This is a genomic window from Tritonibacter multivorans (assembly GCF_001458415.1).
GTDB classification, from domain to species: Bacteria; Pseudomonadota; Alphaproteobacteria; order Rhodobacterales; family Rhodobacteraceae; genus Epibacterium; species Epibacterium multivorans.
This window is the reverse complement of sequence record NZ_CYSD01000021.1, coordinates 1-57085: the sequence shown is the minus strand read 5'-3', so window position 1 is coordinate 57085 and position 57085 is coordinate 1. Positions and strand designations below refer to the sequence as shown.

Below are 57085 nucleotides of genomic sequence, written 5' to 3'. Positions count from 1 at the left end.
TGAGCCGCTCTTTCATTGCCAAGAACCCGTCTGTTCTAGTGTTCCTTGCAGGCCTTGCCCTGTTCACCCTGCTGGTCACGGTCTTTTCCGAAGGCTTCGGCGTTGGCGGGCTGTCGACCAGCTTTGTGAAAACCCTGGGCAAGACCCTGTGTCTGTGCCTTGTCGCCATCGCGATGGATCTGATTTGGGGCTACTGCGGGATCCTCAGCCTTGGCCATTTCGCCTTCTTTGGCCTTGGCGGCTATATGGTTGGCATGTGGCTGATGTATGCGCGCACTGAAATCATCGTCGAAGGCGCGCTGGCTCAAGGGGCGATCCCGCCGACGTCGCAAGAGGTCATTGACGGCATTGGCACGCAGATCTTTGGCGTCGTTGGCAGCAGCGAATTTCCGTCAATCTGGGCGTTTTCTGACAGTCTGATCCTGCAACTGATGATGGTGGTGCTGGTGCCGGGCCTTTTGGCACTGATCTTTGGCTGGCTGGCGTTCCGCAGCCGTGTCACCGGGGTCTATCTGTCGATCCTGACCCAAGCGATGACACTGGCGCTGGCGCTCTACCTGTTTCAAAACGACAGCGGTCTGCGCGGCAACAATGGCCTGTCCGGCCTGCAGAACCTGCCGGGCGTCAGCGCCTCTCAGGACGTGGTGTCGATCTGGTTCCTCTGGGCCTCGGCTTTTGCGCTGGGCGCGGGGTACGTGTTGGCGGCCTTTGTGGTCTCGGGCAAGTTCGGCTCTGTCATTCGTGGCATTCGCGACAATGAGGCCCGCGTGCGGTTTTTGGGCTATCCAGTGGAAAGCTTCAAGCTGATGCTGTTCACGCTTACCGCCATGATCGCCGCGATTGCGGGCGCGCTTTATTATCCGCAGGCGGGCATTATCAACCCGGCGGAAATCGCGCCGATTGCCTCGATCTATCTGGCGGTCTGGGTCGCCATTGGCGGGCGCGGGCGGCTTTATGGTGCGGTTCTGGGCGCGGCCTTTGTGAGCCTCGTCTCCACTTGGTTCACCGGCGGGCAGGCGCCTGACATCAATTTGGGCTTCTACACCATCCAATGGGTGGATTGGTGGCAGGTGATCCTGGGTCTGTCCTTTGTCTTTGTCACGCTTTACGCGCCCAAAGGCATTGGCGGGTTGTTTGACCTGATCAAAACCGGAGAGAAATCATGAGCATGAACACTTTGCTCGAGGTTTCGGGCGTCTCAGTCAGCTTTGATGGGTTCAAGGCGATCAACAACCTGTCGTTCCAGATTGCACCCGCCGAGCTGCGCGCGGTGATTGGCCCCAATGGGGCGGGTAAGACCACTTTCATGGATATTGTCACTGGCAAAACCAAACCCGATGAGGGCCGCGTGCTCTGGGGTGAAAAATCCATTTCTCTTCTGTCGATGAACGAGGCGGCGATTGCCCGCGCGGGCGTTGGGCGCAAGTTTCAGAAACCCACGGTGTTTGAAGATCAGACCGTATCTGAAAACCTGATGATGGCGCTGAGCGCAGATCGCGGCTGGTGGTCGGTTCTATGGTTTCGACCCAAGGCCGAGAACCGCGACCGGGTGGCCGAATTGGCCGAGGAGGTTGGTCTGCTGGATCAGCTGCCGCGTCTGGCGGGGGAACTGAGCCACGGCCAGAAGCAATGGCTCGAGATCGGCATGCTGCTGGCGCAGGAACCACGCTTGCTGCTGGTCGATGAACCTGCGGCCGGCATGACGCCTGAGGAACGTGAACACACCACCGACCTGCTAGTCGAGGTCGCCAAGACCCGCGCCGTGGTGGTGGTGGAACATGATATGGAGTTTGTCCGACGTCTGAACTGCAAGGTCACCGTTCTGCACGAGGGGTCAGTTCTGGCCGAAGGGGGGCTCGATCACGTGACTGCCGACCCGCAGGTTATTGATGTCTATCTGGGGCGCTAAAAGATGCTGGATCTAAAAGATATTACTTTGCACTACGGACACAGCCAGATCCTGCGCGGGATTTCTCTGCAGGCGGCCGTGGGTGAAGTGACCTGCGTGATGGGCTGCAATGGCGTCGGCAAGACGTCCCTGATGAAAGCCATCACCGGCAGTCATCCGCGTTCTGGCGGGGAGATGATGCTGGATGGCGAGGAACTGGGCGTTCTGCCGTCGCACGCGCTGGCGCAGAAGGGGATCGCCTATGTCCCGCAGGGGCGCGATATCTTCCCGCTTTTGACGGTGCGCGAAAACCTCGAGACGGGGTTTGCGTGCCTGCCTAAGGATGAGCATTTCATTCCGGACCACATCTTTGAACTGTTCCCGGTCCTGAAAGAGATGATCAATCGCCGCGGCGGCGACCTGTCTGGCGGTCAGCAACAACAGCTGGCCATTGCGCGGGCGTTGATCACCAAGCCGAAGCTTTTGGTTCTGGATGAACCGACCGAAGGCATTCAGCCCAATATCATCACCCAGATCGGCGAGGTCATTAAACTGCTGCGCGATCAGGGTGAGATGGCGATTGTGCTGGTGGAACAGTACTTTGACTTTGCCTACGGGCTGGCAGACCGGTTTACCGTGCTGCGCCGGGGCGAGGTTGTGCTGGCGGGCACAAAGGTTGAGGTCAGCCGTGACGCGCTGCTCGAAGGGGTGTCGGTCTAAGCGCCATCCGCCCAGATGACCGCAGGGCAAGACAGGGAACTGGAAAGGGTGGACAATTTGTCCTCCAGACCCTGGAGCGTCGCTTTTCCCTGTTTTTCCAAAGGGACTTGTTGTTATCACTGACCCCAATGAGGAGACACGCGCAGGAGGAGCGCGCGTCGATAATGGGGGGCAGTCGGTTCCATGTCGGACTTGTGGCTGGGATTGCAGCAGGCCGTTTGGCTGGTGATAACACTGAACGGCGATCTGGTCGAAATCACCCTGCGGTCACTGCAGGTGACGCTGACGGCGTTGGTCGTGGCGTCGGCCCTAGCGCTGCCCCTGGCGGCTTTGCTCGCGGTGCGGCGGTTTCGCTGGCGGCGCAGTGTGATCGCGGTGCTCAATGCGCTGATGGGGCTGCCGCCGGTGGTTGTTGGCCTGATTGTCTATGTTACCCTGTCGCGGTCTGGTCCCTTGGGCGTTCTGGGGCTGCTGTTCACGCCGACGGCCATGGTGATCGCGCAGGTGATCATCATTGTGCCGTTGATCGCCTCCATCGCGCATCAATCTCTGCGTGAACTCTGGAGCGACTATCACGATCTGCTGATTTCCATGAATACCACCCAGCGCCAGCGCATTGCCACGCTGTTGTGGGACGGGCGCCGGGCGCTTTTGACCGCAGCCCTTGCCGGGTTTGGCCGCGCCATTGGCGAGGTGGGCGCGATTATGGTGGTGGGCGGCAATATTGACCATGCCACCCGCGTTCTGACCACGGCCATCGCGCTGGAAACGGGCAAGGGCGAATTTGCCATGGCTCTGGCGCTGGGCTTTGTGCTGATCGCGCTGGCCCTGTTGGTCAATCTGGCGATCCACTGGCTGGGTCAGACCGAACGCGGGGGGCGCTGGTGATGGCTTTGCTTCCGTTGAAAATCGAAGGCGCCTGTTTGGGGCGTCGCGGGCGGCGCTGGATTGGCCCTGTGGATCTGGAATTGGCAGGGCAGGGCACCACTATTGTCATCGGCCCCAATGGGTCTGGCAAGACCTCGCTGTTGCGGATGATGCATGGGCTGGAGCGTCTGCGCGAAGGCAGCCTGCGCTGGTCCTGCCCGCTGGAGGAAGCGCGCCGCAAACAGGCCTTTGTGTTTCAGACCCCGATCATGATGCGCCGCTCTGTGCTGGACAATCTGGCCTATCCGCTGCGGCTGGGCGGCATGGACCGCAAGGCTGCGCAGGCCGAGGCAGAGGCGTGGTTGGACCGGGTCGATCTGGCCCCCGCCGCGCGGCGTGATGCGCTGCGCCTGTCTGGCGGTGAACGGCAGAAACTGGCGCTGGCCCGCGCCCTGATCCGCAGCCCCGAGGTCTTGTTTCTGGACGAGCCCTGCGCCGCGTTGGATGGGCGTGCCACCCGCGAGATCGAGGCCATTTTGCAGGGCGCCAGCACGTCGGGCACGCGCCTTGTCATGTCCACCCATGATATGGGGCAGGCGCGCCGGTTGGCGGATGAGGTGATCTTTGTCTTGGGCGGGCGTGTTCATGAGTATTCCCCGGCGGATCGCTTTTTCGACCAGCCGGAGACACCGCAGGCTTCGGCCTTTCTAAGAGGAGACATTGTTGAATGAAATGTATTTTGAAACAGATGGTTGCAGGTTCGGTTCTATCCGTGGGTCTTGCTGCTTTTGGTGCCACCGCTGCTTTGGCCGAACAGATGAAACTGGCCGTGACCACCTCTTTCCACAACTCTGGTCTTGCGGATGTTCTGCTGCCTGAAATCCAAAAGGATTTGGATCTTGAGGTGCAGCTCTTGGTCGTTGGGACCGGTCAGGCCATCCGCCTTGGCGAAGCTGGCGATGTTGATGCCATTTTGGTCCACTCCCGCAAGGCGGAGGAGGCGTTTCTGGCCGCAGGGCACGGCACGCATCGGCGCGAGATCATGTACAATGACTTTGTCTTTATCGGCCCCGCAGATGATGCCGCTGGGATCGCGCAGGCCGGGTCGGCTGCGGATGCGCTGGGCCAGATCGCCAGGGCTGAGGCGCTTTTTGTCAGCCGCGGCGATGACAGCGGCACCCATAAGAAAGAGCTGAGCCTGTGGCGCGCGGCCGGGCAAGATCCCGAAGGATTCGGGAGCTGGTATCGCGCGGTCGGAGCGGGCATGGGCGCAGCGCTAAACACAGCCTCCGGCATGGGTGCCTACATTATGTCGGACCGCGCCAGCTGGTTGAATTTTGGCAATAAGGCGGGTTTGGCGCTGCTGTTTGCGGGCGATCCGGTGCTCTTCAACCAATACGCCTATCTGCCGGTGAACCCTGAAAAACATGACCATGTCAAAACGGATCACGCTGCTGCGCTTGAAGACTGGCTGACCTCGGCCAAAGCCGCAAAGCTGATCAACGGCTATCAGATCGGCGGCGAGGCTCTGTTTGTGTTCAACGCAGAATAACGTACCGGCCAGACGTGACCGCAGCGCGCCGAAGGCGCGCTGCCATGCCCAACGGGGCTGCGTGCATTATTAATGCAAGCGGCACGGGCGGGAGCCCATGCGGTGCCTTGGGGCGCGATCGTCTGCCGGTCAGGCGCTGCCACTGCCATCGTCCGGCGTGGCGTGGATGGCAAACTGCTCAAGCCCCGCATCCTGTGGCTGGATCACCCGGTAGCTTTCATGCACGCCCGCTGGGGTCAGCTCTCGGGCGACTGTCAGCAGGGTATTGGGATCATGATCCTCGCACAGCTCTGCCATTTGGTCCAATTCCGCCTCGGCCACGGGACGGGCCGCGGCCAGGTTTGGTGCACCGTAGAAGGTGACAAAATGCTGGGCGAGCGCTTCGATCAGCTCTGCCACTTCGGTGCTTTCGATCTGGGTGACGGCCACAAAAGTCACCCGACCGCCGGTCTCCAGCCCCAGCCAGCCGTTTGAAAACGCCTGCCGCGCTTTGCCGCTCAGGTCGGCGTCACCCCAGTTTGAAAACTCAAACCCGCCTGAAATGCACCATTCCCCGGTGCGCGCCGGGTTGGCAAAGACACGTTGGTCGCTTTCGTCGAAATGGATGGCGCGGGCCAGTTTCATGACGTCAGATATCCTCTAGTAATTCAGTCAGCGGCACGACCTGTGTCGCCCCTTCTGCAGTGCGCAGCAAAAGGCCGAAGTCTTCGTCAACACCGAGGTAGGTCCCCGTCAGTCCGTGTTCCGTGGTTTCTTCCCCAACCCCATGGGCCAAACCGCGCCATTCGGTGTGCAGCGTGCGCAATTCGCCTTCGTCCCAGCGGTGGATCCAGTGAAGGCAGTGACGCGCCCAGGCTTCAAGCAGGGCAGGGGCCGCCACATCGGCGCAGCCCTCGGCATAAAGCGCGGTGCTGTCCGGGGTCTCTCCGCCTTCGCCCGAGGGCCAGAGCGGCAGGTCGAGCCCGATAACCAGCCAGTCCGGCTGTGTGGCGGGATCGCTGTGGCTGGCACAGACCGTCAGGTGCCCACAGGCTGCGCCATTGATGCGGATTTGGCCGTTCCATTCCAGATGCACTGCAACTTCGGGCGGGGCCAGAGCGCCAAGCGCGTTTTGAAGCCCCACGGCACACAGGGGCAGCATGGTCATCGCCTGCGCCAGCGGAACCTCGGGCGCCAGCACCAGAGCGGCCCGCAAGGAACTGCTGCCGAGGTCATAAGCAATCAGCCCGGCCTCCACCCCAAGTTCAGCTTTCTGGCAAGCCAGCACAAAGGGATCGCCCCCTTGCGCATCAAGCCCCGTCATCAGGGGCGGAAAATGAGGGGGGACGGGGTCACTCATGCGTGACCGCCTTCGACCAGCTGGGCGGCAATGTCCTGAAACGCCTTGGCCTGCGGGCTGTCGGGTTTGGAGACGGTAATGGGCGCCCCGCCATCTGCGGCCAGTCGCACATCCAGATGCAGCGGCACCTCGGCCAGCAGGGACACGCCCAGCTTCTCGGCCTCGGCTTTCACGCCGCCATGGCCAAAGATGTGCTCTTCATGGCCGCAGTTCGAGCAGATATGCGTCGACATGTTTTCCACCATGCCAAGGATCGGCACATTGAGCTTCTGGAACATATCGATGCCTTTGCGCGCATCGATCAGGGCCACGTCCTGAGGCGTTGACACAACCACCGCCCCATCCACCTGCGCCTTCTGCGCCAGCGTCATCTGTACGTCACCGGTGCCCGGTGGCAGGTCAACAATCAGTACGTCCAGCGCGCCCCATTGCACCTGCATCATCATCTGCTGCAGCGCGCCCATCAGCATTGGCCCACGCCAGACAACAGCCTGATCGTCATTGGTCATCAGGCCAATGGACATCATGGTCACACCATGGTTGCGCAGAGGCAGAATGATTTTGCCGTCCGGGCTTGCCGGGCGGCCCGAAACCCCCAACATGCGCGGCTGGCTTGGGCCATAGACATCGGCGTCCAGCAGCCCGACCCGGCGCCCGGCTTGTGCCAGGGCGCAGGCAATATTGGCCGACACAGTGGATTTTCCCACCCCGCCTTTGCCAGAAGCCACGGCAATAATGCGATCCACACCGGGGATTTTCTGCGGGCCTGCGGGTTCTGCCGGGCGCGAAGGCTTCAGATCTGGCGGCGGGGCTTTTTGCGCATGGGCCGTCATCATCACACTGGCCTTTTCGACCCCGTCCAGCGCGGCGACCAGCGCTTCGGCTTTGGCACGCAGAGCTGCGTAAGTATCTGCTTTTGCGCCGTCAATTTCCATAACGAACCGCACGCTGCCACCTTCGACAGAGAGGGCGCGCACAAGGCCAGCGGCCACCATATCGGTGCCGGTGGTGGGGTCATTCAGGGTCTTCAGCGCATCAAGCACGGTCTCGCGGGTCAGGGGCACGCGGGGTTTCCTCCTCAGGTCTTTGTTCTGGTTCGCTCGGCTGTGGCGAGCTTTTGGGTATCTTGACGGCTTTGGCCGCCTTTTCCTAGCATGTCGTATGGGACGGGTATTTGGTGCATCAGTTTGGGTTTCGGTCTGTTTCGCGTTGTTTGGAGCGGGCGCACACGCCGAGGACGGGCCTGTGCGGCTGTCTGCCCCGCCCGCGCTGGCGGACACTGGTCTGTTCAAGTTCATCCTGCCGCGCTTCACGCTGAAGCATCGGGTCAAAGTTGATCTTGTTGAAGGGGACAGCACTGCGCGCCTTGGCCGCAACGCAGGCAGTGCGGTTTTCTCGGATGCGGGCGGAAACTGGCGGCTTGACCTTCAGGCGGAGGCCCATGCAGGCAGTGTGAAATTCGCAGATTGGTTGATGTCCGACGTGGGCCAACGTACGGTGGTCAGTTTTGCGCCAGAAGGCATAGCACTGTTTGCTGCCCCAATTGCTGCCGAAGTCATTGAGGATGACACCGTTGCGGAAGGCAACACGCTTGAGGGGCAGGCGCTGGCGCTGACCCACTGCGGCCGGTGCCATGTGGTGTCCGAGGCGAACCGAATGAACGCCATTGGCTCGACCCCGTCGTTTGCGGTGCTGCGGACCTTCCCCGACTGGGAAGGGCGATTTCAAGCTTTCTTCGCTCTGAAACCTCATCCCGCTTTCACGCAGATCGAAGACGTGACCGATCCTTTCCCCGAAGACCGGCCTAGCCCGGTTGTGCCGGTCGAAATGACGCTGGAGGATCTGGAAAGCATTCTGGCCTTTGTCGCGGCCATGGCTCCGGCAGATCTGGGCCAGCCCTTGCAGCTTAAGTGACATCATCAGATCAGTGGTCGCGTCGTTTGGAGAGATAGTCTTCGGTGGTGCGTACACGCGGGCGATCAGCCCCTTGGAACGGGGAGCTGTCCTGATGGAACTGCGCATTGACCCGGCAGCTGTCGCACATCTGGATCATCCGCGCGGCGGCCGGGTTGGCAAACATGGCGTGTTTGCCCGCAAGCTGTTCGGTGATGCGTTCAATGGTGGATTTCACCCCAAAGAGCGCGCCGCATTCGACGCAGGCAAAGGGCTCCTCTTCGTGGAGCACCTGCTGCGACAGGGCCTCGGGCGACAGGTTCAGGCGCGGTTCATAAGTTATGGCGTCCTCGGGGCAGACATTGGCACATAGGCCGCATTGCAGGCAGGCGTCCTCCTGAAACCGTAGCTGTGGCATGTCCTCATTGTCACCCAGCGCGCCAGAGGGGCAAAGCGACACACAGGACAGACAGAGGGTGCAGGATTCAGTATCTACAAGCACCGCGCCATAAGGAGCGCCTTCGGGAAGCGGCAAGGCCTCTCCTTCGGAGTGCAAAGCCAGAGCAGCTTGCCGGGTGATCTGGCGACGGCTGCCCATGGGACGCTGCGGCGTTTCCACAGGCGCGGGGAGGTCGCATTCGGCATAGAGGAGATCACAAAGCGCAGTGGGGTCTGGCGGTTCGATCAGTTGGGCACCGTTTGGCGAAATGGCATTTGTCAGCGCGATTTCGTGGTGGAGAACATCCACATCCGCGCGTGGCCCCGGCAGGATCTGGGTCTGGACAAAGCCAGCCGCGCGGGCTGCCAAGGCCTCGGCATGGCCGAAGGTCGCGATGGCCTCAACTTCCAGAGGGATGACATCCGCTGGCAGGCCGCGGTCAAAGCGCGCGGCAAGGCGGATCATCTCGGCAACATGTGCATCGATCACCAGCAAACGGGGCGTCTGGCCCCCCGCATCAAGGAACGCCTTGGCCAGTGTCTGAATGCGGCGCATCAGCAGATCTGTCGGTGGCGCATCATAGGTGATTGCGCTGGACGGGCAGAGCGACGAACACGCCCCGCAGCCAGCGCAGATCATGGGATCAATGCTCACATGATCCCCATTGGACGTGATCGCGCCGGTGGGGCAGGCGTCCAGACAACGGGTACAGCCGGTCTTTTCGGCGCGGGAATGGGCGCAGAGCAGCGGTTCGTTGCGCAGGAACAGGGTCTTTTCAAACGTGCCAACCATCTGGCTGGCAGCCAGCACGGCATCGGCGACAGCGGTTGGCGATTTTGGATCGGCACGCAGGTAGCCCTCGCGTTTTTCGGGGGCGGGGAACAGAGGGGCATTGCCGGACAGATCAATGATAATATCGCATTCCGCGCGGCCGCCGTCGCGGGGGGCGGTCCACGACCATTGCCGTCCCGTATGGTCCAGCGCTTGCAGCGCGTCGACGGTCACCGTGAAGCCACCAAAGGCCCCGCGCGCGCTGCGCAGCGACCCGCGTATTGCGTCGAACCCGCGGCTTTCCGGCGCGTCGGCTGTGGCGGGCAAAAGAACTGTGACACCAAGGATGTCTGACAGGCGGCTTGCTGTGGCCAAGGCAACTTCTGGATCGGCGGGGGACAGGATCAGGCACAGCCCTTCGGATGCCACATCCACGGTCTTGGTCGCTGGGGCGGGCAGCTGGGCTTCGGCCACTAAGGCGGACAATTTGGGTAGGATTGCCGGGGTGTCCTTGGCCTGTTCGGACCATCCGGCCCGGTCCCGCAGGTCAAGAAACAGCGGCGCTTCCACCCCAAGATCCGTGGCCAGTTCGGTGAAATGACGGCTTTCTTGGGTGCAGCAAAAAATTGCATCCCCGTCGTTCATCGCTGTTGCGGCGGTGGCGTTTCCCGGGGCGCAGAGGGTGGTTTCGACGGCCGAGCAGGGCAACCCGGTGGCCTGTTCAATCGCGGCGCTATCAAGCGGCTGACTTTCGGAACAATTGCACAAAATCAATCGTTTGGTCATGTAATTCTCGCCTTTGTTCCGGTCGGATCAGGGCCGCGAATGCGACCATTGGGTGTCTAGCCTAGGCATGATTCCCTTTTTCGGTAAACAGTTTTTCGCTGCTGCGATGTTCGGGCGAAGTTGCCGATCCCTGAGGTGATTCGCTCTTGGGGAAGACCCGAAGGTGACGTTGGGAAAGCCTGATTGAATTTGTCGAGATGGACATTCCGTCCCTCCTCCCAGTCTTTGTCTGGCGAAGGCGCCCAGAATGACCCCAAAACCCGCGAAAAGGGTCAGCCGACGATTGTACACTTCCGGCCATCACGTCGAGGAAGGCAGACTGGAGTTCGAAAAAGTGAACTGCTGTCAGGGTCGAAACCGCTTGAATTTTGCCGCCAACCAAACCGAACTGAAATCCGTCACGTTGCCCTTGGGCATTGTCATCCGCCGCACGGCGGGGGTGACCGTTTGGCAGAAGTGGGTCTGGAAGGTGGTGGCCGTTTTGCCCGGCGCAGCCGAGGCAGACTGGACCCTGCTGCGGTCGGAAGGGGAGGCGGAGGAATACCACGCTGTGACCCTGCCGCTCGAACTCTATCGCACAGATGCTGAGGCGTACATGCAGGGGCTCACCGCGTCTGTGCCGTCGGTCTATGTGGTGCTCCGTGACGGTGGCGACCGCCCCGAAGTTACGCTGGTGACCGCCTCGCCGTTTGAGGCGCAGGACTATGCTGACACCGGCGAGGATCAGGTGGAAAAAGTGCCGATGCCCGAAGGGCTGGTGGCCTGGGTGCGCGATTTCACCAAGGCGCATTTCCGGAAAGAGACCTTCAAGAAACGCCGCCGCGATCGCACGAACACGGATCTTATTGAGGACGGCATTGGCGATGCGCGCATTGCGCAGACAGCAGATGTCTACCGGTCGCCCGCGTCCCGGAAGAAGGGGCGGCTGCAATGAGTGATTTCTGGTCCCGCCGTCGTGCCGCCGTTGAGGCGGAAGCTGAGACTGACGCGCAACTGGAGGCCGCCGCCACTGTGGCAGCGCGCGAGGCCGAACAGGCCGACAAAACCGATGAAGAACTGTTGGCAGAGTTGGACCTTCCGGACCCCGAAAGCCTTGGGGCAGGCGATGATTTCACCGTGTTCCTGAAGGACGCAGTGCCCCCGCGGCTGAAGACCCGCGCCCTGCGCAGGCTCTGGGGCACCAATCCGCTGCTCGCCAATATCGACGGGCTGGTGGATTACGGCGAGGATTTCACCGATGCGGCTCTGGCGGTGGAGAACATCCAAACCGCCTATCAGGTTGGCAAAGGCATGACAGCGCATGTGGAAGAGCTGGCCCGGCAAGCCGAGCTTGAGGCGCAAGAGGCCGAGAACCCTGAGCCGGATGATCAGCCCAACGAAGAAATAGAGACGCCTGAAGAGACACCGGACGAGACGCCTGTCGTGGCCCTGACAGAGGCGCCAGCGCCGCAGGAGGATCTGACTTTGCAAGCAGAGCCCGAGGCGGATTTTGCACCGCCCCGGCGCATGCGCTTTGCCTTCGACGCGGATGTCGAGGTGGAGGCGATTTGACGTGATGAGTTCTAGGGAGGAGAACGACATGACAGTAGCCCTTGAGGCCAAAACGACCGTCAGTGAAGAAGACCGCCTTCGCGCGGATCTTTACAACTACCTCGGGGTGATGCTGGCGGGTCCGCCGGATCAGATGCTGTTGGATCAGACCGCAGAGCTTCAGGGCGACGACAGCGATCTGGGCCGCGCCATCAATACACTCGCGCGGGTGGCAAAACGCAGCAAACCGGCGGCGGTGGAACGCGAATACAATGCGCTGTTTATTGGTCTGGGCCGCGGTGAACTGCTGCCGTTTGCCAGCTATTATTTGACAGGTTTCCTCAATGAGAAACCGCTGGCTGTGTTGCGCAATGACATGCTGGCGCGGGGCCTTGCGCGGTCTGAGACGGTGTTCGAGCCCGAGGACAATATCGCCTCGCTCATGGAAATGATGGGCGCGCTGATTGTGGGCCGCTTTGGCGACCCGACCTCGCTTGAGGATCAGAAGATGTTTTTCAACCGCCATGTCGGCCCCTGGGCCGGTCATTTTTTTGCCGACCTCGAGGCGGCGAAAAATTCGGTTCTTTATGCAGCGGTGGCCTCTGTGGGGCGCGCGTTCATGGAGATCGAGGCGGAAGGGTTCCGGATGGGGGCCTGAGCCTTCGGACGGTGAGACGAAATTTTTGCGACAGGGAGGAGACGCAATGACGAAGACCGACAGCGGCACAAGTTCACGCCGCGATTTCCTGAAATTGGCAGCGACCACCGCACCTGCGGCCGCCGTGGCCGTGGCGAGCGGCACCACCGCAGCCGAAGCGCAGGAGCCGGATCTGACATCTGAAAAGATGCAGGATACCGCCCACACCCGCGCCTACTACGACAGCACGCGGTTCTAGCGACCCGCGCGCCCGAGACGTTCCTGTGGCGACCGGTTGCGTGACGCCCAACAGCCAAGGGAACAGGGAGGAAACCTAGCCAAGTCCGAGATGCTCGGACCAGCAAGGGAGAATTGAAATGCTAAGGAAAAAGACCAACGGGGTTGCGCGACGCCCCCGGACGGCAAGTATCCTGTCGAAGGCCGGTGAGGCCTCGGTTGACCGCCGCGCGTTCCTGCGCGGATCCGGTCTGGCCATTGGCGGACTAGCCGCAATCAGCGCCACGGGGGGGACAGTCACCCAAGCCAGCGCACAAACCGCCGCTGCGGGTGCGGTCGAGGCGGTGAAATCCGTCTGCACCCATTGTTCGGTTGGCTGCACGGTCATCGCAGAGGTGCAAAACGGCGTCTGGGTGGGGCAGGAGCCCGGCTGGGACAGCCCGTTTAACCTTGGCGCGCATTGCGCCAAAGGGGCTTCGGTCCGTGAACACGCCCACGGTGAACGCCGTCTGAAATACCCGATGAAAAAAGAGGGCGGAGAGTGGAAGCGCATCTCTTGGGAGCAGGCCATCAATGAGGTCGGCGACGGGATGATGAAAATCCGCGAAGAAAGCGGACCTGACAGCGTCTACTGGCTCGGCTCGGCGAAACATAACAACGAACAGGCCTATCTGTTCCGCAAGTTCGCGGCCTATTGGGGCACCAATAACGTCGATCATCAGGCGCGGATCTGCCATTCGACCACTGTTGCAGGTGTTGCAAATACATGGGGCTACGGCGCCATGACCAACAGCTACAATGACATCCATAACTCCAAGGCGATCTTTATCATTGGCGGCAACCCGGCCGAGGCACACCCAGTTTCGCTGCTGCATGTGCTGCGCGCCAAAGAGCAGAATAATGCGCCACTGATCGTCTGCGACCCACGCTTTACCCGCACGGCGGCCCATGCGGATGAATATGTCCGCTTCCGTCCCGGCACCGACGTGGCGCTGGTTTGGGGTATTCTGTGGCACATCTTCGAGAACGGCTGGGAGGACAAAGAGTTCATCCGCACCCGTGTCTGGGGGATGGAACAGATCCGCGAGGAAGTCGCGAAATGGACCCCTGAAGAAGTGGAGCGCGTCACCGGCACGCCCGGCTCGCAGCTGAAGCGTGTGGCCCGCACCATGGCCAACAACCGTCCCGGCACCGTGATCTGGTGTATGGGCGGCACGCAGCACACCAACGGCAACAACAACACGCGGGCCTACTGCGTGCTGCAGCTGGCGCTTGGCAATATGGGCACCTCGGGTGGTGGGACGAACATCTTCCGTGGCCATGACAATGTTCAGGGCGCAACCGATCTGGGCGTGCTGTCCCACACCCTGCCGGGCTACTATGGCCTGTCGGCAGGCGCCTGGGGCCATTGGGCGCGGGTTTGGGGCGAAGACCCAGACTGGCTTGCGGGGCAGTTTGCCAAGGTCACCGGCGCAGATGGCAAGGAAAAATCCCTGCAAAACCTGACCGGTATCCCTGTGTCCCGTTGGATCGATGGTGTTCTGGAAGACCCGGAAAACACCGACCAGCCGAACCCGGTGCGTGCCATGGTGCTTTGGGGCCATGCGCCGAACTCTCAGACCCGGATGCCGGAAATGAAGACGGCGATGGAAAAGCTGGACATGCTGGTCGTGATTGACCCCTATCCCACGGTGTCTGCGGTGTTGCAGGATCGCGAGGACGGGGTCTATCTGCTGCCCGCCTGTACGCAGTTTGAAACCCGTGGGTCTGTCACGGCGTCGAACCGGTCGCTGCAATGGCGCGACAAAGTGGTCGACCCGCTGTTCGAGAGCCTGCCGGATCACGTGATCATCGCCAAGTTCGCCAATAAGTTCGGCTGGGGGGATCGTCTGTTCCGCAATATCGAAATGGAGGACGCTGAGACCCCGAATGTCGAAAGCATTACCCGCGAGCTGAACGGGGGCCTCTGGACCATTGGCTATACCGGCCAGAGCCCGGAGCGGATCAAGCTGCATATGGCAAACCAGCACACGTTTGACCGCACCACGTTGCAAGCGATTGGTGGGCCTGCGGATGGGGATTACTACGGTATGCCCTGGCCGTGCTGGGGCACCGCCGAGATGGGGCATCCTGGTACGCCGAACCTATATGACATGTCGGTTCCGGTGGCCGAAGGTGGCCTGTGTTTCCGCGCCCGGTTCGGGGTGGAACGCGACGGCGACAATCTGCTGGCAGATGGTGTGTCAAACCCCGGTGCGGAAATTCAGGATGGCTATCCTGAGTTCACCATGCAGATGCTGATGGATCTGGGCTGGGATGGCGATCTGACCCCGGAAGAACGCGCCGCGATTGATGCGGTTGCGGGTCCGAAAACCAACTGGAAGACCGACCTGTCGGGCGGCATCCAGCGGGTGGCGATCAAACATGGCTGTGCGCCCTTCGGGAACGCCAAGGCCCGTGCGGTTGTCTGGACCTTCCCGGATCCGGTGCCGCTACACCGCGAGCCGCTCTATACCAACCGCCGCGATCTGGTGGAGGACTACCCGACCTACGAGGACCGGAAGTTCTATCGCCTGCCGACCATGTATGCCTCGATCCAGAAAAAGGATGTGTCGAAAGACTACCCGATCATCCTGACCTCTGGGCGTCTGGTGGAATACGAAGGCGGCGGTGACGAGACCCGTTCGAACCCCTGGCTGGCTGAGTTGCAGCAAGACATGTTCGTGGAGATCCATCCGCGGGATGCCAATAACATTGGTGTGCGCGATGGGGCTCAGGTCTGGGTCGAAGGCCCCGAGGGCGGCAAGGTCAAGGTGATGGCGATGGTGACCGAACGGGTCGGCGAAGGCGTGGCCTTCATGCCGTTCCACTTCGGCGGCCATTTCCAAGGGAAGGACCTGCGGGACAAATACCCCGAAGGCGCTGACCCCTATGTCCTGGGCGAAAGCACCAATACCGCGCAGACCTATGGCTATGACTCTGTCACGCAGATGCAAGAGACCAAAGCCACGCTCTGTAAAATCATGCCAGCGTAAGGAGGAGACGATATGGCACGAGCTAAATTCCTCTGTGATGCCGAGCGCTGCATTGAATGCAACGCCTGTGTTACAGCGTGTAAGAACGAGCACGAGGTGCCCTGGGGCATCAACCGCCGAAGGGTGGTGACGATCAATGACGGCAAACCGGGCGAACGCTCGATCTCGGTGGCCTGTATGCATTGCTCGGATGCGCCCTGTATGGCGGTCTGCCCGGTGGACTGCTTCTACCAGAACGAAGAAGGGGTGGTTCTGCACTCCAAAGATCTTTGTATTGGCTGTGGCTACTGCTTCTATGCGTGCCCCTTTGGCGCGCCGCAGTATCCGCAGGCGGGCAACTTTGGCAGCCGCGGCAAGATGGACAAATGTACCTTCTGCGCCGGTGGCCCCGAAGAGACCCACTCCACTGCCGAGTTCGCCAAATACGGTCGCAACCGGATTGCCGAGGGCAAGCTGCCCATCTGCGCCGAGATGTGTTCCACCAAGGCGCTTCTGGCCGGTGATGGCGACGTTGTGTCCGCCGTCTACCGCGAGCGCGTTGTGGCACGCGGCTTTGGCTCCGGCGCTTGGGGCTGGGGCACGGCCTACGACCAGAAAGGCGGCTGAGCCGTCTCCAAGCCCGCCCCTGTGTTTGGGGCGGGCTGTTCTTATCTTGCGCATCGGACTTCAGGCGACATATGGCACTTCCGCACTTTTCTTCGGCTGTCTTTATCGGCTGCATTTTGCGCGGTCGGCGGATGAAGCTTTGCCCAGACGGATTTGTTGATACAGTGGGCCTGTCTGTTCTTTCTCCGTATGTGACGCGACGCGACTATGTGGCTTGTGCGGGGAAACATTGTTTCGGTGCGTTTCATGTCGCTTTTCAAGTCTCAAAGTTTGCCGCAACAGCCTTCGGTGCATCGATCACCGAAGTTTTTGAACCACATCGCCTGGACACAGCGCTGGCGCGACCGCGCGCTCAGTCGACATCAGGCCGCTTTGGTTCAAGACATGACCGCAGACGATCCAAAAGCCCAAAAAGACCTGGGGCTGGCGCTGCGCACGCTAGCATGGCAGGCCAAATGGCGGGGCGAAATGGAAGACGCCCGGATCTTATGCGAGCAAGCAATAGAACCATTGGCCGCGTCCGGCGCGCGGAATGCGCTGGCGGACGTGTATTCGGTTCTTGCGATTGTGCATCTCAGCCAGTTTCGCTTTGCCGCGTCCGATCAGGCCGTGTCGCGCGCGTTTGCGCTGCTGAATGGCAATGGCCCATTCGACAGCCACGTGGATCTCTTGACCACCAAAGCCAGTCTTCTGAGCAATCTGGGAAAGATCGACGAGGCGGGCGAGTGTTTGGCGCAGGCCAAAGAGATTGCCAAAGGGATCGAACAGGCGCGGTTGTGTCAGAACCTGAGCCGCTATCAACTCGTGCGGGGCGACCTGCGCGAGGTCCGCGTGCAAGCGGCCAGCGGCCTCGTGCTGGCACGCGCCTGCAACAATCGAGTGGTGCTGCCCTATCTTCACGAACTGCTGGGAGCGGCCCTGATCCGGCAAGGACAGCACAGGCTGGCCCGCGGTGTGCTGGAGGACGGCTTGCAGCTGGCGCTGGAGGATCAGGACAAGCGGGTGGAATGCCATTTGCTGAGCCTTCTGGGGCAGATCGACTGTAACGAAGGAGACGAGGCCCATGGCCTGACACGGCTGGAGCGGGCGGCCTTGGTGGCGCGGGATATGAATTATCCGGCAGCGACTTCCGGCATTCGGCAAGTGCTGGACAAAATGCCTGACCCGCAGGCCAAGACATCGGAACACATGCGTAAGACGCGCATTGAGACAATTTTGAATAAGACCCGCCTGTCCTGAGATCACAAATGGCGGGTCGCGTGCATCAGGCGCACCACGCCAGTGGTTTGGGGAGGAAAAAATGAAAAATCTGCTGTTTGGATGTTTGGCCGTTGTCTGCACGCTTTTGTTGGTGCAGCCAGCTGCATTTGCACAGGACGCGGCCTATGACGGCGCGACCATGTCTGAAGCAGACCGCAGTGCCACAGGTGGGGCGCAGACGCTCGAGGATATTTTGGCTCGTCAACGCGGCGAACAGCTGGATGATGGCTTTCGCCGGGACGCCACCGGAGACCCAAATAGCGCCAAAGGCATCGCCCAGCAGCTGGGCACTTTGGGAGGACAATCTGACCCGGAGTTGTGGCGCGCGCTGCGCTACAATTCGGCTGACATCCGTGTTTCTGCTGGTGGCGCAGAGGCGGCGACATTGGTTCAGGATGGCGGCATGACATGGCTGACCTTCCGCGAAGGGCCGCTGCGCCAATATGGCGGCTGGCTGTTGTTTGGCATGTTCTGGGCGTTGGTGGTCTTTTACCTGCTGCGTGGGCGGATCGGACTGGACGCAGAGCCAACCGGACGCACGGTGGTCCGTTTCCAATTTGTGGAACGTATGGCCCATTGGATGCTGGCGGGCAGCTTTATTCTGCTGGGACTCACCGGTCTGCTGAGTTTGTTTGGTCGCATCGCCATTGCGCCTTATCTTGGCAAAGAGGTGAACGCGCAGCTGCTCATTGCCTCCAAGTGGATCCACAATTCGGTGGCTTGGCCGTTTATGCTGGCGCTGGTTTTGGTCTTCTTGTTCTGGGTGCATCACAATCTGCCCAGCCGCACAGATCTGGTCTGGATCCGTCAGTTCGGCGGCATCATCGGCAAAAGACACCCGCCTGCCAAAAAGTTTAACGCGGGCCAGAAGGTGATCTTCTGGTCGGTGATCCTCTTTGGGGGCTCAATCGCTGTTTCCGGCCTGTCGCTGCTGTTCCCGTTTGAGCTGCCGCTGTTCGCGAAAACATTCACTGTGCTGAACGACCTTGGCCTGCCGCAGGCGCTGGGCTTTGGCGTGTTGCCAACTGAGCTTGCGCCGCAAGAAGAAATGCAGTTGGCGCAAGCCTGGCACGCGATCATGGCCTTTGTGCTGATGGCGATCATTATTGCCCATATCTACATCGGCTCTGTTGGCATGGAAGGCGCTTATGACGCGATGGGGTCTGGCGAAGTCGACGAGGCCTGGGCCCATCAGCACCATTCGATCTGGCTTGAGGATGTGCTGGAAGAGGAAAAGGCCAAATCCGCCAAAGGGGCCCATCCAGCGGAGTAGGGCGATGCGCGTAGCTATTCTGGCGCTGTTGATGGCCCTGTCTGATGCGGCGATTGCTGAAGACGAGTTCCTGAGCCTCAAGGGGCATGGCGGCCCGATAATGGCACTGGCGGTAGAGGCCAATGGCACGGGACGGCTGGCCTCTGCCAGTTTCGATAATGCCGCAGCCCTGTGGGACCAGGGCACGCCTGCCTGGCTGGAACGGCACGATGCGGCCGTCACAGCACTGGCGTTTGCTGAAAATGGGGATTTGTTCACCGCAGGCGATGATTTCACCATCTGGCACTGGGGCGCGGCAAAACCGGTGGAGCTTGGGCGCCACAAGGGGAAGATCCGCGCCCTGTCTGTGTCGCCGGATGGGCGGACAGTGGCAGCGGCCAGCTGGGATGGGACCGTCGGGCTTTGGTCGCTGATGGGGGAAGCACCGCAGATGTTGACCTTGGGCGCGGGTGTAAATGACGTTGCCTTTGATGCCACGGGCACAGTGTTTGCGGCCACCATGGATGGCCGCATTCTGCGAATTGAAGGCGACATGCCACGGGTTCTGGTAGAGCAGGGGTTTGGCATCAATCGGCTGGTCGTGCAGGACGGCTGGCTGGCTTATGGCGCGGTGGATGGGGCCACGCGGATCATCGATGCAGAGACCGGCGCGCAGCTTGCCGATTTCACCCTCGACAGACGCCCCATTCTGGCGCTGGCGCACCATAAAGAAACGGCTCAGCTCGCCGTGGGGGACGGGCAAGGCTATATAATGGTGGTGGACACCCGCAATTGGCGTATCGCCCGCGACTTTCGCGCCATGCGCGAAGGCCCCGTCTGGGCGCTGGCCTTCGACCAGCCCGGTGCACGGCTTTGGGCGGGTGGGCTGGACGCGGTGATCTATGGCTGGCCCGTGGCCCTGTTGGGAGAGTTCGACCCCGTCGGCGACAGCCGCGCCTTCCTGATTGCGCCCGATACCGTCGGCAATGGGGAACGTCAGTTCCTGCGGAAATGTTCGATCTGCCATGCGCTCCGCGACGATGGGACGCGCAAGGCGGGGCCACATCTGGCGGGGATCTTTGGCAGGCCCGCAGGCAGCCTAAAGGACTACCGCTACTCTGAAACACTGGATCAGGCCGCGATCATCTGGAATGATGAAAGCATTGATGCCCTCTTTGATTTGGGACCTGACCATTACATTCCCGGCTCTAAAATGCCGATGCAGCGCATCACTGGCGCTGAGGACCGGGCTGATTTGATTGCCTTTTTGAAACAGGCCACAGGAGGGGAGGAGGAGAAATGAAAGCAATGCTCGCGGGGTTCGCCCTGATTGCCGTGATTGCGGTCTGCGCCGATCTGGTGCTGGACCAGGTCGGGTTTGCAGCCGATGAAAAACACGCCGGTGACGACGTGCGGCTGGACTGACAATGCAGGGACAAAGCCAGAGGATCGCACCTCAAGCCAACCGTGATGAACTGGGCGCTGTGCTGGAAGGTAGCCTGAGCCAGGCGTCGATATTGGTCATCGATGATGAGCCGGGCATGCGCAACTTTATGACCAAGGTGCTGAACCCCCATTGCAAACGCGTAGAACAGGCAGGATCCGCGCAAGAAGCGTCCGAAATTTTGGATCGGGCCCATTTTGATCTGATCGTTCTGGACAATATTATGCCCGGAAAGACCGGTCTGGATTGGGTAGCCGAGCAGCACCGGGTTGGGCTGTTTGCCGACACCATCCTTGTGACCGCCTATGCCGATCTGGAAACCGCCATTCAGGCGCTGCGGATCGGGATTGCTGATTTTGTGCTGAAACCGTTTCGGGCCAATCAGATCCTCAATGCCGTGGCGCGCGCGCTGGATCGCAAGAACCTGCGGCGTGAAAACTACCTTCTTAAACACGAGCTGTCGGTCGAAGGCGGCTCTGCCCGCGGGCGGCTGTTGGGGAAGTCCGAACCGATCGTTCGCGCGAGAGAGATGTTGCAGCGGCTCGCCCCGCTGCCGACGCCAGTGCTGTTCACCGGCGCCTCTGGCACCGGCAAGGAGATCGCGGCCCGCACCCTGCATTCCCTGTCAGAACGCGCCGACAAACCCTTTGTTGCGGTGAACTGCGCGGCGATTTCGCCGGAGAACATGGCGCAGGAACTGTTTGGCGTGATCGACACCCATGACCGTCGCCGCGACGGTCTGTTTCTGGCAGCCGAAGGCGGCACGCTGTTTCTTGATGAGATTGCACAGATGCCAGAGCAGGTGCAGGCTGCGTTGTTGCGCGTGCTCGAAGACCAGCGTGTCCGCCCCATTGGTGCGGAACGTGACATCCCGCTGAACCTGCGCATTCTGTTTGCCACCAATGCGGACCTAGAGGCGGCCGTGGCCGAGGGGCGGTTCCGCGCGGATTTGTATCACCGGATCAATGTGGTGCGTATTCAGATGCCAACCCTGCGTGAACGGGTCGAAGATATAGTGGAACTGGCCGCCCTGTTTATGGACCAGTTTTCAGCCTCGCTGGGGATGCCAAAGCTGGAACTGGACGCGGAAACCCTGCTGAAGTTTTCGCGCTATGACTGGCCCGGCAATGTGCGCGAGCTGCGCAATTTGATCGAGCGTTCGGTGATCCTTGGGGCTTTCCCGGAGGAGTTCGCAGGCAAAGGCTCGGACACTGTGACCGGGACGGCGGCGGTTGAAAACCTAGAGATGGTGATGCAGCGCCACATCATGCATGTGCTGGATGAAAGCGGCGGCAACCGCGCCGAAGCCGCGCGACGTCTGGGCGTTTCACGTAAAACCATTGACCGCAAATGCAGCAGCTGGGGGGTCTGATCCCGGTTACTGACCGGCTTTGAGGGTGCCGTAGTCATCGTCGGCGGCTTCGGGCAGCCAGATGGTGAACTCTGCCCCGCGCGCACGGCGGTTGCGCACGGTGATAATACCGCCCGCCTGCTGGATCAGGTTCTGGCTGATCGACAGCCCCAATCCGGTGCCTTCGCCCTGTTTGGTGGTGAAAAACGGGTCAAACACATGGGACAGCTTGTTCGGCGCAATGCCGGGGCCGGTGTCTGCAATGCGCAGCGCCGTGCCCTCGCGCCCTTCGCGGGTTTCGCTGGCAACCTGCAAGGCCAGCGTGCCTTTTCCCTCCATGGCCTGTGAGGCATTGATCAGAATATTGATCACCACCTGCTGCAGTTCACCGGGATCAATACGCACCTGCGGGGCGGGTTCGATCTGGGTGAGGACGCGAATGGCCTGTTTCGACACCACGTGATCCACCAGCACCAGACAGTCGCGCAACACCTGCGCGACATCCACGGCCTCGGCATAGGTGCCAAATTCGGAAGGGCGCGCGAACTGCAAAAGCTTGCCGACGATCACCCCAATCCGCATGACCTGGTTGTCGATCAGATCCAGTTCGGTCTGGATCGGATCTGCCCCCTCGTGGCCCAATGTCATCCGGATCACATCCACATTGCCCTGGATCACCGCGACGGGGTTGTTGATTTCATGCGCCACACCGGCGGTGATCTCCCCGATAGAGGCAAGCTTCTCGCTCATCACCAGCTGGCGGAAGGTCTCTTCCAGTTTCAGGTTGGCGGCTTTGAGTTCGCTGGTGCGCTGGTCCACGCGGTCGTTCAGCTCGCCTGCATAGTCGCGCAGTTTGCGATCGCGTTCCTGGACCTGATCCAGAAGACTGTCGAGGTGCGCCGCCACCTGACCAATTTCATCCCCGCTGCCGGTATTGCCATTGCGCGCATCCAGATCGCCGCGCTCCACCTTGGCCATGGTGCGGGTCATTTGTTCGAGCGGGGCAAAGATGCCTTTGGCCAGCCACAAAAACAGCGGGGCCGAAACCGCCAGCACCAGAAGGAATGCCGCGAGGATCGTATAAAGTGCGGCGCGTTTTGCGCCGGCATAGGGGGCCTCCAAAAAGCCAACGTACAGCATGCCCACGCGCGTGCCAAAACTGTCGGTCAGGGGCAAATAGCCCGAAATATACCAGTCATTGACCACAAAAGCCCGGTTCAGCCAGGTTTGCCCATCCCCCAGCACCGCTTGTCGCACGGCGGCAGAGACCCGGGTGCCAAGGGCGCGGACGTCCTCAAACAGGCGCACGTTTGTGGAGACGCGCGTGTCTTCCAGAAACAGCGTCGCCGTGCCCTGCCGCGAGGTGCCAGCTTGCCCGTCCAGATAGACAAGCGCGTTGATCGTGTCGATGAAATCGAGGTTGCGGTTCAGAAGGATTCCGCCAACCAGCACCGCGTCGTCGCTGTCCAGAAACAAGGGGGCTGCGCTGTGCACAACCATGCCCCGATCTTCGACCGTTCGGTCAGTCGGAGCGGCGGCCTCGGTCTCTATCAGCTCAATACGGGCGCGATCACGCAGGGGGGGCGCAACGTTTGTCAGGTCAGAGGCCTGAAAAATATCTATCGCCGACCCCATGCGGCCACTGGCTGCAGCGGCAATAACAGGCCATTTTGCCTCGGCCTTTTGCAGGTCCGTGCCGGTTAGAAGTTGCAGGAAATCCAGCCCCAGCCGGTCGCGTTCTTCTTGCAGCCAGCGATCAAAACCCTCGGATGGGATTGCTGCGGTCTGCCCCAGTTGCGCCTTCAGTTCAGCCGAAGCCGCCAAAGCCTGAAGCGATTGGGCAGCGTTGCTTTGAAGCTGGCCCAGATATTGTTCTGCGATCCGCAGATCGCTTTCCACATTGGCAATCAGAATGCGGTCATAGTCGCTGTTCCAGCGCGCCATGGCCAGCATCATCAAAAGCGGCATCAGCACGCTGAGCGGCAAAAGGGCAAGGGCCAGAAGGCGCAGTCGGACAGAATGCAAGGCGGTACCTCTCAGGGATCGCCTTCAGTGTCACATCCAAGGGGCTGGGCTGGCAAGTCTGATGCACGCAGGCCGCGGGCTTGGCGTCTGACGGCCATGTTCAGAAGGGAATAGGTTTCCCCGCCCAGTCAAACATTTGGCCTGTGTGGTCTTCGCTCAGACTGTCGATCACGGATTTCAGATGGGCGGCGGACTGGGCTGGCTCTTGCAATGTGTCAGCCGTAACATTGCCCCGGAACGGCGCAGAGAGATCCGTCTTTACGGTGCCGGGGTGCAGCCCGACACAAATCGACTGCGGGTTCCAGCGTGTCATCTCAATGGCATAACAGCGCAGCAGCATATTCAATGCCGCCTTAGAGGCCCGATAGGCGTGCCAGCCGCCAAGTCGATTGTCGCCAATCGAGCCAACCCGTGCAGACAGCGCGGCGAAAACCGTGCGACGATCACGCGGCATGCGCGGTATCAAATGCTTGGCCACGAGGCCGGGGCCAAAAGTGTTGATCCGGAACAGCCGTTCGAAACTGTCCATCTGCTGCTGCTTCAGGGTTTTTTCCGGTCTGAGATCTGCCCCGTCAGACAGCATCCCCGTGGCGATGAGCACCAGATCAGGCGCAGGCAGAACGCGGGCCAGTTGGGCAAGCTGGTCCTCTTGCGTAATGTCCGCCTGATGATCCACGACTTTGTGCGCGCGGGGCTGACCCACTTTGGGGGTGCGCGCCACCGCGTGGACTTCGCTCCATTGCGGATCCTTAGAAAACGTGTCGACCAAAGCGGCGCCGATACCGCCACTGGCGCCAAAAATCACCGCGGTGCTCATGGTTTTTCCCCCTCACGAAACAGACGGCGGGCCACTCTGCGCGGCAGCAGCGCGGCGAGCCGGAACAGCCAGGAAAACGGGGCCGGGAAGCTCGACATCAGATGACCGGATCGCATGGCCGCAACACAGCGCGCAGCGGCGTCATCCGCGTCCAAGATCATTGGCATGGCAAAGTCGTTCTTTTCCGTCAGCCGGGTGCGGATGAAGCCGGGGTTAATCACCTGCACGGTCACCCCGGTGCCTTTGAGATCCGCCTGCAAGCATTCGCCCAAATGCATCAGCGCGGCTTTTGACGACCCATATCCAATTGCGCCCGGCAACCCGACATATCCCGCAAGCGAACCGATCAGCACCACATGCCCGTGGTTGCGAGCGGCAAAGCCGGGCACAACACCGCCAAGAACGCGCAGGGCCGCGGTAAAGTTCACCTCGGTCATCTGAACGCTGGTCTCGATGTCCCAGTTCTGCGCGCTCATGGGATCGTAGGCCCCCGCACAATAAATGATACCGTCCACCTCTGCGGCGGCCTTGGCTGCGGTTTCAATTGATCTGGGGTCGCGCAGGTCCACCGGCAGGACTTCGGCGGCGTGCAGGCTTTCGGCCAAGGTGTTGAGGCGGTCAACAGAACGGGCCGACAGGATCAAACGCGCCCCCTCGGCGTCCAGAGCCTGCGCCAGCGCCCGGCCCAAGCCTTCGCTGGCACCGATAATCCACCAGCTGCGGTCGGCAAAGGTCATCTCAGTTCTCGGGCGCGGGGCGGATGGTGGCGACCAGCTCTGCCACTTTGATGCCGAACTTGCGCATCTCGGAGCGGTTCAAAATGGTGCCGTTCTCCATCAGATACATCCAGTCGGTGACATCCAGAACGTGACCGCCGGCATCTTCGGGGAGACGGATGCGGTATTTGAGCGTTGCGGCCGCGCCTGCCTGCTGGCCGGGCGCGGGGCCGATGATATCGGCGGCTGTTGCGGTAAAGGTGCCGCCTTCGCCCAGTTCGATTTGCCACTCCCGGCGCTGAACACCGCCGTTGGAATAGGTGAAATCTTCGCTGAGAACACCGCGGCCATCGGCCCATGTGCCGTTCATTTCGGCCACAAAGCGGGACACAACGCGGCCGGTGGGGCCATAGATCATACCCTCAGAGATCATCTTGCCGCTCAGATGGGTCGACAGGTCAAAACCGGGCGTGGTTCCGGCATAGTCGCCAATGCGTTGGGCGCGAAAGCCAAGGCCGGGTCGCCACAAAAGCAGAAGAAGAAGGACAACCAGAAGGGCGAGGAAGAGTTTCATGCAAGGGCTCCTTCACGGGGGAGTTGGGCGACCATAAGGATCGCGAGGAGTTTCACGAGACAGGGCAGAACGGCATAGGCCAGCGTTAGCCAGAACAGCCCGTCTGCGTTGCTGCTGCCGGGGCGGTAGCCAAGCAGGTCGAGCGCGGGCAGCAACAGAACGGCAGCAGAGGCCAGCGCCAGTTTTGCCGCCGCACTCCAGAGGCCAAAAGCCTGCCCGGCTTTCAACCCTGCACGGTTCAGGCGCAGGGAAAACATCAGCGGTAAAAGCACCATATCCGCGCCAAGTGCGGCGCCAGAGCCGGCACAGACCAGTGCGAACCCAAATGCCGCGCCCGTCGGCAGCAAGGCCGCACCGACAAAGGCGGCAATCGCCAGCGACATTGCCGGAAGCAGAACCCGGCGCGGGCCGTACTGGCGTGCCGCGCGGGTCCAGAAGGGCACCGACAGGGCCGCAGAGAGGAAGAACAGGATCAGAAAGGGGCCGGCCAGCACAGGCAGGACAAGGCGGTCTTCGACAAAGAACAGAAACAGGGTCGATGTCATCGCAACGGGTAAGCTGTTCAGAAAGGCAAGGCCAAGGATCGACAGCGCGCCAGAGTGGCGCAAGGCGCTGAAGGTCAACCGGGCTTCTGGGGTTGAAGGCACGCGCCACAGGGGGCGGCAGGCAACCGTGGCGGCGAGGCATAAAACCGCCAGCGCCACGCCAAAGCCGCCATAACCCGGCCCAAGGGCGAGCAATAGCGCAGGGGCGCTGGCGGCAAGGATCACACCGGTCAGGCTACCGCCCTCGCGAAACCCCGCAAGGCGCAGCATATGTGCCTCGTCCCCGGCAGCGAGCGCGGCGCTTTGGCTGTAAAACAGAATGGTGCCAAGGCTGAAGCCGGAAAAAATCAGGACCAAAGCAAGCGCAGGCCGGAGCAAAGATCCGTCCGTCGCAGGCCAGGTAAAAAGAAAAAGGAAGCCAAAAGCCATCACACCGCCTGCGCCTGCCGCCATGGCGCCGCGGGCATTTGGGAACCGATCAACCAGCCACCCGAGCGCGGGATCCTGAACCAGATCCAAAACGCGCAGCAGCCCCAGCATGGCACCCAGTGTGGCCAGACCGATCCCCAGTTCCTGCGTCGCAAACTGCGGCAGGTGAATATACAGGGGCAAGCCAGCGGCCGCCAGCATGGCGGCATAGGTGCTGACACGGATAGGGAGCTGAGATAGCATCTCAGCCGCCCCGCAATTGGCGCGACAGGCGCGGGGAGCGGCTGTCTGGGGATAGCCAGATGCCCAGGAACCGTTGGCGCAGTTGGGGATGTGTCACGTCGCAAGTTTGTTGTCCGTTCAGGCGCAGCGCAACTTTGTCTGCCGCATTTGACAGCGCGACAAAGCTGTCTCCGGGGGCCACATCACGAAAACAGGGGGCGAGCTTTGCCAACAGCGCGGCTTGGTCGGGGCGCTGGCCTTCAATCCGTTCAATCTCGCGGCCCGTGGCCTTTACAAGCTGCGTCGCCGTGAAACCATAGGCGTAGTCGAGCCGCAAAGACAGCGGCTGGCTCCAGCTGAATTGGGCAGAGCCTTCGGTGTGCAAGGTGGCAGAATAAAGCGTTTTTCCCAACACCCGAAGCGTTGCTTCGCCCAGTTTTACAGGGGCTGCAAGGCCAGTATCTTTGGCCTGTGCTGCTGGCACCCAAAGTGCCAGCAGAAGGGTGGCCAGCTTAATGCGCATGGGCCAGTTCAACCTGCACAACATCAGTCTGTTTGGCGACAAAAGACCCCGCGCATAATTGCAGATAGAACTGCCAGTTGCGCAGGAACGTCTGGTCATACCCCAGCTTCTGCACGCGGCCGCTGACCTCATGCAGCCGCTCTGACCACATGGCACAAGTGCGGCCGTAATCCTGACCGAACTTAAAGCTCTGCTTGACCTCAAGACCTGCTTTGCGGGCATGATGTGCGATCATCGCATCCGACAGCAGCATACCGCCGGGAAACGTGTATTGGCGGATGTAGTCGGACCCACGGCGGTAGATATCGAAATAGCTGTCCTCGACTGTGATGGCCTGCACAATGGCACGCCCCCCCTCGCGCAGACGCGATTTCAACATGTGAAAATACTGCGGCCAGTAGCGTTCACCGACCGCTTCGATCATCTCGATGGAGACAATGGCGTCAAACTTGCCTTCGGTGTCGCGGTAGTCGCGCAGCTGGATATCGGCGCGGCCATCCAGGCGCGCATCGGCAAACCCATGCTGGCTGGGCGAGATGGTGATACCAGTCACATGGCGGCCCTGATCGGCGGCGCGTTCGGCAAAGCCGCCCCAGCCACAGCCGACCTCGAGAATGCGCTCCGCGTCCTTGGAGCGTTCGAGAATACGGTCGTATTTGCGGGCTTGCGCGCGCAGCAGATCATTGTCGCCGGGGGCAAACAGCGCCGAAGAATAGGTCATGCTGTCATCCAGCCACAGCTGGTAGAATTCATTGCCGACATCATAGTGCGCTTTGATATTGCGCTTGGCCCCGCGTTTTGAGTTGGCCCGCAAAATGCGGTCCACGGCGCGGAATTTAAAGTTCGACCAGGGGCTTGGGTCCGCAAAGGCCGTCAGCTCGTCTCGGTTCATCAAGGCCACTTGCGTCAGATGGTCTATCGACGGGCTGTCCCAAAGACCTGCGACATAGGTTTCGCCCCAGCCGATATCGCCCCGCGCCGCCAGCGCGGTCACAACGGACCAGTCGTGGATCTGCATTTCAGCTTCGGGCAGGCCTTGGCCAAAATCAAAGATTTCGCCTTCTGGCGTGATCAGCCGCAGGCTGCCGCGGCGAATGCGTGCCAGACTGTCGAGAAAATCACGTTTTACACGGGTCGTAATAAAATTCATCCGCTTACCTCCTGTTCGGGTGGTGTCGGGCGCCTTCTGTAGGGCGCGCCTTTCAATTTCAACCAAAGCGCCTGCCAATGGATCAGGGCAATCACGCGCATCGCACCCAAGGGGCGGCGCATAAGGGCAAGGAGTAGGCCACGGTTGCTTAGCGGTTTGCGGTCACCGACAAGCGTGGCAATCACGCCTTCTGCACCGTTTTCATGGGCGATGCGGATGGCGATCCGCTCCGGCCTGATGTCAAAGGTAAACCGATAATAGCCCGCAATCTCCTGAAAAGGAGACACGTGGAAGATTTTCCGCGCTTCTATCTGGTTGCGGCCAGTGATTGGCGCGAAATCGGGATTGGCACAGAGATAGCTGTGGCGGTCGCCAAAGGTGTTTGTCACCTCGGCGATCACAGCGCGCAGCGCATCACCCTCATAAGCGAGCCAGAAGCTCACCGGGTTGAACACATAGCCCAGAATCTTTGGCTGGGTCAGCAGCAGGATCTGCGTCTTGTCCTCAGTCAGCCCCGCACGCGCAAACACCTCTTTGGCCCAGGGCAGCCCGCGTCCCTTGTGTGGTGCGCCCCCATGGTCGCGGTCATCCACACGAGCCAGATTGCGCCGGTTGCGGGAAAACAGGCTGGGGGCCTCAGTAGACTTTGGGTCGATCAGCACATAGTCCACGCCATATTTGAACGCATTGCGAATAGCGCCGCGTCGCGCGTGGGTGGTATAGCCCGCAAGATGTTCAGGCCGTTTTAGGGGCAGGGTCGTCATGCCGGGGCCCCTGTTGTCACCGTGGCGTCCGGCATATCAATGCGCGCGTTCAGCTGACGGGCCACGCGCACTGCCGATACAAAGCCATCCTCGTGGAACCCATGGCGCAGCCAGGCGCCTGCGTACCAGGTGCGGTTCTGGCCCTGAAGCCCCGCAATGGTGGTCTGCGCCCGCAGGGCCGCGCGATCAAAAACCGGATGCCGGAAGGTGTTTTCATCGTAGATCGTGTCACGTGCAACATCGCGCACCGGGTTGAGCGAGATAAACATCGGATCACGCTCGTCGATATTCTGCAGCCGGTTCATCCAATAGGTGACCCCAATCGCGGGTCGGGTGTCGTGACTGTCAGCCTTGTAAACCCAAGACGACCAGCAGGCCCGACGGCGCGGCATTTGCGCAGTGTCACGGTGCAGAATGACCTGATTGTCCTGATAGGCCACATCGCCAAGGGCGGCGGCCTCGGCCCGGCCCGGTTTGGCCAGCAAGCGCAGTGCATCATCAGAGTGGCAGGCCATGACAACTTCGTCAAAACGCGGCGCGCGCCCGTCTTGCAGGCGGATGGTGACGCCGTCGGGGTCGCGGTCAATGGTGCCAACCGGTGTCCCGGTGTGAAGAGACGCGCCACGCGCAATCAAGGCGGCCTCGAGCCTGCGGACATATTCAATGCTTCCCCCCGAGACGGTCCACCACTGGTGCTGACCTGTGGCGCTGAGAAGCGCGTGGTTGCGAAAGAAACGGACCAGCGACCGGGCAGGAAAGCTGCGGATTTCCTCGGCCGGGGTGGACCAGATAGCGCCACAAATCGGCATCAGATAGTAGCGCTGAAACCAATCGCCAAGCTTCAGGTCGCTGACCATTTCGCCAATGGTTGTGCTGTCGCATTTGGCCACGGTTTCGGCCCGCGCATTAAAGCGTAGAATATCGCGGACCATGCCAAAAAACGCAGGCCGGGTCAGATTGCGTTTCTGACCAAACAAGGCGGACAGGGTTTGCAGCCCGTATTCCACTTTGCCATCCGCGATTGTCGCGCCAAACGACATATCCGAGCGTTCAATGGGCACATCCAGATCGTGGAACATACGTGTCAGATGTGGGTAGTTCACATGGTTGAACACGATAAAGCCCGTATCCACCGCCTGATCGCCCTTCAGACCTGCCATCACCGTGCGTGCATGACCACCCAAACGTGGCTCTGCCTCAAACAGGCTCACGTCATAGCGGGCGGACAAAAGCCAGGCAGCAGCCAGTCCGGAGATCCCCCCGCCAACAATGGCCACACGACGGCGTGGCGCGACAGAAGAAGGTGGCAGGGCATCAAAAGACATGGAACCTCCAAATAAATGATTTCCCATGTTACGCCCAAAGATCAGCGGCGGATCAAAAAAACTTTTGCTTTGCGGAGGTTTGCGCTCTTTGACGGCAATCCGGGCGATGGTCACAAAAATTGTGATCCAAGGAGTGGCGCGCCGCGTAATGGGAGTATGTTGCATTCAGATCTTCTTCCAGGGCTTGAGTTGCCCTCGCAGGCCGCTAGGCTGGACCGGCGTGCGCGCCAGTCCGGCCGCGTGCGTCAGGAGGACAATGTGCGTAAAGACGCGGATCTAAAGGACATGACCGACGTGCAGCCGCGCAAGCCCGAGCTGAGCGATCAGACGGCTTGGATGCTGGCGGTGCGCGACAAGCGGTGCAAAGCGTCTTTTGGTCAGCTGTTTGATTACTTTGGTCCACGCCTGAAGGGCGTTCTGTGCAAGGGCGGTCTGTCTCATGCGCTGGCGGAAGATATTGTTCAGGACGTGATGCTGACGATCTGGCGCAAGGCGGCTCAGTTTGACCCGGAACGGGCGCAGGTGTCGGCTTGGGTCTATCAGATCGCGCGCAACAGGCAGATCGACGTGCTGCGCAAGGTGAACCGACCGCTTCCCGAAGCGCTGAAAGCACCGGAGGAAAGCACACCGGACGCCAGCCAGATGGTCGCGTTGGACCAAGAAAGCCGGGCGCTGCGTCAGGCGCTGGAACAGCTGAAACCCTCGCAGCGCGAAGTGGTGGAGCAGGCCTATCTGGGTGACCTCACCCATGCGGAGATACAGGCGAAAACTGGCCTGCCGCTGGGCACCATTAAATCACGAATTCGGCTTGGCTTGGAAAAGCTGCGCCACGAACTAAAGGAACTCTCGGGGAAATGAACGCAATCATCCATCATATCCCGGATGAGCTGTTGATCGCTTATGCCAATGGAACGCTGGGTCAGGCTTATTCGCTGGTCGTGGCTGCGCATGTCTCTATGTGCGATGAAAGCCGTGCGCGGCTTGGCGCCCATCAGGCGGTTGGCGGCGCTTTGCTGGAAAACGCGGGTACTGAGACTGTGTCTGATCGCGCCCGCGCTGCTGTGTTTGACAGGCTTGATATGCCGGTCAAAGAAGCCCCGCCGATCCGGGCCAGCGGGATTTTCCCGGAACCGGTGATGGAAGCGCTGGGTGGACTGCCGCCGCGGTGGAAGCCATTGGGGCTGGGGGTGCGGCAGATGATTTTGAACCATGATGCAGAAGGTTCGGCCCGGCTGCTTTATATTCCCGGCGGACAGGCGGTGCCGGATCATGGGCACAATGGTCTGGAGCTGACCTTGGTGTTGCAAGGGGCGTTTCGCGATGAAACCGGCCGTTTCGGGGTCGGCGACGTCGAGGTGGCGGATGGGGATCTGGAGCATGAGCCGATCGCCGAAGAGGGCGAGGCCTGTATCTGTCTGGCAGCCACCGATGCCGCGCTGCGGTTTCGGTCACTCGTTCCGCGCCTTCTGCAGCCAATTTTCCGGATTTGAGGTTTGCGAGGCTCTGCCTCGCGCTCCGGAGTATTTAGAGCCAAAAGAAAAGGCCGCTCAGATCGAGCGGCCTTCGTTGGTTTCTATTGCCAAGTGGCTCAGAGGAATTTGCCGATCGCGCGACCGGTGTCGATCATGCGGTTGGAGAAGCCCCATTCGTTGTCGTACCAGCTGACCACGCGGACCAGACCTTCGGAGGTGACAGAGGTTTGCGGTGCGGCAAAGATAGAAGAACGTGCATCGTGGTTGAAGTCGATGGAGACCAGCGGTGCTTCCTCGTAGCCCAAAACGCCTGCCAGCGGGCCAGCGGCGGCTTCGGCGATGGCGGCGTTGATGCCTTCAACAGTTGCGGCGCGTTCGGGCACAAAGGTCAGGTCCACAACGGAAACATTCGGGGTTGGCACGCGGATCGCGGAGCCTTCCAGACGCCCCTTGAGGTGCGGCAGAACCAGCGAAATCGCGCGGGCGGCACCGGTGGAGGTCGGGATCATCGACAGGGCTGCAGCGCGGGCACGATACAGGTCCTTGTGGGTGGTGTCGTGGGTCGGCTGGTCACCAGTGTAAGCGTGGATGGTGGTCATGTAGCCGGTTTTGATACCAAAGGCATCGTCCAGCACCTTTGCAACCGGCGCGAGGCAGTTGGTGGTGCAGGAGGCGTTGGACACGATCACGTCTTCGGCGGTCAGCTCTTTGTCGTTCACACCAAAGACCACGGTCCGGTCAACTTCGGTGCCCGGCGCAGAGATCAGAACGCGCTTGGAGCCGTTTTCAAGGTGACGCGCGGCTGCGTCACGCTTGGTGAAGAGGCCGGTGCATTCATAAGCGATGTCGACGTCGGACCAGGGCAGTTCTTCCGGGTTGCGGATCGCGGTCAGGCGGATTTCGTGACGGCCCACTTTCAGGATGTCACCTTCGACGGACACATCGGCGTTCAGACGGCCGTGGACACTGTCGAATTTCAGCAGGTGCACTTGGGTGGCGGGCGGTGCCAGATCGTTGATGGCTACCACTTCGACGTCAGTGACGTCGTTTTCCAGCAGGGCGCGAAGCACATTGCGGCCGATGCGGCCGAATCCGTTGATGGCGATTTTCAAGGTCATACGTTCTCTCCGGTTTTTCCGGTTACAAGGTGCCGCGAGGAGCAGCGGTCACCCAAAACTCTCGGCGCTAACGTTAACGCTAACGAAGTCCAAGTTCAAGATCGCAGAGCAGGACAAATACGCCGTAATTCGGGTGTTGCGCGGGGTTTCATGCAGGGATTACGCCAGCAGGTTTCCGATGCGCTTCATGAAACGCTTATTTTCTGGGCGAACTGCGGTTTTTTGCGCCTTCGATAGGCTCGTTGCTGGACCGGAGAACGGGCCTGGGCCTAGCATCGATCAGAGGCCCAATGTGAGAGGCCGGACTGAGGGACGTGGAACGATGGCGCCAAACACTGCAGAATTCGGAGCGCGGCTGGCACGGCTTTTGTCTCGGATTTATCCAGAGCTTGATACGGAAATCCTTGGCAGCAAGGTGGTAGAGGCGTTCTGGCCCGAAGGACACACGCGCCGCAAAGTTCCACGTGAACCGGGCAATTCGCTGTGGTCCGAACGTGACTCGTTGTTGATCACATATGGCAATTCATTTGTGGATGGTGCGCATAAGCCGCTGGATTTGCTTCATGATTTCCTGCTCAATCACATGGATGGTGTGGTCGACGGGGTGCATATCCTGCCGTTCTTTCCCTTCACATCCGATGATGGGTTTGCTGTCACGGATTATCGCAAGGTAAACCCGGAGCTTGGGGATTGGGCCGACATTCGCCGCATCGGCGGGGCGTTTCACCTGATGTCGGATATGGTTTTGAACCATGTGTCGTCACAAAGCCCATGGTTCAACGCCTACCGTCAGGGGCAGGCGCCTTATGACAAGTTTTTCTTCGAGGCCTCGCCCGAGGATGATCTGTCGGCCGTTGTGCGCCCCCGCACAACGCCGCTGTTGCAGCCGGTGGAAACGGCACAGGGCACGAAACATGTCTGGTGCACCTTCAGCCACGATCAGGTCGATCTGAATTTTGCCAACCCCGAGGTATTGTTAGAGATCCTGCGGATCATCCGGCTGCATATTGATCAGGGCGTGCAGATCATTCGTCTGGATGCGGTGGCCTTCATCTGGAAAACGGTTGGGACAAATTCGATCCATCTGCCACAGACGCACGCGATTGTTCAGCTTTTGCGGCTGCTGGCGGATTACGCGCAGGAAACCGTTGTCCTGCTGACTGAAACCAATGTGCCACGGGCTGAAAACCTCAGCTATTTTGGCACACGGGACGAGGCCCATGTTGTCTATAATTTCCCGCTGCCGCCTCTGATCCTTCACGCGATGATGTCCGGTTCGGCCGAGACGTTGCAGACTTGGGCGCGGTCGATGCCGCCTGCGCCTCTGGGGTGCGCCTATTTGAACTTTACCGCCAGCCATGATGGCATTGGCATGCGCCCGGCAGAGGGGTTGCTTGAGAAAGCCGAGATCGACCGCATGATCGATGTGCTGAAGGCCAGCGGCGGTCTGGTCTCTATGCGGTCGCTGCCAGATGGCGGCGAGGCCCCTTATGAGCTGAACTGCACGTTCTTTGACGCCATGAGCCGGACCTATGCGGGTCAGGAAGACCTAAAGTTCGAGCGGTTCCTGTGCTCTCAGACCATCCCGATGAGCCTTGAGGGTATTCCGGCCTTTTATGTGCATGCGCTGTTGGCCACGCCGAACGACCATGAAGCCGTGGTGCGGCGGGGGATGAACCGCGCGATCAACCGGCATCGCTGGGATTATCCGGATCTGAAAGAGCGTCTGGCCGACCCGGATACCGATCAGGCACAGGTCCTGGGGGCGTTGTCCGAACGTCTGCGGATCCGGGCTCAGCAACCCGCGTTCCACCCCAACAGCACGCAGTTTACCTTGCCGACGGACAGTCGCGTTCTGGGCCTGTGGCGGCAATCTTTGGACCGCAGCCAGTCCATCTTTGCGCTGCACAATGTCAGCGCGCAGGACGTGGTGCTGCCTCGGTCCAGTCTGAACCTGATTGAAGGGGAAGACTGGCATGATCTCCTGAACGGAGAAAGCATCGGTGCCGGGGATATTCCACTTGGCCCCTACCAATGTCGCTGGATCACCAACGCCCCGCAACACTAGGATCGGGGTCGCAGCCTTTTGTGCAGCGACCCATTTTTATTGGGGGACGCTCTAGTCGGCCTTGGTGGCGATGGTCTGGAACTCTGCCTCATCAGCTGCGGCTGCCGCCTTCAGGTCGCCCAACAGGCTGGGGTCTGCGGCGTGGACGCGGTTCCAGTTTGGGATGAACGGGGTTTCATGGGGGTTCTCCAGAAACACCTGACCCGCTGTTACAATGTTATTCGCAAACAGCTCGATCAGTTTTTCCTCGCCGTGGCGGTCCATTTTCAGCCCGTTCATCACCGCGTCATGCTCGTAGGCCTCGAGCAGATCGAGGGCGGAGCGGTAATAGGTGGCTTTCAGGGTGCGGAAGACATTGGGCGTGAAGACCGTGCCATCTGCGGCAAGCTTGCGGAAGATCGCCTTGCAGATGTCCGTCGACATGCGGTTCAGGCCCGTGGCGGCGTCCTCTTCGCTGACGGTCTGGTGTTTGTGGTCGTAATTGTCGGCGATTTCCACCTGACAGACTGCCTTGCGGCCCAGATTGCGCCAGGCCTCGGATAGGACGCCGACCTCGAGTCCCCAATCTGATGGAATGCGCAGATCTGCCAGAAGCGGCGCCCGCATCGCCATTTCCCCAGACAGCGGGTAGCGGAAGGATCTGAGGTAGTCGAGGTAGTCCCGGTCCCCGATTGTCCGCTTTAGGGCGATCAACAGCGGGCTGACCAGCAGCCGCGAGACGCGGCCGTTCAGTTTGCCCGACCCGATGCGCGCATAATACCCTTTGGACAGTTGATAGGAAAAGCTGGGGTGCGCCACCGGGTAGACCAGCCGCGCCAGCATCTCTTTGGAATAGGTGGTGATGTCGCAGTCATGCAGCGCCACCACCGCACTGTCGGCGCGCGCCAGTAAATATCCGATACAGGACCAGACGTTTTTGCCTTTGCCGGGTTCCTGCGGCGCAAGCCCCTGTTCTGCCAGCCGTTCGCCCAGGGCCTGCATGCGTGGGCTGTCGTTCCAGACCACCGTGTGCGGCTGCGGCAGAACCGAGAAAAATTCGCGCGCATGGCGGAACTCTTCTTCGGTTGCGCGGTCAAGGCCAATGACGATGTGATTCAGGTACGGAACCTGCGCCAGCTCATCCAGGATATTGCGCAGGGCGGGGCCTTCCAGTTCGGAGTAAAGGCAGGGCAGGATCAAAGAGATCTTGCGGGTCTGCGAAAACGTGGTGAGCTCGTACTCCAGCTCTTCCAGAGGTCGGGCGCGGAGGTTGTGAAACTGGGCGATATTGCCGTTCTGGTGAAAGTCAGCCAAGGCGCGCTCCTTCGTCTTTGGGGATTTGGTCAAGCAGCCGCATCACCGCGTCGGCCCAACCGGTCGGGCCGGGCAGGCTGGTGCGTAGGATGCGGTCTTCGGTTTCAAAAGCAGGCAGGCCGGGGCCGTGATCATTGCGGATCACGACACCATAATCGGCGGTCGCGATCATTTCGGCATCATTGGGCGCGTCGCCCAGTGCAATTGTGGTTGCCGGGCCGTGGTCTTTTAGGACCTGCGCCATCTGACCAGCCTTGGTGCCGCCAAAGGACAATGTCAGGAACCGCCCGCCATGCCGGGCTGAAATGCCATGTTCGGCCAGAGCTGTTTCAAAGGCAGGCAGCGCGTCTGGCGCGCCCTGCCACAGGCCGGGTTCGGTAAACTGTCGTGCCTTGGCCAGTGTTGCGGCCTCGGTTGGCAGGCCGGTCACCGCGCTCACCTCTGCGACGGTCATATCGCCGAAGCCCTGAAACGGGGCCTGCAGCTGCGCCAGCACCATGCGGATTTTATGGTAGCTGTCCATTTCGCCAACTGAAACGCCCGCCACCTGTTCCGCCCGCACAAAAGATGCGCCGTTTTCAACAATCATCGGAGCAGGAGACAGATCCAGCGCTTTGTACAGGGGGGACATCTCGCGGGCGGTTTTGGAGCTTGCCAGAACCAACAGAGCACCGCGTTCTTTCAGCCGAGCAATCGCCGGAAGAGCTGGGGAAAAATCGTATGTATCATGGTCCAGCAGCGTCCCATCAAGGTCACTGAAGACAATTAGGCGACCCATTTGCAGGCCTTCCGGTTGTTCCGTCTTGCTTAAAGCTTAGGCGCTTGTTGGGGGGGCGCAAACAGTTGCCGGGGCGAAACTGCGCAAGAAGAGGGCAAATCCCGCCAAATGCTTATTAATGGGGCAAGTGGCGGGCGCACAGGCTGCCACTCAGAGCTTGGGGGCGCGGCGTCGCAAACCGCCGGGGCGTCCGGCCAAAGTCAGCTGCGTCTCGGCGCGGGGGCTGCGGGCAATCACCTTGCCCTTGGCAACCACTACCCGCCGCGCCGCGCGCTGGCGCAGGGCGTCCACCGGGTCATTGGCATCCAGCACCACCAGTGACGCCTGCGCGCCCACGCGCAACCCATAGTCCTGAAGGCCGATGATCTCTGCATTGGTTTGCGTGACCATCGTGAAACAGCGTGCCATTTCTTCGGGGTGGGTCATCTGTGCGACGTGCAGGCCCATAAAGGCCACGTCCAGCATGTCGGCGGTGCCCAGCGAATACCACGGGTCCAGAACGCAGTCCTGTCCCCAGCCGACCTTGATGCCCATGGCCTGCATTTCCTTCACGCGGGTCAGGCCGCGCCGTTTGGGGAAGCTGTCATGGCGCCCTTGCAGGACAATATTGATCAGCGGATTGGGGATCGCGGCCAGTTCGGCTTCGGCCATCAGAGGCAGCAGTTTCGAGACATAATAGTTGTCCATGGAATGCATGGACGTCAGGTGGCTGCCCGCAACACGCCCCTGCAAGCCAAGGCGGATGGTTTCAGCGGCCAGGGTCTCCACATGGCGCGACTGCGGGTCGTCGGTCTCGTCACAGTGCACATCAACCGGCAGTCCCCGATCCGCCGCAATTTCACAGAGATCCCGGACCGAAGCCGCGCCATCGGACATGGTGCGTTCAAAATGCGGGATGCCGCCCACCACATCGACGCCCATATCCAGCGCCCGCAGCAGGTTTTCCCGCCCGTTCGCTGCGCGGTACAGCCCGTCTTGTGGAAAGGCCACAAGTTGCAGGTCGATATAGTCCTTCACCGCCTCGCGCACCTCGAGCATTGCGGTGACGCCCCGCAGATGATCCGGTGTGGTGTCGACATGGGTGCGAATGGCCAAAAGCCCCATTGACGCCGCCCAATCGCAATAGGTCAGGGCGCGGTCCACCATGTCCTCGACCGTGGCCTGTTCGCGCAGCTCGCCCCATAGGTCAATGCCTTCCAGCAACGTGCCAGAGGCATTCACCCGCGGCTGGCCATAAGACAGCGTGGCATCCAGGTGAAAATGCGGATCCACAAAGGGAGGGGAGACCAGATCCCCGGTCGCGTCCACGACTTCGAACGCAGAGCCTTCGATCTTTGGGGCGATTTCGGTGATGCGGTCGCCAGTGATGGCAATGTCCTGCTGGGTGCCGTCGGGCAGGGTGCCGCCCTGGATCAAAAGGTCGAACATAGGGTCTCTCAGTTCATGCATGATGGTGTTGCGTGAAGGAAAACTGTCTTTTGTTTCAAGGGCAAGGAAAAACAGGCTGCGCTGACAGGCGTGCAGAGGTCAAAGAGGAACCTGCCTGATTTGCAGCAGCCCATTGCGTCGGTGAGGGGCAGCCGTCGTCTCACAGAAGGCCGCTCAGCCCTCTGAAGGGGCGAATTGGGTGGCAAAACTGGTAAAGAATTTCCCCGCCAGCTTTTTGGCGGTGCTCTGAATCAGCCGCGAGCCCAGCTGCGCCAACTTGCCACCGATTTCAGCACGGGCGTCATATGTCAGTCGGGTCTGGTCTGGCGCGACCGCTTCAAGGCGGACATCCGCGCCGCCCTTGGCATGGCCTGCTGTGCCACCATTGCCCTGACCCGACAGTGAAAACGCCTCGGGCGCGCCGCTGGTGTCGAGCGTTACATTGCCGGAAAACCTGGCCTTCACGGGGCCGACTTTCAGCACGACCTTGGCCTCCATCGTGCCGTCATCGTGTTTTACCAGCTCTTCACAGCCCGGAATGCAGGCTTGCAGAACATCGGGATCGTTCAGCGCGTCATAGACCTCGGTCAGGGGCGCGTTGATTGTGACCTCGTCTTGCAGTTCCATGGCTTGTGTCCTCCTCGCTGCGATCTGTCTAACCAACAGAGGCGATCGCCCCGCATGCGGTCAAGGCTGCAGTTTAAAACAGGTCCCTGAATGGGGGGCTCTTTCAGCCTCAGCCCAAGAGGTCCGTTTGTGTCGGGGGGCGGGCACCATAAGCAAAGCCCCCACAGCTGGGCTGCAGGGGCTTTAAACAAAAAGTGTGGGCCGTGATTACTCTGCTGCGCTTGCGTTCAAAGCCACGTGATTGATGTAGCCCTGCAGATCGTCGCGCAGGTCGTCACGTGCCAGAGCAAAGGCAACCGTGGCCTGCAAGAAGCCCGCTTTGGAGCCGCAGTCGAACCGCTGACCGTCAAACCGGTAGCCATAGACGGGGTTGTCTTGCTCAAGCTCTTGCGCGATGGCATCGGTCAGTTGGATCTCTCCGCCTGCGCCCTTTTTCATCTGCTTGAGGTTCCGCATCACCGACGGTGTCAGGATGTAGCGGCCAATGACAGCAAGGTTGGACGGCTGGGTGCCCGGCGCGGGCTTTTCGACCATGCCGTCCACCGACACCAGCTTGCCCATGTCTTCCTTCAGATCCAGAACACCGTAGCTGGAGGCCTTGTCTTCCGGCACTTCCATGGCAGCGACCATATTGCCACCGGTTTCTTCATAGGCTTCGACCATTTGCTGCAAGCAGGGTTTTTCCGCAGCGATCACATCGTCGGGCAGGATCACAGCAAAGGGTTCGTTGGCGATCAGGCGGCGTGCGCACCAAACCGCATGGCCAAGGCCAAGGGCCTGATGTTGGCGAATATAAGCAATGGCCCCGGAGTCCATGTTAGTGGACTTGAGCGTTTCCAGAAGCGCATCTTTGCCCTTCTTGCGCAGCTCCTGCTCCAGAACCGGCGAATGGTCAAAGTAATCCTCAAGCGCGCCTTTGCCGCGCGATGTTACAAAGATGAATTCCTTAATACCCGCAGCCCGGGCCTCATCGATGGCATATTGCACCAGTGGGCGGTCCACCAGTGTCATGATTTCTTTCGGCACGGATTTGGTCGCCGGAAGAAAACGGGTGCCGAGGCCAGCAACAGGGAAAATTGCCTTGGTCACTTTTTTACGCATATTCACTCTCCAAAATATCGCGCAGATTTAATGTATCTGCGTGTGCACTATGCAGAGAGTATGACAACTTAGTGTCAATTTCTCTGCACTCTCCATTCTAACGCAAGTCAGCTCATTAACGCAGCGCAATGTGACATTGCCTGCGGTTTCTTGCTCAAGATGCCAGTTTTATTACGAATTTTTGCAAAGGGAGGCGGTCTTTTAGGCACGTGATGTGGGCCAGTCCGTCAGGGCTGCCAGTGCTGTTGCGGCAGTGGAAACAAAAATGGCCCGCGACGGCGGGCCATTTTAAGAATTTTGAAAATCCGAAGCAGGATCTTAGGCGGCTGCCTTGTCCTTCAGGTGCTTCAGCAGGTTTTCGGGGGAAGATTCGCCATAGGGATCTTCGCCGTGGTTGTCTTCCAGGCCCGGCTCTTCGAAGAAGGCTTCTACAACACCATCGTTGATGATGGCGGCATAACGCCAGGAGCGCATGCCAAAGCCCAGGTTGTCTTTGGCGACCAGCATGCCAACTTTGCGGGTGAATTCGCCGGAACCATCCGGGATCACCTTAACGTTGGAGATGCCCTGCGCTTCGGCCCATTTGTTCATCACGAAGCTGTCGTTGACGGACATGCAGTAGATGTCGTCGATGCCTTCGGCTTTGAAGTCTTCAAAGCCGTTTTCAAAGCCCGGCAACTGGTAGGTGGAGCAGGTGGGGGTGAAGGCGCCCGGCAGGGAGAACAGGATGACGCGCTTACCGGCGAAGTAATCGGCGGTGGTCATGTCCTGCCAGCGGAAGGGGTTCGGGCCTTCGATGCTTTCGTCGCGCACGCGGGTGCGGAAGGTCACGTCGGGGAGTTTTTGTCCAGCAAACATCAATCTGTTCCTCGGGGTGGGTTGAATAGTCGCCAGACGTCTTAAGGGTTCCTCGCGCAAGATCAAGCACGGATGCGGCAGGTTGTAGCGTCAGATAGACACGCCCGGTGCCATTGTGCGGATTTTCGCAGGGAAATGCCGGATAGCGGGCGCGCCGATTATTCCTTGGGCATCTCGCGTGCGTGCCGTTCGATCAGATGCGCCAGCGCGTTCAGGTCCACAGGTTTTGCCAGAAGACCGGCAATAACATCATCATTCAGGTTCGGATCCGACAGTTTGCGCGCCAGAGCGGTCACGATCAGGAACGGCAGGTCCGGGTCTGTTTCACGCGCGGATTTAGCCAGCTGGCCGCCATTCAGGCCGGGCATATTGTAGTCTGACACAATCAGCGACCAAAGGCCGGGGTCCTCTTTGATGATTTCCAGTGCCTCTTTGGGATCAATACAGACAGAGACCTCAGCCCCCAGACGTTCAAGATAGGCCGCAATGGATTCGCCCACCGGGGCATCGTCGTCGACAACCAAGATCAGCTTTTTGTCCAACCGGACCGACCCGATTTCGCTGTCGCCGACCTGCGCCATATGCAGGTCGCTCAGGGGCAGATAGATCTCGATTGTGGTGCCGCGGCCCAGCTCGGTGTCGATCCGAATGGCGCCCTCGTGATCGGCAATAATTTCTGCGATGGCCATCATCCCAATGCCGCTGCCGCGCTGGCCCTTGGTCGAATAGTGGTCCCGGAACAGGTGGGACATGACGTCCGGAGGGATGCCGCTGCCGCTGTCGGCGACCGTGTAGCGCGCATAGCTGACGTCAGGATCAATGACGCCAACCTGCATGTCCAGTTCGACCAGATCCGCGCCAGCCTTGTGGCACAGGGACTGACGGATGTCCCCCGGCGCACCGTCCAGCGCGTCCTGGGCGTTCTGGACCAGGTTCAGGGCCACGCGCAGCAATTCCGATGGGAAGCAGAGCATTTCCATTTCCCGATCTTCCATATGCAGGCTGAAGGTCGTCTCGGCAGAGACGACCGACCGCAGCAGATCTTCGCTTTCGGTCATCAAGGTCCGCAGATCGATCATGTTCTTGGTGTCGCTGCTCATGCCCAGATCGAGGAACCGGTTGATCATCTTGGCGGCCCGAGACGACGCCTCGTTGATGCGGCCGGCGTAGAGCTCCACCTTCTCGGCGGGCGTGCGGCTGTTCAACAGGGCCGCATGGCCATTGATTACGGCCAGCAGATTGTTGAAATCATGGGCCACACCAGCAGCAAGACGGCCAATGCTTTCGTTCTTTTCAAACTGCTGCAGCTTCTGATCAAGGTTGGCCCGCGCGGCCTGATATTCCAGACGGTCGGTGATGTCATGGGCCACAATAATGCGTTTCTCATCATCAATTGCGGTCACAGAGACCTCGAAACTGCGGATCCCGTCGGGCAGGGGGGCACGCATTTCGATTGTGGCGCTGCCGGTGGCCTCCACTTTGGGGCGGACATCGGTGCCCAGACGGCTGACATCTTCCTCGGCGAAGGCGGCGCACCATTTGCGGCCAATGATTGTGGCTGGATCGCTGGCCCCGAAAAGCTTGGCGAAGGCAGGGTTGGCATAGGACAAGGTTGCGGTGCGATCGGCGATCGCAATGCCCTCGGCGGTGCTGTCCATAGCAACGGCACGCTCTTTCAGGATCCGCTTTGCCTCTTTCATTTCTGTGACGTCAGTCGCGGTTATAACTTTGCCGCCCTCACTGCTTCTGAAAGCACGCAGAAGGAAGGCCGCGCCATCGTCGCATTCGATCTGCCCATCGGCGCTGGTCTCGCAATGCCGGAACAGTGTCATCCCGGCTTCGGATGGGGCAAGATCACCGAGTGACAGACGGTCAAACAATGCGGTCATCGCAGAGTTGAGATAGGTGGTTTCCCCCTGCGCATCGATCACCAGAATGGCGTTGGACACGGCCTCCATCGCGGTTTCCAGTCGCTGCTCTAGCACCCGAATTTCGCGTTGCCGTTCAATGTGTTCGGTTACATCCGCATGGGTGGCCAACATGTAGCGCAGGGTGCCGTCGCGGTGACGAATAGGGGCGAGCGTGATTTCATTTAGGAACTTTTGCCCGGTTTTTCGTTTGTTCCAGACCATGAAGCGCCCAGGCTGGCCGGACTGAAAGCTGTAGCGCAGCGCCAAACGCTCGGGCGAGGGGGTCGGGAGACTGCCTTGAAAACGCTGGCCTGCCATGTCCTGCCAGTTGAACCCGGTCATGGTTTCAAAGGCCCCATTGACGTAGACGATTTTGCCGCCGTCCTGATGCGGTTCGATCAGCATGACAGGGACATCGGTATATTCCACAACCGAAGCCAGAACTTCATGCCGGTCGTCCAGCCGAATGGAGCGCAAGGCATGCGCAACCAGATCCGTAAGCCGTCGCAGGATCCGCATATGTTCAGACGTGAAAAAACCCACGTCGCTGTGGGCGCAGACCAGGGCAATGATTTGGCCACCTTCGCGGTGAAATGGCGCCGAAAGCAGGCTGCCACCTTCGCCGATCAACCCGGGCAGGGGCGCAGGCAAGGCCAGATCGGCGACGCTGCGGATATTGCGCCGTCGCTTCAGCCAATTCATGACGTCATCGGTGATGGGGCCAGACGTCACATGGTCTGGCGGATACAGCACCTCATTGCTGATTTTGTGCTTGCCAAAAAAAGCCTCTGCTCCATCCCCGATGATAAAAACCTGTTCCGCACAGACCGCTTCTTTCAACGTGTGCGAGACCACTGCAAGCACTTCGGTCCGGGTGCGGGCAGCCTGCATCCGTTCAACGCCTGACAACAACGCATCAGAGACCGCCAGTTCCTGCTGGTCCACCTTCTGCTGGAGTTCCAGTTCGCTGATACGGTCCCGAAGCCGGTCAATTGGGATCGGGGTCTGGGGTCGGTTCATGCGCCAAAGGTTATGCAGGAAATCATTAAGTTTCCATGCCAGTTTCCGCCGCTGGGTATGTGGCCTTGCTCGCCAAACGTGAAAACACCAAGAAAGGGCAGGTCAGGAAGGTTCGATCGGATCTGATCCGTCACCTGATCGATTTCCTCGCCCATCGCCATCATGCACCCGCCGCAGAACACCACCAGCGCACCCTTGGGCTCTGCGCGCCCTTTGGGCAGGCTGTTGCGCGACATGGCTGCGACCTTTCCGGCCCGATCGACCAGCGCAGAGCGGGTCCCTTCCATCAGCGTCAAGACTTCGCCTTCGGGGACTTCCGCAAACACGTCGATGCTTTGATCAGGGTTGATGGCGGCCGGGTGCACAAGCAGATAGTCGTTTTGACCGTCGCGGCGCTGAACCTGCCGCGCCAAAGGGGTCAGCGTGCTGTCCGCGAGGATGTTTCGGCTGTCCGGACCGCTGACGTCTGCCGGGATGCGGCCTTGTGTCCAGCGCTGATACATAGCGGCGGCTGGTTTGTGGTCGATCTCGTAAATTCGACGGCCTTCTGCGCGGGTCACGAAGCCCGAGGAGGCGCTGGGCGAGTAGCCGGATTGAAACGCATCGGATTGGTAGCCTTCCAGAAACAACATGCTGACGACGACCCCGTCGCTGAGCACCTGCGCGCGGTCGAACACCGCCCATTCGCCAGAAATGTCATTGTCGGCGGCGCTGCCGCCAATAATCGGAACCTCATCGCCAATGGCGTCCCGAATCCCCTGCAGCACATGTTCTTCCTGACCGGGCGTGACCGACAGCCAAACGAGGTCGGGGATTTCGCCGGGGCGATCCGCCATTTCCAAAGCAGCAAGGGCTGCCTCGTGACCGCGTGCGCGCGGGTCGTCATCAAGGGGGCGTGCCGCGCTGCCGAAATCGCCCTCGTCTTCCCAAATCGCAAAGAGGCCCGCACCGTGTTCCTGGCCTAACGTGCTGTTGTCGTTGCTGATAATGCCATTGCAGGAGGTGGCACCATGGAGAGCAGTCTCTGCGGTCAGACCAAGCCCGTCTCGCAAAGCGGCCAGATCCATTTTACATGAGGCATGTAGGGCGACAAAATCAGGCGAACGGGTGGATGCTTTGGCCAGTTCCTCCCGCAGTTGCGAGGCGGCGTCTATAGTCGTTTGCGCAGTAGAGGTCAGCACTTCGATCCGCATGTAGAAAACCCGTTCAAAAGAAGAAGCTAATAGTTATCTTTTGATACCGCGAAACGGTTTCGCACCCAAAAGCGTATCCGTATGCTGTGCTAAACTTTGGGATAGTTTGGCGGTCTTGGCTCCGACATCCCAACAGGCCGGGTCTTTGGACTTTTGGGCCGTTGAGATGCGCGGGGGCGCGAAGGTGGAAACCCTTCGCTTGCCAAATCGAACTAGGTTTTCGGGGACCAGTTTCCCGGCGAAATTAGTCCGATCCGACGAGGGCGGGCTAGTGTGTTTGACGCCAAATTTGTGGATTCTTGCGCCAAAGACCTGCGCGCCAGCCCGTGGTGAAAGGCCCAGCCTGGGGTAACCTTGGAAAACCCGCAACGGGTTCTCGGGTTTGGACTTGCGTGGCGCAGACCCTCGATTCGAATCGAAGTAGCGCCTTAACCGGATGAAAAACTTGAATATGTCGGCCCTGCTGCACGAAGGTACTGAAAAGGCTGACACGCGTTCGCTCTGCCGCCCTCACTGGCCTCAAAGTGGGTGATCCCACAAAAGAACAAACAGTCTTACGCCTTTCGTTTTGTGTGAAATTTTCGCTAAAATTCTCCCTAACGGCCATTGGTCTCAAAGCTGCCATAATGTTTTTTGGATGAAACTCAGGCGCTTAAAGGCGGTTTTGGCGAAAGGGTCACATCTTATTTCAAGCTTGTAGGCCTGGGGCCAAAGCTATGGAAACCGATGCGATTTTACGGCATAGTGAAGACGGGCGCTGTCCAACTATCCAAAAGTATTTTTCTCCCGCATATTACCGCATGATTTTAGCATTTGCGTCCATCGCCCGAATTTGACGGGAAAGGCGTTGCGAATGGAATGGTCCGTGGCCCTTCGGGGTAAGTGAGTGAGTGGGCAGAGGCTATTCGTACGTCTGGCGGCGGCTCCGGTCTGGTGCGGGGTCGCCGCTTTCTCTCACAAAACAGATGTCACGACACGAAATGGGGACACGCTTTTTGGCGTACGTCGATTGGCTTGCGCTCACCAATGTGTCGGCATGAAAACGCATCGGTCCGCCCCAAAAGGCGTGCGGGCCACGACTGGGCGTTTTGTGTCATGTGAAACATCCCGCTGAGCATCATGGCGGAGGGCCGCAGTGGGTACTGGCCCTGGTTCAAACGGTCAGAAGTCCTGCCATCCCGCAGCAGGTTGCAGGACCGGTTCCGCGGCCTGCTGTTTCGGCGCTACGGAAGTATCGGGAGCGTCGAAGAGGGTGATGTCATCTTCAAACAATTCGGCAGATGCCGTTTCGGCTGGAGCCTTGCCCTCAGATCGGGCCTCTGCGGTGTCGGCCGTTACCGTTTCACCGGTCTTGAAAACCGAAACAATCCGCGCAAGTTGAGCGGCGTCATTGCGCAGGACCTGACTGGCGGCGGTGGTCTGTTCGACCATGGCCGCATTGTGCTGCGTGACGCCATCCAACTGGCCAACGCCGGTGTTGATCTCATTGAGTGTTGTGGATTGGTTTTCCGCGCTGTCGGCAATTTCCGTCACGCGTTCTGAAATGGTTCCGACGCGCCCGATCAGCTTTTCCAGTTCCTCGCCGGTGCGCCCCACAAGCTGCACACCTTCGTAAATATGATCATTACTTTCGGTGATCAGATGTTTGATATCCTGTGCCGCATCCGAAGAGCGTTGCGCAAGCGCACGGACTTCGGCTGCCACCACCGCAAAGCCACGACCGGCTTCGCCTGCGCGGGCGGCTTCGACCCCGGCGTTCAGGGCAAGGAGGTTGGTCTGAAATGCGATTTCGTCGATCAGCCCCAGAATTTTGGTGATTTTCTTCGAACTCTCTTCGATTTTGGACATGGCCTCTACCGCGGTCGAGACCACCTCGCCGCTGCCTTCCGCGGTGTTGCGGGCATCGCCCATAATCGCCTCGACATCATGGGCCGCATCCGCCGCAGAGCGCACCCCATTGTTCAACATCTCCATCGCGCCGGCGGTCTGTTGTAGGGTTGCAGCCTGGCTTTCGGTGCGCTGGGCCAGATCACCCGAGGACTGGGCGATCTCTTCCGCGCTGGAGCGGATCCGGTCCGAGCTTTCGATGACGGCGCTAATAATGCTGACCATGGTTGCATGCGTCGAATTGAAATGCCGTCGGAGCGATTCATATTCCGGAGCGAAAGGGTCGTCGATGGTCAACGTCAGATCCCCATCGGACATCCGTTTCAGCGCGCGGTTGAGGACGGTCACCACATCTGCTTGGTTTTGCTGCGACATTTCGCGGGTGCGAGCCAGATCTTCGGCTTTGTGCAATTGCTGCTTCAGGTCTTCGACGGCCCGGGCAATTTCCCCGATTTCATCGCGGCGGTTGGGCATCATGGGGGCTTCGTCAAAGCTGCCGTTGGTGAGGGTCAGAACCCCGTCCCTTACCGTCTGCAGCGGGTGGGTCAAAAGGCGACGCAACCCCCAGGCGGCCAATACGCTCAGCACAAGGAAAAGCGCGGTGGCGATGCCGTAGACGACGATCTGCTGGTCGAACAAAACAGCAAAGGCCTGATCAGAAGACCAGATAAATCCAACGGCGCCGACAATGTCCCCGTTTTCCGATCGGGCCGGTGCCGCGATCAGCCGCCCGTCGCCTGTGGTTTCTGTGGCCCAGGTCTGCATCGCAACATTGGCGAGATAGGGCAGGTCACCCGCGCCCCATGTGGTGTTATCGCCCTGCGTGGCCAGAACCGTGCCTTTGGCATCCAAGACGACACCAAAGATTGCGCGCCCTTGCGAAAGCTCGAGCATCTCGGCAAGCGCATTGTTCAGGCGGTCTGTGTCGCCGGACAAGATGGCGGTTCCACTGTTGGATGCGATTGACGTCGTTGACGTCGCACCAAGGCTGAGGACGCCGTCCTGAACCGCGCGATTGATGATGATTTGGTTCGCCGCCATAATGAAAAGAGCGACCCCGATGGTCACCGCAGCAACCAACGCGCCGACTTTAAGGTACATCGATGCCCCTAATTTGTGGCTAAGCCCATTAAATTTCAATTTCATTGCAGCCTCTTGCAAGGGGTGCCGGGCAGGGATGTGAACAGGGGGAACTGCTGTTCTCTGCTCATGGCACATGTCGCAGGTCGAAAAGACCTCTAAACCTTTAGACTAATCTGCTTACCGCTCGCTTAACGTCACGGGCGGGAATGATTGCAGTCACCGGTTGTTTTGGTCGTCTTGCCCGGAGAGCGGGCCCCGATAACGGCGCAGGGTATCGACCTGCCCTGAAGTTTGTGCAACCTGAAGCCCATGATCGAACTCAGAGAACTCCAGCTGCTGACCGCGCTTGCCCGTCATCGCCACTTTGCCAAGGCCGCAGAGGAATGCGCCCTGTCGCAGCCTGCGTTTTCGATGCGGCTGCGGGCGCTTGAGGAACGGCTTGGGCTGACCGTGGTGCGGCGTGGCAACCGGTTTCAGGGGCTGACGGAAGAAGGCGAAATGATCCTGCGCCATGCGCGCGGCATCCTTGATGGGGCCAAGGCGCTGGAGCAGGAAATTGCTGCGGCCAAAGGGCAGGTGACGGGCATGCTGGTTTTGGGCGTGGTGCCGACGGCCACGGCCTTTGCGGCGCAATTGACAGGGCGGCTGCACGAGGCGCATCCAAACCTGTTGGTTCGGATTGAGGTGACCACCTCCATCACGCTCCAGCAGCGCTTGTTTGACGGTACGATCGACGCGGGCATCACCTACAGCGATAGTCTGGGCAAGGATCAGGTTACGATAACCTCACTTTATGATGAATCTTACGTGCTCTTCGCGCCCGAAGCTATGGTTTCGGCAGAGGCGGCCTCGATCACTTGGGAAGACGCTGCGCAATTGCCGCTGAGCCTTTTGGAACCGCAGATGCAGAACCGGCGTATTCTGGACCGGATCTTTGCCGATCGCGGCCTCAGCCCATCGGTCATGTCCGAAAGCTCGGGCTTCATGTCGGCGATGGTTATGGCGCGATCTGGGGCTGTCGCGACCATTTTGCCGCGTGCCTTGGTCGAGGCCTTGGGGCAAATGGACGGCACGCGGGTTCTGGACCTTCAGGACGCGGCGCCAGCGGACCCCAGCGATTCTGCAGCAGTGGCAGCGATGGGCCGTCCAATTTGCCTTGCTTCCATTGAGCGTCAGCCGGAATTGACCACGGTGCGTGCCCTGCGGGAGATTATCGACGCTTCGGGGCAGATTTGCGACATTGATAAGTAAACCTTATCGCGCCATCTGATCTTCGAATTTGACGGTTCATTTGTGCCTTGCCAAAGGTGACGCCAAGGCACCTAGGTTTGGAGGCACCCATGGCACCGTTAGATACGCAAACTGGCGTTTGGAAATCCGGCAAAGGCAAGGGTCGTAAAACCCCCAAAGGCCGGCAGCTGGAAGATCAGGCTCATTCCGAAATTCTTGACCTGCTGGGGGCGCGTCCGCGCAGCCGTGATCTGCTGATCGAATTCCTGCATCTGGTGCAGGACAAATTTGGTCATATTTCCGCAGCGCATATTCGCGCCCTGTCGGAAGAGATGCGCGTGGGCCAGGCCGAGATTTTTGAGGTCGCCAGCTTCTATGCCCACTTTGATGTGGTCAAAGAAGGCGAGACCCCGCCGCCCGCGCTGACCATTCGGGTCTGTGACAGCCTGTCCTGTGAACTTGCTGGGGCGGAACAGCTGAAACAGGCGCTTGAGGACGGCATGGACCCCTCTCAGGTCCGCGTGCTGCGTGCGCCCTGCATGGGCCGCTGCGACACCGCGCCGGTGCTGGAAATCGGCCACAACCACATTGACCATGCCACCGTGGAAAAGGTCGAGGCCGCGATTGCTGCCGATGACACCCATGCCCATGTGCCAGATTACGAGACCCTCGACACATATATGTCCGAGGGGGGCTATGCGGTCCTGAAAGACCTGCGCGCGAACGGCAACTGGGAAGCGGTGCAGGAGAAGGTCAAAGAAGCAGGCCTTCGTGGCCTTGGTGGGGCGGGTTTCCCGTCAGGCACCAAATGGGGCTTTGTTCGCGCCAATGAAGGCACCCGCTATCTCGCCGTCAATGGCGATGAGGGCGAACCCGGTACGTTCAAAGACCGCTACTATCTGGAGCGCACGCCGCATCTGTTCCTGGAAGGCATGCTGATCGCCGCCTGGGCGGTCGAGGCGGAAAAAGCCTTTATCTATATGCGGGATGAGTACCCGGCGGTGCTGGAAATCCTCGCCACGGAAATCGCGGCGCTGGAAGCCGCAGGCATCGTAGAGCCCGGCTATATCGACCTGCGCCGTGGGGCAGGGGCCTATATCTGTGGTGAAGAAAGCGCGATGATTGAATCCATCGAAGGCAAGCGCGGCGAGCCCCGTCACCGTCCGCCCTTTGTGGCGCAGGTGGGTATTTTTGGTCGCCCGACCCTCGTCCACAACGTTGAAACCCTCTATTGGGTGGCCAAGATCAACCGTGAAGGGCCGGAGTGTCTGAACGCGGTTGAAAAGAACGGCCGCAAGGGGCTGCGGTCTTATTCGGTCTCTGGTCGGGTGAAGAACCCGGGCGTGCATCTGCTGCCTGCGGGTTCCACCATTCTGGATGTGATCGACGCGGCGGGCGGTATGCTCGACGGGCATAGCTTCAAGGCCTATCAGCCGGGTGGTCCGTCCTCCGGTCTGTTGCCCGCACATATGAACGACATCCCGCTCGATTTTGATACGCTGCAGCCGCATGGCACCTTTATTGGTTCCGCCGCTGTGGTGGTTCTGTCGGATCAGGACAGCGCCAAAGAAGCCGCGCTGAATATGCTGCGCTTCTTTGAGGACGAAAGCTGTGGCCAGTGCACGCCTTGTCGCGTCGGCTGCGAGAAGGCTGTGAAGCTGATGCAGGCGGACAAATGGGATCAGGACCTGCTGGAAGAGCTGAGCCAGGCGATGGTGGATACCTCCATCTGCGGCTTGGGCCAGGCCGCGCCGAACCCGATCCGCCTGACCATGAAACACTTCCCCGAGGAGGTCTGAGCCATGACTAAGCAAATCACCTTTACCCTCGATGGGGAAACCGTCACCGCAGAGGCAGGTCTGACCATCTGGGAAGTCGCCAATGGGCGCGGCCTGAAGATCCCGCATCTGTGCCACAAGCCGCAGCCGGGCTATCGCCCCGATGGCAACTGCCGCGCCTGTATGGTCGAGATTGAGGGCGAACGCACCCTCGCGGCCTCCTGTATCCGTGAACCCAGCGAAGGCATGGTTGTCACCACCAACAACGCACGCGCCGAAAACGCCCGCAAAATGGTGATGGAGCTGCTGGTTGCGGACCAGCCCGAGAAAGAAGAAGCGCACGACAAGTCCTCGCACCTGTGGGACATGGCAGAGCTGAACGGCGTGACCGAGTCCCGCTTCCCAAAGCTGGAAGAGGGGCGCATTCCGCTTCTGGATGACAGCCACGTCGCGATGAGCGTCAATCTGGACGCCTGCATCTCTTGTGGTCTTTGCGTGCGCGCCTGCCGTGAGGTTCAGGTCAATGACGTGATCGGTATGGCGGGCCGTGGCCACGATGCCTACCCGACCTTTGACATTGCTGACCCAATGGGCGCGTCGTCCTGTGTGGCGTGTGGCGAATGTGTGCAGGCCTGCCCGACGGGTGCGCTGATGCCGGCCGCCGTGCTGGACGACCAGCAGGTTGGCGACCTCAAGGATTATGATAGCGAGACCGAAAGCGTCTGCCCCTTCTGCGGCGTGGGCTGTAAGGTCAGCCTCAAGGTCAAAGACGGCAAGGTCAAACATGTCGAAGGCATCAATGGCCCGGCAAACGAGGGGCGCCTGTGCGTAAAGGGGCGCTTTGGCTTTGACTATATCCACCACCCGCACCGCCTGACCAAACCGCTGATCCGTCGGGACGACGCCCCGGCCAAGGGGCTGAATGTGGATCCGGGCAACCTGTCCACCCACTTCCGCGAAGCGACCTGGGAAGAGGCGCTGGACCTGGCGGCCTCCAAACTGGTGGACCTGCGCGCGCAAGATCCGCGGTCGGTCGCGGGCTTTGGCTCTGCCAAGTGCACCAATGAAGAGGCCTATCTGTTTCAGAAGTTCATTCGTCAGGGCTTCAAGCACAACAACGTCGACCACTGCACCCGTCTGTGCCACGCCTCGTCGGTGGCGGCGCTGATTGAAAACGTGGGCTCTGGCGCGGTGACCGCGACCTTCAACGAGATCGAGAACGCCGATGTGGCGATCATCATCGGTTCCAACCCGATTGAAAACCACCCCGTCGCGGCGACCTACTTCAAGCAGTTCACCAAACGCGGTGGCAAGCTGATCGTCATGGATCCGCGCGGTGTCGGTATGCGTCGTTATGCGACCGAGATGCTGCAGTTCCGCCCCGGTGCGGATGTCTCCATGCTGAACGCGATCATGAATGTGATCGTTGAAGAAGAGCTCTACGACAGCCAGTACATCCACCGCTGGACCGAAAACTGGGACGCGGAAAAAGAGCACCTGCGTCAGTTCACGCCCGAAGCCATGTCCGAAATCTGCGGCATCAGCGCAGAACAGCTGCGCCGCGTCGCACGCATGTTTGCGGCAGGCAAGGCGGGCATGATCTTCTGGGGCATGGGCGTCAGCCAGCACATCCACGGCACCGACAATTCGCGCTGCCTGATCAGCCTTGCGCTGATGACCGGCAATGTCGGCAAGCCCGGCGCGGGTCTGCATCCGCTGCGCGGCCAGAACAATGTGCAGGGCGCATCTGACGCGGGTCTGATCCCGATGTTCCTGCCGGACTACCAGTCGGTCATGGATGATGGCATTCGCAAGTCCTTTACTGACGTTTGGGGTGGCGAGGATTTCTCGAACGAGAAGGGCCTTACCGTGACCGAAATCGTCGGTCAGGCTTACGCCGGCAATGTCAAAGGCATGTATATTCAGGGTGAAAACCCGGCGATGTCCGACCCGGACGCCGATCATGCCCGCGAAGCCTTTGCCAAGCTGGAGCTGATGATCGTGCAGGATATCTTCCTGACCGAGACCGCGAACTATGCGGACATCATCCTCCCGGCCTCGGCGCTTTATGAAAAGAACGGCACCGTCAGCAACACCAACCGTCAGGTGCAGCGGGTCCGCCCGGCTGTGGCCCCTCCGGGAGAGGCGCGCGAAGACTGGTCCATCACCGTGGATCTGGCCAAGCGCATTGGCCTGCCGTGGGACTACACCGATGTCTCCGAGGTCTTTGCTGAGATGAAGCTCAATATGAAGAGCCTCAACAATATCACCTGGGACCGCCTGGAGACCGAGACGATCACCTATCCGTCCCTTTCTGAGACCGATCCGGGGCAAGCGATTGTGTTCGGCGATGGCTTCCCACGTCCCGAGGGGCGGGCAAAGTTCACCCCGGCAAGTGTGATCGCCCCGGATGAGGCCCCCGATGCCGAATACCCGATGATCATGACCACCGGTCGTCAGCTCGAACATTGGCACACGGGGTCAATGACCCGCCGGTCGCTGGTGCTGGACGCGGTCGAGCCCGAGGCGAACTGCTCGCTTCACCCCAAAACCCTGCGCCGCATGGGCGTGGAGCCCGGGGAGATGATCCGCCTGTCGACCCGCCGTGGCTCGATCGAGATCATGGCGCGGGCAGACCGGGCGATTGCCGAAGACATGGTCTTTGTGCCCTTCGCCTATGTGGAGGCTGCGGCCAATATCCTGACCAACCCGGCGCTTGACCCCTACGGCAAGATCCCGGAGTTCAAATTCGCCGCCGTGCGGGTTGAACCGGTCGAGGCCAAAGTGGCGGCTGAATAACCGCCCCGAAAACGGTCGATATATATATGTGGAAACGGGCGCTCTGATCGAGCGCCCGTTTCTTATTTGCCGTCGCCCAAATGCGGGTGGATGTCGTCAGGCGGCTATTGTTGCGCCTGCATCTGATCTAACCTTTGCAAAAAGAAGGGGACTGCTGCGATGCGTTTGGGATTTCTTGGGTGCGGGACGATTGCGTCCGCTGTGGTACATGCGCTGGCGGGGCAGGGGCACCAGCTAACGGTGTCCCAGCGGTCAACACAGGTCTCCGCGGCTCTGGCCAAGACGTTCGACGAGGTCACGGTTGCGACCAATCAATCCGTGTTGGACCAAAGCGACATTGTCTTTCTTGGCTTGATCGGTGCCTCTGCGGCCGAGATTCTGGCGCCGCTCAAATTTCGGCCAGACCACCGCGTGATCTCATTCATTGCGGATCTCAACCTTGAGCAGGTGGCAGAACTTGTTTCACCAGCCGCGGCAGAGGCGATCATGCTGCCATTTCCAGCCATCGCCCAAGGTGGCTCTCCCATTCTCGCTATGGGGCAGGGCGCGTTGCTCGCTGAATTGTTCGAGCCCCGCGACAACCTGTTCTTACTGGACGGGCAGGCAGAGCTGGATGCCTATCTCGCGGCGCAAGCGGTTTTGTCGCCTGTGGCCCTGTTGCTGGCCGAGGCCTCGGAGTGGCTGGGGGACCACGTGGCTGACGCAGCCCGCGGCGAGACCTTCCTGCGCCAGCTGGTCACGTCCAGTCTGGCCCAAACGCCCGGTGCGGATCTTGTACAGTCTTTGAACACACCGGGCGGGTTTAACCAGCGGCTGCGCTTCCATATGGAGCAGGCGGGGCTTAAAAACTCCCTTGTCGAAGGTCTGACGCGGCTTCGGTCGGGCGATTAAACGGGCAGGGCTCGCGCCTGTTCGCCGATCACTGTTTGGATCAGAGTTCGCCGATGATGACAATGTTGCTCTGCCCTGCCGCGCGACGCAGGTCATGTGTGGACTGCAAATCCGGGTCCGTGATCCAGTTCTTGGCGTCTTGGGCGGTTGGAAACTCGAGCAATACGCCAATCCCTGTTTCCCCAAAATCCCCTTCAATCACGGTTTGCTTGGGGCTGGCGCTTACCACGCGCCCTTGGTGGCGGTTCAATGCATCTGCGGCTTTTTCCCGATAGGCGGCAAGCTGTTCCGGAGCAGAGACAATGATGTTTCCGTAAGCATAAACCATAACGATATCCTTTGCGTTGGTTGATGCGCGCAGACTGCGAAACATAGGGCTATGCGAAAATACCTGAATATGCATAGTTTATATGCGCAAACGCATGGAGTGGCAGGTGCAGCTAAACTGGGACGATTTGCGGACGGTCTGGACCTTGGTCGAGGAAGGGACGCTCACCGCTGCCGGGGAGCGGCTCGGCATTAATTACACAACTGTTGCCCGGCGGATCACCCGTGTTGAGACGCAGCTGGGCCGTTTGATCTTTGAGCGCCATCCTGACGGCTATGTCCCCAGACCTGACGCGCTGGACCTGGCAGAAGCGGCAAGACGGATGGCCGATGAAGAGCATGTTGCCCTTCGCAAGCTTGCGGGGCGGGACGAGGCATTGTCGGGGGGCTTAACGTTCACAACGCCACAGCTTTTGTTGCAGTATCACCTCCTGCCTGTGCTGTCGGCCTTTACCGAGGCGCACCCTAAGGTCGACCTGGTGGTGCGCGCAGGCTTTGATTTGTTGGATTTGTCCCGGCGGCAGGCGGATCTGGCGCTGCGCATATCTGAAAACCCGCCAGAGCATTTGATTGGCACCAGATTGGCAAGATTGCGACGCGCCTGCTACGCGCGCGCCGATCTATGCGACCGCGCGCGCAAAGATCCGGCCGCGCCCTTGGACTGGCTGCTGCACACGGATCGCCACGCTGTTCCCGCCGAGGTTCTGAGCCGCCACCCCAATGCGCAAGTCCGTAGCCGATGCGATGACGTGGGCGCGCTGATCTCCATGGCGCAGGCGGGTATGGGCGGCGTCAGGCTTCCCATCTTCTTGGGGGCACAGATCCCGGATCTTGTCGAGTTGGCCCATATTCCACGTGAGGAGCAAGCCGGCATCTGGATGCTGAACCATGCTGATCTGCAGGGGTCGGCCAAGGTTCAAGCGCTCAAGGGCATGTTCCGCCGATGGTTTCAGGACAACAAGCAACTGTTCTGGGGCGAGGGCGCGTAGCGGCGGTGGGCGGTGGCGCTACAGGCATCTTTCATGCGTTTGCGTGAGGCCAGGTGATGCGACGCGGTTGGATCGTCCGATTCCGGTGGAAACCAACGGCGATTCCGGTGCGATTCCACTGTCCGCCTGTGGGTAAGTTGGGTCTCCCTGTGGGTAAGTGGGGGGTCTGTCTGCATTGGCGCTGTTTGCGATGGAAAAGACGGTGGGTTTTTAGCGCGTTTGACGAAAGGGGTTTGGCTGTAGGTCTTTGTTTTTGATTGTTTTTATAGGTTTTTGGAAGAAAGTTTGCGTTTTTGTGCAAAAACCGCTTGCGGCCCCCGGGGTATAACCTTAGAACCCCCTTCACCGGCGGCGCTGAGGCGCTACGGGGCGCGGCGGAGACGCTGCACTGGCCGCAAGGCGGACACATCGGAGAGACGGTGATGACGGGTCGGAAAGACGATCGTGACGGCAGGAAAGACTGCAGACGCTCAGGAGAGACTGGGACATCTTTGATGTATGGCAGGCGGTGCGCTGAGAGGTTGGCGTTACGGTCCTG

General features: G+C 60.2%; 50 protein-coding genes (1 of these 50 cut by a window edge). 26 read left to right on the top strand and 24 right to left on the bottom strand.

What is annotated here, in order from left to right:
- The 6 genes from urtC to TRM7557_RS07595 form a co-directional block, all read left to right on the top strand.
- Window positions 1-1166 carry the 3' portion of an urea ABC transporter permease subunit UrtC gene (gene urtC, locus TRM7557_RS07620; protein ID WP_058289623.1) on the top strand. The gene continues 1 nt to the left of window position 1, outside the view, so 1166 of the gene's 1167 nt are visible here — the last part of the coding sequence; its start codon straddles the left edge of the window (only 2 of its three bases are visible, at window positions 1-2); its stop codon occupies window positions 1164-1166.
- 2 nt (window positions 1167-1168) lie between these two features.
- Window positions 1169-1909 (top strand): urea ABC transporter ATP-binding protein UrtD, encoded by a 741-nt coding sequence (gene urtD / locus TRM7557_RS07615; RefSeq protein ID WP_058289622.1) that lies wholly within the window; start codon window positions 1169-1171, stop codon window positions 1907-1909.
- Between the two features lie 3 nt (window positions 1910-1912).
- Window positions 1913-2608 carry an urea ABC transporter ATP-binding subunit UrtE gene (gene urtE, locus TRM7557_RS07610; RefSeq protein WP_058289621.1) on the top strand — a complete coding sequence of 232 codons (696 nt, stop codon included), beginning with the start codon at window positions 1913-1915 and terminating at the stop codon, window positions 2606-2608.
- A gap of 183 nt (window positions 2609-2791) precedes the next feature.
- A complete protein-coding gene (locus tag TRM7557_RS07605) occupies window positions 2792-3496 on the top strand; it encodes an ABC transporter permease (RefSeq protein ID WP_058289620.1) in 705 nt (234 codons plus the stop codon).
- Window positions 3496-4206, top strand: coding sequence for an ATP-binding cassette domain-containing protein (locus TRM7557_RS07600; protein ID WP_058289619.1), 711 nt, complete (start codon window positions 3496-3498; stop codon window positions 4204-4206). The genes TRM7557_RS07605 and TRM7557_RS07600 overlap by 1 nt, the downstream gene beginning before the upstream one ends.
- 17 nt (window positions 4207-4223) lie before the next feature.
- Window positions 4224-5027, top strand: coding sequence for an ABC transporter substrate-binding protein (locus tag TRM7557_RS07595; RefSeq protein WP_413081154.1), 804 nt, complete (start codon window positions 4224-4226; stop codon window positions 5025-5027).
- Window positions 5028-5156: 129 nt separating this feature from the next.
- Here TRM7557_RS07595 and TRM7557_RS07590 read toward each other — a convergent pair whose 3' ends face one another.
- Genes TRM7557_RS07590 through TRM7557_RS07580 form a run of 3 tightly spaced genes read right to left on the bottom strand, consistent with a single transcriptional unit; the run spans window position 5157 to window position 7430 of the window.
- Window positions 5157-5651, bottom strand: coding sequence for a DUF6505 family protein (locus TRM7557_RS07590; RefSeq protein ID WP_058289618.1), 495 nt, complete (start codon window positions 5649-5651; stop codon window positions 5157-5159).
- Between the two features lie 4 nt (window positions 5652-5655).
- Window positions 5656-6366, bottom strand: a complete 711-nt coding sequence (locus TRM7557_RS07585; protein WP_058289617.1) for a biotin/lipoate--protein ligase family protein — start codon at window positions 6364-6366, stop codon at window positions 5656-5658.
- Complete coding sequence (locus TRM7557_RS07580) at window positions 6363-7430, bottom strand: Mrp/NBP35 family ATP-binding protein (protein WP_058289616.1); 1068 nt, start codon at window positions 7428-7430, stop codon at window positions 6363-6365. Before TRM7557_RS07580 ends, TRM7557_RS07585 begins: the two co-directional genes overlap by 4 nt.
- Before the next feature lie 181 nt (window positions 7431-7611).
- Here TRM7557_RS07580 and TRM7557_RS07575 point away from each other — a divergent pair, with 181 nt between their 5' ends.
- Window positions 7612-8280, top strand: coding sequence for a cytochrome c family protein (locus tag TRM7557_RS07575; RefSeq protein ID WP_235811427.1), 669 nt, complete (start codon window positions 7612-7614; stop codon window positions 8278-8280).
- Window positions 8281-8290: 10 nt separating this feature from the next.
- Here TRM7557_RS07575 and TRM7557_RS07570 read toward each other — a convergent pair whose 3' ends face one another.
- Window positions 8291-10255, bottom strand: a complete 1965-nt coding sequence (locus TRM7557_RS07570) for a 4Fe-4S binding protein (protein WP_058289614.1) — start codon at window positions 10253-10255, stop codon at window positions 8291-8293.
- A 403-nt stretch (window positions 10256-10658) separates the two neighbouring features.
- On the opposite strand from TRM7557_RS07570, the gene TRM7557_RS07565 reads away from it, so the two are divergent.
- The 11 genes from TRM7557_RS07565 (at window position 10659) to TRM7557_RS07520 (ending at window position 21628) form a co-directional block, all read left to right on the top strand.
- On the top strand, window positions 10659-11189 hold the full coding sequence (locus TRM7557_RS07565) for a DUF3305 domain-containing protein (protein WP_058289728.1): 531 nt from the start codon (window positions 10659-10661) through the stop codon (window positions 11187-11189).
- Complete coding sequence (locus TRM7557_RS07560; RefSeq protein WP_058289613.1) at window positions 11186-11806, top strand: DUF3306 domain-containing protein; 621 nt, start codon at window positions 11186-11188, stop codon at window positions 11804-11806. Before TRM7557_RS07565 ends, TRM7557_RS07560 begins: the two co-directional genes overlap by 4 nt.
- A 28-nt stretch (window positions 11807-11834) precedes the next feature.
- On the top strand, window positions 11835-12443 hold the full coding sequence (locus TRM7557_RS07555) for a TorD/DmsD family molecular chaperone (RefSeq protein ID WP_058289612.1): 609 nt from the start codon (window positions 11835-11837) through the stop codon (window positions 12441-12443).
- Window positions 12444-12489: 46 nt separating this feature from the next.
- Window positions 12490-12681, top strand: coding sequence for a hypothetical protein (locus TRM7557_RS07550; RefSeq protein WP_058289611.1), 192 nt, complete (start codon window positions 12490-12492; stop codon window positions 12679-12681).
- A 118-nt stretch (window positions 12682-12799) separates the two neighbouring features.
- A complete protein-coding gene (locus tag TRM7557_RS07545; protein ID WP_058289610.1) occupies window positions 12800-15694 on the top strand; it encodes a formate dehydrogenase subunit alpha in 2895 nt (964 codons plus the stop codon).
- A gap of 12 nt (window positions 15695-15706) precedes the next feature.
- Window positions 15707-16300: a formate dehydrogenase FDH3 subunit beta gene (fdh3B, locus tag TRM7557_RS07540; RefSeq protein WP_058289609.1), complete on the top strand. Its 594-nt coding sequence runs from the start codon at window positions 15707-15709 to the stop codon at window positions 16298-16300.
- A gap of 384 nt (window positions 16301-16684) precedes the next feature.
- A complete protein-coding gene (locus TRM7557_RS07535) occupies window positions 16685-17539 on the top strand; it encodes a hypothetical protein (protein ID WP_131727527.1) in 855 nt (284 codons plus the stop codon).
- 61 nt (window positions 17540-17600) lie between these two features.
- Window positions 17601-18833: a formate dehydrogenase subunit gamma gene (locus tag TRM7557_RS07530; RefSeq protein WP_058289607.1), complete on the top strand. Its 1233-nt coding sequence runs from the start codon at window positions 17601-17603 to the stop codon at window positions 18831-18833.
- A gap of 4 nt (window positions 18834-18837) precedes the next feature.
- Entirely contained in the window at window positions 18838-20115 is a 1278-nt protein-coding gene (locus TRM7557_RS07525; protein WP_058289606.1) for a c-type cytochrome, read from the top strand.
- Window positions 20112-20237 carry a hypothetical protein gene (locus TRM7557_RS20370; RefSeq protein ID WP_268873715.1) on the top strand — a complete coding sequence of 42 codons (126 nt, stop codon included), beginning with the start codon at window positions 20112-20114 and terminating at the stop codon, window positions 20235-20237. The genes TRM7557_RS07525 and TRM7557_RS20370 overlap by 4 nt, the downstream gene beginning before the upstream one ends.
- A 2-nt stretch (window positions 20238-20239) precedes the next feature.
- Window positions 20240-21628 carry a sigma-54-dependent transcriptional regulator gene (locus TRM7557_RS07520; protein WP_058289605.1) on the top strand — a complete coding sequence of 463 codons (1389 nt, stop codon included), beginning with the start codon at window positions 20240-20242 and terminating at the stop codon, window positions 21626-21628.
- Between the two features lie 6 nt (window positions 21629-21634).
- On the opposite strand, the gene TRM7557_RS07515 is transcribed toward TRM7557_RS07520, so the two are convergent.
- The 9 genes from TRM7557_RS07515 to TRM7557_RS07475 all read right to left on the bottom strand — a co-directional run bounded on the left by TRM7557_RS07515 (window position 21635) and on the right by TRM7557_RS07475 (window position 30697).
- Entirely contained in the window at window positions 21635-23632 is a 1998-nt protein-coding gene (locus tag TRM7557_RS07515) for a sensor histidine kinase (RefSeq protein ID WP_058289604.1), read from the bottom strand.
- A gap of 100 nt (window positions 23633-23732) precedes the next feature.
- Window positions 23733-24449, bottom strand: a complete 717-nt coding sequence (locus TRM7557_RS07510; RefSeq protein WP_058289603.1) for an SDR family NAD(P)-dependent oxidoreductase — start codon at window positions 24447-24449, stop codon at window positions 23733-23735.
- Entirely contained in the window at window positions 24446-25186 is a 741-nt protein-coding gene (locus TRM7557_RS07505; RefSeq protein ID WP_058289602.1) for an SDR family NAD(P)-dependent oxidoreductase, read from the bottom strand. Before TRM7557_RS07505 ends, TRM7557_RS07510 begins: the two co-directional genes overlap by 4 nt.
- A gap of 1 nt (window position 25187) precedes the next feature.
- Window positions 25188-25739, bottom strand: coding sequence for a DUF3833 family protein (locus tag TRM7557_RS07500; protein WP_058289601.1), 552 nt, complete (start codon window positions 25737-25739; stop codon window positions 25188-25190).
- Complete coding sequence (locus TRM7557_RS07495; RefSeq protein ID WP_058289600.1) at window positions 25736-26956, bottom strand: MFS transporter; 1221 nt, start codon at window positions 26954-26956, stop codon at window positions 25736-25738. The genes TRM7557_RS07500 and TRM7557_RS07495 overlap by 4 nt, the downstream gene beginning before the upstream one ends.
- Before the next feature lies 1 nt (window position 26957).
- Window positions 26958-27458 (bottom strand): chalcone isomerase family protein, encoded by a 501-nt coding sequence (locus TRM7557_RS07490; protein ID WP_058289599.1) that lies wholly within the window; start codon window positions 27456-27458, stop codon window positions 26958-26960.
- On the bottom strand, window positions 27448-28608 hold the full coding sequence (locus TRM7557_RS07485; RefSeq protein WP_058289598.1) for an SAM-dependent methyltransferase: 1161 nt from the start codon (window positions 28606-28608) through the stop codon (window positions 27448-27450). The genes TRM7557_RS07490 and TRM7557_RS07485 overlap by 11 nt, the downstream gene beginning before the upstream one ends.
- Entirely contained in the window at window positions 28605-29372 is a 768-nt protein-coding gene (locus TRM7557_RS07480) for a DUF1365 domain-containing protein (RefSeq protein WP_058289597.1), read from the bottom strand. Before TRM7557_RS07480 ends, TRM7557_RS07485 begins: the two co-directional genes overlap by 4 nt.
- Window positions 29369-30697: an NAD(P)/FAD-dependent oxidoreductase gene (locus TRM7557_RS07475; protein ID WP_058289727.1), complete on the bottom strand. Its 1329-nt coding sequence runs from the start codon at window positions 30695-30697 to the stop codon at window positions 29369-29371. Before TRM7557_RS07475 ends, TRM7557_RS07480 begins: the two co-directional genes overlap by 4 nt.
- Window positions 30698-30982: 285 nt before the next feature.
- On the opposite strand from TRM7557_RS07475, the gene TRM7557_RS07470 reads away from it, so the two are divergent.
- Window positions 30983-31555, top strand: coding sequence for a sigma-70 family RNA polymerase sigma factor (locus TRM7557_RS07470; protein WP_207382645.1), 573 nt, complete (start codon window positions 30983-30985; stop codon window positions 31553-31555).
- Complete coding sequence (locus tag TRM7557_RS07465) at window positions 31552-32187, top strand: ChrR family anti-sigma-E factor (RefSeq protein WP_058289596.1); 636 nt, start codon at window positions 31552-31554, stop codon at window positions 32185-32187. The genes TRM7557_RS07470 and TRM7557_RS07465 overlap by 4 nt, the downstream gene beginning before the upstream one ends.
- 98 nt (window positions 32188-32285) lie before the next feature.
- Here the strand turns inward: TRM7557_RS07465 and gap are convergent, their stop codons facing one another.
- Window positions 32286-33287 (bottom strand): type I glyceraldehyde-3-phosphate dehydrogenase, encoded by a 1002-nt coding sequence (gene gap, locus TRM7557_RS07460; RefSeq protein ID WP_058289595.1) that lies wholly within the window; start codon window positions 33285-33287, stop codon window positions 32286-32288.
- A gap of 322 nt (window positions 33288-33609) precedes the next feature.
- Here gap and TRM7557_RS07455 point away from each other — a divergent pair, with 322 nt between their 5' ends.
- Window positions 33610-35355, top strand: coding sequence for a sugar phosphorylase (locus TRM7557_RS07455; RefSeq protein WP_058289594.1), 1746 nt, complete (start codon window positions 33610-33612; stop codon window positions 35353-35355).
- Between the two features lie 51 nt (window positions 35356-35406).
- On the opposite strand, the gene TRM7557_RS07450 is transcribed toward TRM7557_RS07455, so the two are convergent.
- From TRM7557_RS07450 to TRM7557_RS07410, 9 genes are all read right to left on the bottom strand, one after another.
- The gene (locus TRM7557_RS07450) at window positions 35407-36648 is read right to left on the bottom strand and encodes a glycosyltransferase family protein (RefSeq protein WP_058289593.1); all 1242 of its coding nucleotides are present in this window, start codon (window positions 36646-36648) and stop codon (window positions 35407-35409) included.
- Window positions 36641-37426, bottom strand: coding sequence for an HAD-IIB family hydrolase (locus tag TRM7557_RS07445; RefSeq protein ID WP_058289592.1), 786 nt, complete (start codon window positions 37424-37426; stop codon window positions 36641-36643). The genes TRM7557_RS07450 and TRM7557_RS07445 overlap by 8 nt, the downstream gene beginning before the upstream one ends.
- A 150-nt stretch (window positions 37427-37576) precedes the next feature.
- A complete protein-coding gene (locus TRM7557_RS07440) occupies window positions 37577-38854 on the bottom strand; it encodes an amidohydrolase family protein (RefSeq protein WP_058289591.1) in 1278 nt (425 codons plus the stop codon).
- A 174-nt stretch (window positions 38855-39028) separates the two neighbouring features.
- Window positions 39029-39481 (bottom strand): CoxG family protein, encoded by a 453-nt coding sequence (locus tag TRM7557_RS07435; protein ID WP_058289590.1) that lies wholly within the window; start codon window positions 39479-39481, stop codon window positions 39029-39031.
- Window positions 39482-39688: 207 nt separating this feature from the next.
- Window positions 39689-40582 (bottom strand): UTP--glucose-1-phosphate uridylyltransferase GalU, encoded by an 894-nt coding sequence (gene galU, locus TRM7557_RS07430; RefSeq protein WP_058289589.1) that lies wholly within the window; start codon window positions 40580-40582, stop codon window positions 39689-39691.
- Window positions 40583-40900: 318 nt separating this feature from the next.
- On the bottom strand, window positions 40901-41440 hold the full coding sequence (locus tag TRM7557_RS07425; protein WP_058289588.1) for a peroxiredoxin: 540 nt from the start codon (window positions 41438-41440) through the stop codon (window positions 40901-40903).
- Between the two features lie 158 nt (window positions 41441-41598).
- Entirely contained in the window at window positions 41599-44370 is a 2772-nt protein-coding gene (locus TRM7557_RS07420; RefSeq protein ID WP_058289587.1) for a hybrid sensor histidine kinase/response regulator, read from the bottom strand.
- Window positions 44367-45563, bottom strand: coding sequence for an FIST signal transduction protein (locus TRM7557_RS07415; RefSeq protein WP_058289586.1), 1197 nt, complete (start codon window positions 45561-45563; stop codon window positions 44367-44369). Before TRM7557_RS07415 ends, TRM7557_RS07420 begins: the two co-directional genes overlap by 4 nt.
- 1161 nt (window positions 45564-46724) lie before the next feature.
- Window positions 46725-48551, bottom strand: a complete 1827-nt coding sequence (locus tag TRM7557_RS07410; protein WP_165592426.1) for a methyl-accepting chemotaxis protein — start codon at window positions 48549-48551, stop codon at window positions 46725-46727.
- Window positions 48552-48842: 291 nt separating this feature from the next.
- On the opposite strand from TRM7557_RS07410, the gene TRM7557_RS07405 reads away from it, so the two are divergent.
- The 4 genes from TRM7557_RS07405 to TRM7557_RS07390 all read left to right on the top strand — a co-directional run bounded on the left by TRM7557_RS07405 (window position 48843) and on the right by TRM7557_RS07390 (window position 55231).
- Window positions 48843-49784: a LysR family transcriptional regulator gene (locus TRM7557_RS07405; RefSeq protein WP_058289725.1), complete on the top strand. Its 942-nt coding sequence runs from the start codon at window positions 48843-48845 to the stop codon at window positions 49782-49784.
- A gap of 89 nt (window positions 49785-49873) precedes the next feature.
- Complete coding sequence (locus TRM7557_RS07400) at window positions 49874-51562, top strand: NAD(P)H-dependent oxidoreductase subunit E (RefSeq protein ID WP_058289584.1); 1689 nt, start codon at window positions 49874-49876, stop codon at window positions 51560-51562.
- A gap of 3 nt (window positions 51563-51565) precedes the next feature.
- The gene (gene fdhF / locus TRM7557_RS07395; RefSeq protein WP_058289583.1) at window positions 51566-54340 is read left to right on the top strand and encodes a formate dehydrogenase subunit alpha; all 2775 of its coding nucleotides are present in this window, start codon (window positions 51566-51568) and stop codon (window positions 54338-54340) included.
- Between the two features lie 159 nt (window positions 54341-54499).
- Window positions 54500-55231 (top strand): NAD(P)-binding domain-containing protein, encoded by a 732-nt coding sequence (locus tag TRM7557_RS07390; RefSeq protein ID WP_058289582.1) that lies wholly within the window; start codon window positions 54500-54502, stop codon window positions 55229-55231.
- Window positions 55232-55271: 40 nt separating this feature from the next.
- Here TRM7557_RS07390 and TRM7557_RS07385 read toward each other — a convergent pair whose 3' ends face one another.
- Window positions 55272-55559, bottom strand: a complete 288-nt coding sequence (locus tag TRM7557_RS07385; protein ID WP_058289581.1) for a DUF1330 domain-containing protein — start codon at window positions 55557-55559, stop codon at window positions 55272-55274.
- Window positions 55560-55641: 82 nt separating this feature from the next.
- Between TRM7557_RS07385 and TRM7557_RS07380 the strand changes: the two genes are divergently transcribed.
- A complete protein-coding gene (locus TRM7557_RS07380) occupies window positions 55642-56547 on the top strand; it encodes a LysR family transcriptional regulator (RefSeq protein ID WP_235811426.1) in 906 nt (301 codons plus the stop codon).
- Window positions 56548-57085: the final 538 nt, after the last annotated feature.

Bases quoted from the DNA above. Each gene is read 5' to 3' on its own strand.
- TRM7557_RS07425 (WP_058289588.1), bottom strand. From the start codon at position 41,440: ATGTTTGCTGGACAAAAACTCCCCGACGTGACCTTCCGCACCCGCGTG.
- TRM7557_RS07600 (WP_058289619.1), top strand. From the start codon at position 3,496: ATGGCTTTGCTTCCGTTGAAAATCGAAGGCGCCTGTTTGGGGCGTCGC.
- TRM7557_RS07470 (WP_207382645.1), top strand. From the start codon at position 30,983: ATGACCGACGTGCAGCCGCGCAAGCCCGAGCTGAGCGATCAGACGGCT.
- TRM7557_RS07595 (WP_413081154.1), top strand. From the start codon at position 4,224: ATGGTTGCAGGTTCGGTTCTATCCGTGGGTCTTGCTGCTTTTGGTGCC.
- TRM7557_RS07545 (WP_058289610.1), top strand. From the start codon at position 12,800: ATGCTAAGGAAAAAGACCAACGGGGTTGCGCGACGCCCCCGGACGGCA.
- TRM7557_RS07500 (WP_058289601.1), bottom strand. From the start codon at position 25,739: ATGAAACTCTTCCTCGCCCTTCTGGTTGTCCTTCTTCTTCTGCTTTTG.
- gap (WP_058289595.1), bottom strand. From the start codon at position 33,287: ATGACCTTGAAAATCGCCATCAACGGATTCGGCCGCATCGGCCGCAAT.
- fdh3B (WP_058289609.1), top strand. From the start codon at position 15,707: ATGGCACGAGCTAAATTCCTCTGTGATGCCGAGCGCTGCATTGAATGC.
- TRM7557_RS07510 (WP_058289603.1), bottom strand. From the start codon at position 24,449: ATGAGCACCGCGGTGATTTTTGGCGCCAGTGGCGGTATCGGCGCCGCT.
- TRM7557_RS07560 (WP_058289613.1), top strand. From the start codon at position 11,186: ATGAGTGATTTCTGGTCCCGCCGTCGTGCCGCCGTTGAGGCGGAAGCT.
- TRM7557_RS07550 (WP_058289611.1), top strand. From the start codon at position 12,490: ATGACGAAGACCGACAGCGGCACAAGTTCACGCCGCGATTTCCTGAAA.
- TRM7557_RS07570 (WP_058289614.1), bottom strand. From the start codon at position 10,255: ATGACCAAACGATTGATTTTGTGCAATTGTTCCGAAAGTCAGCCGCTT.
- TRM7557_RS07435 (WP_058289590.1), bottom strand. From the start codon at position 39,481: ATGGAACTGCAAGACGAGGTCACAATCAACGCGCCCCTGACCGAGGTC.
- TRM7557_RS07505 (WP_058289602.1), bottom strand. From the start codon at position 25,186: ATGACCTTTGCCGACCGCAGCTGGTGGATTATCGGTGCCAGCGAAGGC.
- TRM7557_RS07520 (WP_058289605.1), top strand. From the start codon at position 20,240: ATGCAGGGACAAAGCCAGAGGATCGCACCTCAAGCCAACCGTGATGAA.
- TRM7557_RS07605 (WP_058289620.1), top strand. From the start codon at position 2,792: ATGTCGGACTTGTGGCTGGGATTGCAGCAGGCCGTTTGGCTGGTGATA.
- urtD (WP_058289622.1), top strand. From the start codon at position 1,169: ATGAACACTTTGCTCGAGGTTTCGGGCGTCTCAGTCAGCTTTGATGGG.
- TRM7557_RS07415 (WP_058289586.1), bottom strand. From the start codon at position 45,563: ATGCGGATCGAAGTGCTGACCTCTACTGCGCAAACGACTATAGACGCC.
- TRM7557_RS07525 (WP_058289606.1), top strand. From the start codon at position 18,838: ATGCGCGTAGCTATTCTGGCGCTGTTGATGGCCCTGTCTGATGCGGCG.
- TRM7557_RS07490 (WP_058289599.1), bottom strand. From the start codon at position 27,458: ATGCGCATTAAGCTGGCCACCCTTCTGCTGGCACTTTGGGTGCCAGCA.
- TRM7557_RS07530 (WP_058289607.1), top strand. From the start codon at position 17,601: ATGAAAAATCTGCTGTTTGGATGTTTGGCCGTTGTCTGCACGCTTTTG.
- fdhF (WP_058289583.1), top strand. From the start codon at position 51,566: ATGACTAAGCAAATCACCTTTACCCTCGATGGGGAAACCGTCACCGCA.
- TRM7557_RS07480 (WP_058289597.1), bottom strand. From the start codon at position 29,372: ATGACGACCCTGCCCCTAAAACGGCCTGAACATCTTGCGGGCTATACC.
- TRM7557_RS20370 (WP_268873715.1), top strand. From the start codon at position 20,112: ATGAAAGCAATGCTCGCGGGGTTCGCCCTGATTGCCGTGATTGCGGTC.
- TRM7557_RS07410 (WP_165592426.1), bottom strand. From the start codon at position 48,551: ATGTACCTTAAAGTCGGCGCGTTGGTTGCTGCGGTGACCATCGGGGTC.
- TRM7557_RS07440 (WP_058289591.1), bottom strand. From the start codon at position 38,854: ATGTTCGACCTTTTGATCCAGGGCGGCACCCTGCCCGACGGCACCCAG.
- TRM7557_RS07495 (WP_058289600.1), bottom strand. From the start codon at position 26,956: ATGCTATCTCAGCTCCCTATCCGTGTCAGCACCTATGCCGCCATGCTG.
- galU (WP_058289589.1), bottom strand. From the start codon at position 40,582: ATGCGTAAAAAAGTGACCAAGGCAATTTTCCCTGTTGCTGGCCTCGGC.
- TRM7557_RS07555 (WP_058289612.1), top strand. From the start codon at position 11,835: ATGACAGTAGCCCTTGAGGCCAAAACGACCGTCAGTGAAGAAGACCGC.
- TRM7557_RS07390 (WP_058289582.1), top strand. From the start codon at position 54,500: ATGCGTTTGGGATTTCTTGGGTGCGGGACGATTGCGTCCGCTGTGGTA.
- TRM7557_RS07535 (WP_131727527.1), top strand. From the start codon at position 16,685: ATGACCGCAGACGATCCAAAAGCCCAAAAAGACCTGGGGCTGGCGCTG.
- TRM7557_RS07585 (WP_058289617.1), bottom strand. From the start codon at position 6,366: ATGAGTGACCCCGTCCCCCCTCATTTTCCGCCCCTGATGACGGGGCTT.
- TRM7557_RS07385 (WP_058289581.1), bottom strand. From the start codon at position 55,559: ATGGTTTATGCTTACGGAAACATCATTGTCTCTGCTCCGGAACAGCTT.
- TRM7557_RS07465 (WP_058289596.1), top strand. From the start codon at position 31,552: ATGAACGCAATCATCCATCATATCCCGGATGAGCTGTTGATCGCTTAT.
- TRM7557_RS07485 (WP_058289598.1), bottom strand. From the start codon at position 28,608: ATGAATTTTATTACGACCCGTGTAAAACGTGATTTTCTCGACAGTCTG.
- TRM7557_RS07455 (WP_058289594.1), top strand. From the start codon at position 33,610: ATGGCGCCAAACACTGCAGAATTCGGAGCGCGGCTGGCACGGCTTTTG.
- TRM7557_RS07590 (WP_058289618.1), bottom strand. From the start codon at position 5,651: ATGAAACTGGCCCGCGCCATCCATTTCGACGAAAGCGACCAACGTGTC.
- TRM7557_RS07475 (WP_058289727.1), bottom strand. From the start codon at position 30,697: ATGTCTTTTGATGCCCTGCCACCTTCTTCTGTCGCGCCACGCCGTCGT.
- TRM7557_RS07405 (WP_058289725.1), top strand. From the start codon at position 48,843: ATGATCGAACTCAGAGAACTCCAGCTGCTGACCGCGCTTGCCCGTCAT.
- urtE (WP_058289621.1), top strand. From the start codon at position 1,913: ATGCTGGATCTAAAAGATATTACTTTGCACTACGGACACAGCCAGATC.
- TRM7557_RS07400 (WP_058289584.1), top strand. From the start codon at position 49,874: ATGGCACCGTTAGATACGCAAACTGGCGTTTGGAAATCCGGCAAAGGC.
- TRM7557_RS07445 (WP_058289592.1), bottom strand. From the start codon at position 37,426: ATGGGTCGCCTAATTGTCTTCAGTGACCTTGATGGGACGCTGCTGGAC.
- TRM7557_RS07420 (WP_058289587.1), bottom strand. From the start codon at position 44,370: ATGAACCGACCCCAGACCCCGATCCCAATTGACCGGCTTCGGGACCGT.
- TRM7557_RS07380 (WP_235811426.1), top strand. From the start codon at position 55,642: ATGCGCAAACGCATGGAGTGGCAGGTGCAGCTAAACTGGGACGATTTG.